This is a genomic window from Arthrobacter sp. C152, from assembly GCF_054890965.1.
Map to the genome: position 1 here is coordinate 1 of NZ_JBTZSU010000002.1, position 55096 is coordinate 55096.

Consider the following 55096-nt stretch of genomic DNA (forward strand, 5'->3'; position numbering starts at 1 on the left):
GCCCCGGTGACGAGGGCGGTGGTGTAATCAGAAAAGGACATTGGTTCTCCAGGAGGTGGGGAATCGGAGGGCTCTTGCGTCCGGCAACGGGGCCTGACGCAAGAGCCGCTGGTCGGGAATGGTTGGGCGGCACGGTTTCTGCGCCGCGGAGCGGGTTATGCGTCCCGGAGCGGGCTATGCATCCCGGAGCGGTTCGTGGGCGCGGTCCTTGACCGTGCTCACGGCGGCAAGGGTGCCCAGCGCAGTGAGCACCGCGTAGAAGGCCGGCATGTAGACGTTGCCTGTCTCGGAAATCAGCCAGGTCATCAGCAGGGGCGCGGTGCCGCCGAACAGTGCCGAAGAGATGTTGTAGCCCAGGCCGTAGGCGGAGTAGCGGACGCGGGTGGGGAACAGCTCGACGATCAGGATGTGGATGACGGCGGTGTGGCCGGCGAAGACGACGGCCATGATGCAGGCGCCCAGGATGGCCAGGCCCATGTTGCCGGTGGCGATCAGCGCGTAGGACGGGATGCCCAGGACAGCCATGGCGATGGCGGAGCCGGCGATGACCTTCTTGCGGCCGATACGGTCGGAGAGTGCGCCCATGAACGGGATGGCGATGCAGATGACCACCAGGCTGCAGGCGGTGACCAGCAGGGCCTGGCCGATGGTGAAGTTCAGCTGCTTGCCCTTGAGGAACGTGGGCATGTAGGAGAACAGGACGTAGTAGCCGGAGCCATTCATCAGCGGGATGAACAGGGCCAGGAGCATGGCACGGCGGTGTTCGGCGGACTGGAAGGCTTCCTTGAGCGGGTTCTTGGAGAGACCGCCCTCTTCCTTGAGCTTGGTGAAGTTCGGGGTGTCGCTGATGGCCTTGCGGATGTAGAAGCCGATGATGCCCATGGGGATGGCGACCAGGAACGGAATGCGCCACGCGAAGGAACCGAAGCCGCCGCCGTCGATCGCTGCCTGGGTGAGCCACGGGGACATGGCGAAGGCCACGAGGGTGCCAGTGAGCAGTGCTGCGAAGGAGGCGATCTGGGCGAAGGAGGTGATGACGCCGCGCTTGCCTTCGGGGGCGTGCTCGGCCAGGAAGGTCATGGCGCCGGCGGCTTCACCGCCTACGGAGAAGCCCTGGATCAGGCGGAGGAGGACCAGCAGGACCGGCGCGGCGATGCCGATGGCGGCGTACGGGGGCAACAGGCCGATGCCGGCCGTGGCCACGCTGATGAGCATAATGACGAAGACCAGCAGCTTCTGCCGCCCGATGATGTCGCCCAGGTAGCCGCAGACGACGGCGCCGAGCGGCCGGACGAAGAAGGAGATGGCGTAGCCGGCGAAGACGAACAGCAGGGCGTTGTCCGGGTTCCCGGGCGCCAGGAAGACGAGAGCCAGGGTACCGGCCATGAAGGCGAAAATGCCGTTGTCGTAGAGTTCGACGAAGATGCCCACGCAGCCGGCCGTGACCACTTTGCGTGCCTGCTTCGCAGTCAGGCGGTCATGCTGCGGCGTTACCGCATTCGTTGATGTTGACATCGTGTCTTCCTTAGTAGGTTGGGGAAAAGCGTTCACGGTGTTCAGGCTCCTGACGCCGGGCTGAGTCCATGCCAACGGTCTCCGGCGCCGATGCCGAGGAGGCCGAAGACCGTTTGGATGGTGCTCCGGAGCCTCTCCAGTTCGAGGCAGGCTGCCCGGTGCTTGGCCGTTGCTTCCGCCACGGTTGTCTTTCGAAAGGTGATGGTGTGTCCGGGCCTCGCCTGTGCCAGGACGTCCAGGGACCGGCTCGTGGCCACTGCCAGGACCGGGTAACCGGCCGTCACCCCGCGGCCCCGGTGCAGCACCAGCAGTTCCTCCCTGGAGGGGACCTCGATGGCCCCGACGGGAACACCGCGGGAGAGCACTTCGCCGGTGAGCTGCCGTTCCGGGAGGGCACCGCCGAGCCGGAGCCCGATGTGGTTGCTGCGGGGGCTCACGGTGTACTGCGTGGTGAAGAGCAGGTCCGCCGTGTCGCCGAATTCGGCCACATCCGGGCCGTCGGTAACCTCGATGACCGGGTGGGTGGAGAACTCGGGTTTGGCCAGGCCGAGCCGGAACAGCGGCAGGCCGAAGTGGGGCTGGGTGATGGGAGCGACGGACTTTTTTGTGGTGAGTTCGCTGCCTTCGTCGAGCTTCAGGCCAAAGCCCACCACCGTGTCCGGCGCGCAACTGCCGAGCAGGCTGGGGACCGTGAAGGACCCGTGGACGGCGATGTACGCCCGGAGCCCGGTGCGGATCCCGCGGACGGCAACGGTTTCGCCGGCCCGCACGGACACCGGCTCCCACTGCGGGCAGTCGCGGCCGCCCACTGTGAGGTCCAGCGGCGCCCCGGTGACAGCGATCAGGAGGTCCGTCGTGGCGCGCATCCGGAAGTCCAGGGCAGTGAGCTCCAGCAGGGGCTCGTTGTCCGCGTTGCCGGCCAGGATGTTGGCGGCTTTGGCTGAGTACTGATCCAGGGCCCCGTTGACGGGCAGGCCGTAGGCCGGGCCTTTCGTCCGGCCCAGGTCCGTGACCACGGAGTGGCCGGGCTGCAGGATGACGAGTGAACCGGTCATGGCCGTGCCTCCAGGAACTGTCCGGCGAAGCGGCCGAAGTCCTCCTCGGGAATCTGGTGGAAGCGCAGTTCGTCCCCAGGAACGTAGGGCACCAGCGGTTCGCGTGCTGCGTCCAGGACGGTCAGCGGTGTCTGCCCGATGACGCACCATCCACCGGGCGCCACTGCCGGTGCGATCACTGCCTGGCGTCCGGCCACGGAGACCGCTCCGGCGGGGACGGACAGGCGCGGGTCCTTCAGCCGCGGCACCGGCACGGGAAAGTCCGGGCCGTCCATCATGGGCGAGCCCGCCGGAGCGCCCAGGCAGCGGATGATATAGGTCTTTGCGGTGTGCCGGGCGATGACCTCATCAACGTCCAGGCCCTGGTGCTCTGCCACGCGTTCCAGGTCGGGTCCGTAGTCCCCGCCGTACACCACCGGCACCTCGAAGCGCCGCGGCTTCCGCATGGGGCTGCCGGTGAAGTCCAGCTGGCGCATGCCCAGGAGCACGAAGGCCCGGACCTGCCGCGCGGAGGTGACATAGGGGTCGAATTCGATGAGAGCGGAATCGTACGTGGGGACGGCGCCGTGGACTCCGTCGACGCCGGCGGTTGCCAGCCAGCCGGCCAGCGCGTGGACGGTGGCCCAGTTGGCTTCCGCGTCACTGGACTGCGCCACGACGCGCAGGGCGGCATCACCGGATTCCTGGATGTCCAGCACCGTCGGGGTTGCTGTTGTTGCGGTGGCCATGGTCAGGAAACCTTTTGCTTTGCGGCGAGCACCTGCGCCAGGGGGGCGATGCTGACACCGGCGGCAACAAGTTCAGCGCGGATCAGGCGGGCGAGTTCGACGGCGCCGGGGTTGTCCCCGTGCAGCAGTACGGTGTCCGCCTGGATGGGCAGGTCGCTGCCGGAGGAGGTCTCGATCAGCCCTTCGCAGACCATCCGGACGGTCCGCTCGACGATGGTGGCGGGGTCGTGGATGACGGCTCCAGGCTGGCTGCGGGGCACCAGGGTGCCGTCCTCCCGGTAGGCGCGGTCGGCGATGCCCACGATGGCCACCGGCAGGCCCCGCCCCGCGGCGGCCTTGGCGAGCTCGCCGTCCTGGGCCAGCACAATCAGGTTGGGATCCACCCGGGCGGCGGCGTCAGCCACGGCCTCGGCGTAGTCGGCCCTGGTGGCCACGAGGTTTCCGAGCCGGCCATGGGGCGCCAGGTGGGAGACGGAGGTGCCGTGGTAGGCGGCGAACGCGTTCAGGGCTCCGAGCTGGTAGATGACGTCGTTGCGCACCTCGTCCGCGGTGAGGTCCATGGCGCGGCGGCCGAAGCCGCGGAGGTCCGGGAAGCTGGGGTGGGCACCGATGCCCACCCCCTTGCGGACGCACTCGGCCACGGTGGCATTCATGATGTCGGGGTCGCCGGCATGGAATCCACAGGCGATGTTGGCGCTGGAGACGATGTCCAGGAGGGCTTGGTCGTCACCGATCGAGTAGGCGCCAAAACCTTCACCAAGATCCGCGACGAGATCAACTGTGGGCATTGCGGGCCTTCCTCTGCTGGGCAATTCGGGTGTAAATGAGTGTGGCACCGGGAATTCGGCCACACAAAGACGTAATCCGTGTCACGGGATAGGGGACCGTTATGACCCCTGCCGGCCGCAATAGGCGCCGATACGAAGAATGTACTTTTCGCTTGTTTCGTAAATGTAAAGGAATGCGGTCAATTGCCGATTCCCGCCGCTTATGCAAAATGCATATGCCGTCATTGGAAGCAGCTATGGCCGGAGCGGGGATAGAATGTTCTGGTCATTGAAAAGTCGTCTGCAATTAACCTATGCCCGGGACGGGGACCACACAAAGACGTAATGCCTGTCCCGCCATAGCGCCAACGTATGACCCCCGCACTGCTGTGCCGTCCCGCCGGAAAGAGGAGCGCTATGGACACCCGGAAGCTGGCGTACTTCGTGAAGATCGTGGACTCGGGAAGCATCACCAAGGCGGCGGCCGCCCTGCATGTGGCGCAGCCGGCACTGAGCCAGCAGGTCTCTGCCCTCGAAACCGAACTGAAGCAGCGGCTCCTGATCCGGAGCAAGCAGGGGGTGGAGCCCACGGCCGCCGGCCATACCCTGTACCGGCATGCGCAGACCATCCTCCGGCTGGTGGAGCAGGCGAGGGTGGATGTGGCTGCCTCCGGCGCCGCGCCGTCGGGCCGGGTCTCCATCGCCATTGCGCCCTACAGCATGGCCTCCAGCCTCACTCCACGGATCATCAGCGAAGTGGGCCGGCGCTACCCGGACATCGTCCTCCACCTGACCGAGATCTACGGCGGCGTGCTCAGCGAAGCCATCAAGAACGGGCGGCTGGACATGGCACTCATCTACGAGCCCGGCCCCATCCGCGGCGTGCGGTTCACCACGCTGATCGTGGAGGACCTGTACCTGATCGTGAATTCGCGGCGTGACCTTCCGGTCGCCGCGGACGCGGACACCATCACCCTGGAGGAAGCGGCCACCCTGGGTCTGTTCCTGCCGGAACAGATCCATACGCTGCGGCAGGTGGTGGAGGCCGGCATCGAAAACAAGGGGATGAAGCTGAAGCTGGTGGGCGAGATCGAATCGGTGCCCTCACTCACCAGGCTGCTGCGCATGGACCTCGGGGCCACCATCCTGCCCAAATCGGCCGCGGATGCACTGTTCCACGAGGAGGACTTCCGGGTCCTGCGGATCGTGGACCCCGCGCTGCAGTGCAAAATCGCCCTGTGCACCCCCGACCATGAGCCGTTGTCCGAGGCCGGATCAGCGGTCCTGCTGGTGCTGAAGGAAATGCTCCAGGAAATGCTGCGCAGCAAATATCCGCCACTTCCCGCCAACAGCCGGTCCGCACCATAAGGCAGTCTTATCAGGGCACTGTTGTTTTGTCTTATTCAGGGCTTATCCGGAGTTCTAGGATAAAACCATAAAAGGTCCGCTGGAAAAGCGTCCACCCGGCATTAATTCCCTGGAGCCCGCCATGAAAAAGATCACCAGCCTGCAGTACCGGAAAGCCCCGGAACGGAGAATCCAACTAAAGGCCAGCACCGGCTCGCACTGCCCCACCAACGGATTCTGGCGGGCCGAGGACGGTGCGGCATCGGATCCCGTATTTGTCTTCGAGGGAAGCATGATGCCCCCGGGCAAGCGCGGGTCCACCATGTGGTACCTGGACGACTCCCAAGTGGGCCCGCCAGCCTATCTCCTGCCCGGCATGAACTGACTGGCCGCCACATATCGAGTGCTCCGTAACTGCCGTTTAGGTCGCCCATAACGGCAGTTACGGAGCACTCGATGGTTGAAATACAGTCCGACAAGAGGGAAGGCCCGGAGTTCCGAAAGGAACCCCGGGCCTCTTCATTTGGGACCTCCGCCGGCCTGTTACAGGGCGGGCTCCAGTTCGGCGTCCTCCACCAGCAGGCCCTTGGCTTTGAGGACGTCGGTCAGCTTGCACAGTTCGATGGTGGTGCCGCCTTCCTTGTAGCGGCGGATGAGGTCGTCTTCGGCATCTACCCGTGCCTGGGACAGTTTGATGACTTCCTCGATCTCGTCCTTGCGGACCACCACCACGCCATCGGCGTCGCCGAGCAGGACGTCGCCGGGGTAGACGATTTCGTCACCGAACACCACGGGGTGGTTGATGGGGCCGATGGTTTCCTTGACGGTGCCCTTGATGCAGACGCTGCCGGAGAACACCGGCAGGCCGAGTTCAATGAGGTCCTTGGTGTCACGGACACCGGAATCGGTGACCATTGCCGCCAGGCCCTTCGCCTTCATGGCGTTGCCCAGCACGTCACCGAAGGTGCCGGCCTCCTCGTATTCGCCTGCCGAGACCAGGACAACGTCGCCCTTCTGCGCGTAATGGATGGCCACCTGGAGCATCAGGTTGTCCCGCGGGGCGCAGACCACCGTGACAGCCGGGCCGCAGAAGGACATGCTGCGGTCGATCGGCTTGATCCTGGAGCTCAGCGCGCCTTTGCGGCCCTGTGCTTCATGGACGGTGGCGGAGGAGAACTTGGACAGCCGCTGGATGGCGTCTTCCGAGGGCCGGTCGAATTTCGTTTTGACGTGGATCATGGGTGCTCCTAAAAAGCGGATGGGTGGATGGGTCAGGACAGTGCCTGGACGGCTTTTTCGATCGCCGCGATGGATTCCTCGATGACGGGCAGTCCGGTGGCGTAGGAGATCCGGAAGTAGGGGCCCAGGCCGTAGGCCGAGCCCTGGATGACCGCCACCGAGGCGGCGTCCAGCAGGTAGAGGGTGAAGTCCTCGTCGTTGGTGATCTGCCTGCCGTCAGGCGCCGTCCGCCCGATGACCCCCGCACAGTTGACGTACGCGTAGAAGGCGCCGTCCGGCGTCGAGCATTTCAACCCTTCGATGGCGTTCAGCCCGGCAACAGCTGCGTCGCGGCGTTCGCGGTAAACCTCCACACTTTCGCGGACAAAGGCCTGGTCGCCGGTGAGGGCTGCGGCAGCGGCGGCCTGGCTGACCGACGACGGGCAGGACGACATCTGGGACTGCAGCTTGTTGATGGCGCCCACCAGCGGTGCCGGTCCGCCCGCGTACCCGAGCCGCCAGCCGGTCATCGCGTAGGCCTTCGAGACGCCGTTTGTCACCAGCACCCGGTCCTTAAGCTCCGGGGCCACAGCCACGAGGCTGGTGATCGGTTCATTGCCGAAGTGGATTTCGTCGTAGATTTCGTCGGTGAGGACGTAGACGGCGGGGTGGTCCTTGAGGACGTTGGCCAGGCCGGCGAGCTCCTCGCGGGAGTAGACCGCGCCGGTGGGGTTGGAGGGTGTGTTCAGGATGACCCACTTGGTGCGTCCGGTGAGGGCCGCCGACAGTGCCTCCGGGGTGAGCTTGAAGCCGGTGTCCTCACCGCAGGGCACGATGACCGGGGTTCCCTCGTTGGCCAGCACCATGTCCGGGTAGGAGACCCAGTACGGTGCCGGGATGACAACTTCATCCCCTTGGTCCAGCGTGGCCATGAATGCGGTGAAGATGACCTGCTTTCCGCCGCCGCCGATGGTGATCTCCCCGGGGGTGTAGTGCTGCCCGGTCTTGCGCTCCAGCGTCTGCAGGATGGCCTTCTGGAGTTCGGGCGTACCTGTGACTGATGTGTACTTTGTTTCGCCGCGGCCGATGGCGGCAATGGCGGCGTCCTTGATGTGCTGGGGCGTATCGAAATCCGGCTCGCCCACGGTCAGGTCGAGGATCCGCCGGCCTTCGGCCTTGAGCTCCCGCACACGCGCCGCCGCGGCAACACTTGGCGAGGATTTGATTCGGGTTACACGTGATGCGGGCACGAATTCAGGCATGGTCTCTTCCAGGGTTCAAGGACGGATGAGGGTGGTTCCTTCGAGCCTAGGCAGGGAGGGACCGGCTTGGATAAGACCTAAAGTGCGTGGACGGATAAGCAGCCCTTATGACAGGGCAGCCAGAAGTTTTGCCTATCGCACCACGGGTTATTGGTATTGGCTGCACGGGTTCGAGGCGGCGTAGCGTGCAGGGAAGACCCCCATGCCGCGAACAGAGGAGCAACCGGTGCCCGGCAGACAGACCTCCCCACAGGACACTGAGCCGAGTCGACGCGCGCCGGCGGCGGTCACGCACGCCACGGGAGGAACCGGCGGCGCGCAGCGCACCTATCGGTACCGGGGCGTGCCCAGGCCCGACCCCGCCGTGGCCCGGGCCGAAGAGCTGCTGTCCCTCCTGGCACAGCAGAAGCGCATGATTTCCCTGCACTCGAGCCGGCTGCGCGCGCTTTCGCGTGGCCTCAACGAGCGGGTTGCCCAGGCGGTGTGCGACGGCGTGAAGGCGGCCCCCGTTGCCCGGGCGGCAGGAATGCCTGCCGCGACGGTCCGTGGCATCGGGGCGCGGCGGGACGAATTCTTTCCGTCCGGGCAATCCGCCGACTCCCACCTGGCGACCCTCAGGGAGCTTGCGGCGGAGCTGGCTTCCGTCGAGGGGGCGCGTGCCGCCGTCGAGCAAGCCCGCGCCGAGGTGCTCGCCACGGCACGGAAACTGCGCCTGCTGGACGACTACCAGCTCGCCGCGGCCAGCGGGCTGAAGCACGAGGAAATCCCCAAGGTGACCAGGGGCATCGCCACGCCCCGGGCGTCCCGGGAGGCCCCTGGTTCCAGCCCGAAAGGCTCTGGTCCTAAGGGCACTGGCCAGATCCTCCGGACAGTGCTGGGATAGTCCCGGAAGATCTGACCACCGGGAGGCGATGGCATGGCACGGATGGACGGGCGCGTTGCATTGGTGACCGGCGCCACCGGTGGGATCGGGCGGGCAGTGGCTGCCGGCCTTGCCCGCGAAGGTGCCACTGTCGTCGTCGTGGGCCGGAGCGAAGGGCGCGCGAAGGCGGTGATGGCGGATATCCGGACCCGTGTTCCGGGCGCGGACGTGGAGCCGCTCGCATGCGATCTTTCGCTGCAGTCCTCCATCCGTGCCGCCGTGGATGGGTTCCGTTCCCGGCACGGCAGGCTGGACGTGCTGGTGAACGCCGCCGGCGTGTTCCGCAAGGAACGCCAGGAAACCGCCGAGGGGCTTGAGCTCACCTTCGCCACCAACGTGATGTCCTACTTCCTGGTCACCGGCTTCCTGCTGGACAGCCTCAGGAGCGGTGCCACCGACGCAAACCCATCGCGGATCGTGAATATCGCGTCCAAGTACGGGAACGTCAAAATCCCCTTCGACGACCTGCAGACGGCCAACGGGACCTACAGCTTCCTCCGGTCCACGCCGCCCACCATGCTGGGCCGGGTGCTGCTGACCCAGGAATTTGCCGAACGCCTGCGTGGTACAGGCGTGGTGGCCAACGCCGTCCACCCGGGACTGGTGCGGAACACCGGCCTGCTGCAGGACGTGGGCGGGCCGTTCCGGTGGCTCACGAACACGCTGGGAAAGACGGCAGAGCGGGCGGCGGACACGCCGCTGTGGCTTGCCACTGCCCCGGAGGCGGCGGCGGTCACCGGCAAGCTGTGGGCGAAGCGGAAGCAACTTCCCACCCCCGGCATGGGGTCTGACCCTGGGGCACGGCGGCGGCTGTGGGAGGCGTGCGCCCGGCTTGCAGGCACGGATTTCAGCTGAAGTAGGGGCTGGACAGGGGCAGGACGCGGGCCGGGAATTTGTTGGGCCGGCCCTGCGTTGTCGATCTGTTCAGGACTGGAACCTGGGGACGACAGTCTAGAATCCAGTCCCGGACAACCAGAAAGAAAGTCGACAGGAGAACCACCACATGTCAGTTGACTACGACGCTCCGCGGGTGACTCCCGAGGAAGAGCCGAACGTCGCCCTGGAGGAGCTGAAGTCCGACAAGTCCAGCCGCCGGGAAGCCAGTCCCGACCTGGACGAGACGGACCTCGCGGACAGCTTCGAGCTGCCCGGCGCGGACCTCTCCAACGAGGAACTCCTCATCCAGGTGGTGCCGGTGCAGGCAGACGAATTCACGTGCATGTCCTGCTTCCTGGTCCACCACCGCAGCCAGCTTGCCCGGGAAAAGGACGGCAAGAAGTACTGCAAGGAATGTGAGGGATAGCGGGATACCGGCTGGTCAGGTTCGGATTTCAACCATTGGAATCCGGGCTCGTGGCCGGAGCGATGGACAGCCATGATGTAGGTTCCGCTCCGGCAAGGGCCGGCCGACTGGAAGGAAGGAAACCATGTCCCTCAGCGTTGAGGAAATGAACAAGCAACTCCCGGTGGCGAACGCGCTGCCCGGGGAGGCGGTCCCGTATTACATGGCGTCGGGCGAGGGCGCACGGTACGAAATCAATGGCCAGCTGGTCACGGTCATCGCCCGCGCCGCCGATACGGGCGGCATCTTCAGCGCTGCGTACATCTCCGGGGGAATGGGAGCGGAATCCCCTTTCGTAAGCCACAGTATTGAGCACAAGACGCTCTACGTGTTCGACGGGATCCTGCACGTCTGGCTGCCCGGCGAGAGCAGGATCCTGACGCCCGGCGATTCGGTGGTCATCCCGCCGAACACCCCGCACGCCTACCGCATGGCCAGCCACTACACCCGGTTCCTGAACTGGATGACCCCCGGCGGCGCGGAGGCCTACTACGAGCGCGCAGGCACGCCGATCGATTCACACGTGCCGCCGGTCCGGCCCGGACACAAGGCCAGCCTGCAGGAGCAGGCCGAGGTGGGGGCGGAGTTCGGTATCACCTTTCCCGACGTTGAGCGCGTGGCGCCGTCGTTCAAGCACGACGCCGGCCTGCCGCCGTCGCAGAGTCCGTACTTCCTCAGTGCCGGCGAGGGTGAGCGGATGGTCAGCTACCAGACCATGTTTACCTACCTTTCCCGGCCCGCCAACACGGGGTCCAACTACTTCGCGGTGCACACCAAGGGCGCCAAGTCACCGTACATTCCGCTGCACTTCCACTCGCAGCACACCGAGAACTTCCTCTGCACCGAGGGCCGCATGTGGCTCTACGCCAACGGCCGCGAAATGCTCCTGACCAAGGGCGATTTCGTGCACGCGCCCGCCGGCACGGTCCACTCGTTCGCACTGGACGCGCATAACACCCAGATGCTGGGCTTCCTCACGCCGTCGGTGTTCAACGGGTTCTTCGAGTACTTCAATGAGCCCACCGAGGATTACATGTACACCGAGGGCGGCGAGCCCTACATGGACATGGAGGGCTTTGGCCGCGCCCAGGCCGAGATGGACCTGACCGTGGTGGGTCCCCCGCCGCAGCGCCGCGCAGCGCTGGACATCCCCTAACGCACATCCAACACAGCAGGCCCGGACCTCCGTAAGGAAGTCCGGGCCTGCTGTGTTTACAGCGACCTATGGGTGGCTCAGGCGGTGGCCTGCCTGACCAGGTCGCGGCCGTAGTCGTTGCCGTTGGGGGTGCGGACCACGGTGTGCATGTGGAACGGGGCGGGTTCGTCGTTGCTGAGGAACACCCCGGTGTGGTGGTCCAGTTCCAGCACCACCACCGGGCTCTGCAGCCGGAAGTAGAACGCCTCGTCCTGTTCCCAGCCGCCGATCCAGCTGAAGAAGCTCTCGGGGTAGTGGTCCTGGATTTCCCGGAGGCGGGCGGCGCGGGGCCCGTCGGGGAGGTAGGCGATGAAGTCCTCCACCACGGCGTCCAGCAGTTCCCGGGCCGCGTCCGGCAGGCCTGACACCCGGATGCCCTCATACGGAATCACGCGGTTGTCCTGGAAGCAGCCGCCCAGGTGCCGTTCGTCGCCCGGGTGGAGGCGGCCCTCCGGCATGGCCGGATCCACCATGGACGCATAGGCAACAGCGCTCGTCCGCAGCCCCGCAGGCAGCGCACCCATCAGTTGCCGGGCCAGGGCGATGCGCTCCTTGAACACCTTCACGCCCCGGTGCGGGCCGTCGTCGATCATGTCCGGTTCCGCGCCCATGAACACGGGCGAGACCACCAGCTGTGTTCCCACCACCAGGCAGTTCAGCGCCACGTGGTGGCCGAACAGCTGCCACCCCCACGGTTCGGTCTCCGACGGCTCCCCGTAGAGGGCAACGTTGTAGCTGAACTCGTTCATCAGCAGCGGCAGTTCCACCAGGTTCCCCAGGAAGCCGTTGATGCGCATCAGGTTCCGCACCAGCCCGAACCCCTGCGGACTCAGGCTTGCCTCCACCAGCCCCAGCACAACGTCGCGGACAGGTGGATCGAGCTCGTCCAGCCGGAGCCCGGTGTTGTGCTGCAGGAATTCCGGGTTGGCCCAGCTCTGCCATTCGGGTGCGTCCACGGCGTACCTGAGCTTCCGCGCCTGGTCTGCCGTGAGAGCGTCCAGGAGCTTGCGGGCCGCTGCCACCATCTCCGCCGTCGGCGCCTCCTCCCCTGGCCGGGCCGGGGCGAGCGGATACAGGCCTTCCCGCCGGACGCCGTCGTTGGTGATGCCGGTGAAGGGCTGCGGGTAGAGCTTCCGCCAGCTTTCGATCATGGGCCCGGCAAACGCATCGGCCTTTGCGGCTTCGGCGTACTCCCGGGCGTTCAGGCCACGGATGCCGGCAACGCGGGGGTGGTCGGGGGCGAAGAGGAAGTCACGAAATGACGGCGTCGGCACGGGCGCTCCTGGGTTGTTCGGGTGATGTGGTTTCGTCCGGCGCCGTCAGCGGCCAGCCGGCAGCCACTGGAACTGCGGCGGCTGCCTCCTCAGCAGAACTGCCGCGCCAGGCCACGTGTTGGTCCGGGCGGACCAGCACAGAGTCGGCGCCCCACAGCTCTGCGGGACCGGTTCCGTCCCCCGAAGGCCCGACGGCGGCAACGGTCACCGGGATGCCGTGCCGGGCGGCCGCCTCGAGGACCGGGGCAAAGGCCATGTCGGCTGGTACCCCGCGCAGCGCGCCGGCGTCGGCCAGCAGCGTGAAACCCTCCCCCAGAAGGTCGTAAAGGGAGGAGTCGGCCAGCCAGGCATGCGGCAGCAACGCCCCGGGGCTGGCGGAGGGGACATAGCGGATGGGGTCTTCGGCGGGAACGGGCGAGCCGTCCGGCACCACCACGGATGAGCCGCCGTAGGCGTAGCCGAGCACCAGGCCCAGGGAATCGAACTCGCTCTGCTTGACGGCCAGCGCCGCGTGGGCTGCAGCCCGCGCGGCGTCGCCACGCGGTCCGGGGGCGGTGAGCCCAGGATTGGCGAAGTGGTAGGCCAGCGCCTTGCCGTTCTCCGCCGCGTCCCTGATGGTCCGGGCGGCGACGGGTCGGCGTTCCTCCCCGTAGCTGGCCATGAGCCCCGGACCGGCCCAGCCCTGAATGGCTGCGGCGAGCTTCCAGGCGAGGTTGGCAGCGTCGCCGATACAGGTGTTGAACCCGTGGCCGCCCCACGGCGGGTTGAGGTGCGCGGCGTCGCCCACCAGGAAGACATTGCCGCTGCTGTAGCCGGGCGCGAGCAGCATGCGGGCCGTCCACGGATCGGTGGCGAGCACCTCGACGTCGACGCCGGCACCATCCACCCCAGCGCCCACCAGCGAGCGGACCATCGCGGCGGCGCCGGCGGGGGTAACCGTGACGTCCGGATCAACGCCCTGCACGATCGCCCACCAGGTGCCGTCGAGGTCCATCGGCCCCACCATGCCGGACGTTTCCGGGCCCACTACCCAGTACTGGACGGCGGGGTCAAGGGGGATGGCGGCGGCCAGTGACTGCGAACGGAACAGGATGCTGATGTTGGACATCGCCTCGGACCCGCCCGCCAGGCGGATGCCGAGGCTGCGGCGCACGGCGGACGATCCGCCGTCGGCCCCAATGACGTACTCCGCGCGGATGGTGCTGGCGGCACCTGTGGCATCGGCGACGGCGACGGCGTACGGCCCGGCGGGAGCATCGCCTTCAGGACCGCTGACTGCGGTCACGCTCCAACCGGGAAGGAAAGTGACCAGGGGGTGGTGCGCGACGGCGGTGCGGAGCACCTCCTCGAGGACGGGCTGGGGCACCTGCTGGCCGCACTCCGGCTGGGGGCCGTAGCGGCCGGGAACCAGCTGGAAGGCGTTCGGGAACCGCCGCAGTTCATGCGCGGACGGGCCGGTCAGGCCGGTGCAGAAGATGACGTCCTGGGCATGGTCCACGGGCAGCGGCGACGCATCGCGGAGCGCGTCCGCGAGGCCCAGCCGGCGCAGGTGCGTCACGGTCCGGGCGTTGGTGGTCTTGGCCCGGGGCCGGGTCTGGTCCACGCTGGTCCGCGGTTCGATGACGGTGCTGGCAACGCCGCGGGAGGCCAGGTCCAGGGCCAGGAACAGCCCGCTGGGGCCACCGCCGGAGATCAGGACCTGCGCCTCCAACGGGATGTCGGCAGCGTGATGGAAGGCGTTCATCAGGCACGGCTCCGCAGGGATGGACCGCCGACGGGGGTGGCCAGGGTGCCGAGTTTCTCGATCTCCACTTCCACCGTGTCGCCGGGCTGCAGCAGCCACTGCGGCTCGCGGGCATACCCCACCCCTTCCGGGGTGCCGGTGGCGATGACGTCTCCGGGGTGCAGCGTGAACGTCCGGCTGATGAGCGAGATGATGGCCGGAACGGGGAAGATCATGTCGCGGGTGTTGCCGTTCTGTACTTCGATGCCGTTGACGCGGGTGCGCACCTGCAGCCCGTCGCGGAGGTCGCCCACGTCGCCGCGGCTGACCAGCGGGCCCAGCGGGCCGCTGAAGTCGCCGTTCTTTCCCAGCGTCCACTGCGAGGTGAGCTTCTGGGCGGTCCGGGAGGTGATGTCGTTGAAGGTGGAGTAGCCAAAGACGGCGTCGGCCGCTTCATCCTCGTCCGCGGACTCCACCCGGCGGCCAATGTAGGCGGCCACCTCGCCTTCCCAGTCCAGCCCGGCCTCACCTTCGGGGACGGGAACCGGTACGTTGCCCACGGACAGGGATGCTGTCCAGCGGCCAAAAAGGGTGGGGTGCGGCGGCAGCTCCTGGTCCTTGTAGCTGCCTTCGGCCGCGTGCGCCTTGTAGTTCAGCCCCACGCAGATCACCCGGGCCGGCGCCGGGACGGGCGGCACCTCGGGGACGCTGCCGCGCTCCAGCCAGCCTCCGCCGTCGGCTGTTTCCCTTGCCGCCGCTGCCAGCGATGCTGCCTTATCCCGCCAGTTTTCGGGGTTGGCCCAGAACTCGGTGACGGTGGCCAGCGGAAGGACGCGCGAGCCGGCGAGCGCGGCGGCCCAGGGTTCGCCGCGATGGGTGATGCCAATGAACTGCATGGGGAGGCCTTTCAGGTCTGTCCCTGGGCAGGTGCCCAGGCGATGGGGCGGGAAGTCAGTGCTGCTTCGCCTGGCGGCGGAAGAAATCGATGGTGGCGGCAATGGCCTGCTCCGCGGCCTCATTGCTGCCGTCGGGCAGTGACCACATGTGGTCCGCCCCCTCCAGCAGGAGGAGTTCGACGGCGCTGCCTGCGACTTGGAGGGCTGCGGCGAGGCTGGTGGACTGCGCCGCCGGGACGAAACGGTCCGCCGTTCCGTGGATAAGGAGGAAGGGCGGCGCATCGCCGTGCACATAGCTGAGCGGGCTTGCTGCCCTGGCTTTGTCCGGCGCCCCGGCCGGCTGGGCGCCGATCAGCAGGGCTTCGCGGGAGCCTGGATCGTCGGCGCGTACGACGGCGTCAGGCCGGGCTTGGGTGCCCATCCGGACCAGGTCCGTGGGCGGGTACCAGGCGGCGACGGCGGCGACGCCGTCAGGTACGTTCACCGTGCCGTCCGCGCTGCCGTCGGTGAAAGCCGGGGATCCGGCAGTGAGGCCAACGAGGCCGGCGAGGTGGCCGCCGGCAGAGTCACCCCAGGCGAAGATCTGGTGCGGGTCCACGCCGTACGCCGCCGCATGGCCGCGGAGCCAGCGGACCGCCGCCTTCGCGTCGAGCAGTTGGGCAGGGAAGGTGGCAACGTCCGTGAGGCGGTAATCCGCGGAGGCAACAACGAACCCGGCGTCCACCAGCCGCCCGATGGGACTGATGCCCAGTCCGTCCACATGCGGCCCGAGCGAGGACCGCTCCCCCGTCCGCCAGCCGCCGCCGTGGAAGTGCACCACGGCGGGCCGGCCGTGCCGTGGTTGGCCGGAGGGCGCGGTGTCGGGACTGTCGTCCGGAAGGTAGAGGTCCAGCAACAGCGGGGCGGTGGTCCGCGGCCGGGCGAACTCGATCCCCCGCAGGATCCGCCGTGCCGTCGTCATTGACTCCATGTGTTCCGCGCCGTTCCTGTCATGCATCACCGGTGCGGCGCGTTGTGCGCCGCGTCTCTGGACTCAACTTTGGGGTACACGGCGGGCGCGCCGCGCGGGCAGTTTCACTGAATGAAACTGCTTCGACGGGAGTAGCGCCACGGCGCGGCCACCTTTTCACGGGGGCTTGAACCTGACGCGGCGTCAGGATCTACCGTGGGCGGTATGGATGATGCGAACGGAGCGCGGTGGAGCATCGGCGGGCTGGCCGCGGCCACCGGCATGACGGTCAGGGCGCTGCACCATTACGACAGCATCGGGCTGCTCCGGGCGGGCGACCGGACCGCCGCCGGCCACCGCCGCTACACGGAGCAGGACCTGCGGCGCCTGTACAGCATCCGGACGCTGCGCAGCCTTGGGGTACCGCTCGGGGAGATCGCCGCGGTGCTGGACGGTCCGGCTGACGGCTCACAGGCCGGTCCGGAATCACTGCACCTCCTGCTGCTCCGGCAACTGGAGGCCCTGGGCGACCAGGCCCGCCGGCTGGAGCAGCTCCGACGCACCATCCAGGAACTGCTGGACCGCATCAGCAGCAACGGGCACGCGGAGCCCGCATATTTCATCACCGTTTTGGAAAGGATGACGATGTTCGAGAACTACTTCACCGAGGACCAGCGCAGGGAACTCGACGAGCGCCGTGCCTTGTTGGGAGCCGAAGCCACGGAGGATTCACGGACCGAGTGGGCCAGCCTGGTGGCGGAGGGCCTGCGCCAGGTCGACGGCGGGGTCCCGGCCGCCAGCCCGGAGGCCCGGGACCTGGTGCGCCGCTGGGACGAGCTGGGCTCGCGCTTCCACAGCAGCGAGGGCACCAAGACCGCGGCCCGCACCATGTGGAGCGAGAACAGCGCCGAACTGAGCAAGGCGCTGCCATGGACCGCCGGGCAGATGCAGGCGCTGGTCGCTCACCTGCAGGCGGCCCGGGAGGCCGGCTGACAGTTCCCGTGGCTGGCGCTCAGCTGACCAGGATCTGGGTGGCGGATTCCTTCAGCTTTCCGTTGGCCCACTTCATCTGGCGGATGGTCTGGGGATGGCAGGCCTCGGCGAGGGCCAGCAGCTCCTTGTCCTTATTGCCCTGCGCGGCCTGGGCAAGGAGCTCCCAGTCGGCGGATACCCCGCACGCCATCAGGTAGAGCTCGCGCAGGTCCCGCAGCAGGAGCATCCCGGTCTCGGGCCGGCGGCCCACCATCTCGCTGCCCTTCTCCCGCAGCGTTTCCATCAGGCCCGCCTCACCGCGGGGCTCCGGGTCCAGGTCCTCGCCATAGTTCCTGGCCATACTGGCGATGTCACGGACGTGCTGCTGGGACCAGCGCGCCAGGTCACGGGCCAGGTGGTAGATCTCGTGGTCCACCTTGTGCCGCTCCGAGATGGTCAGCAGGTGGTGTGCCAGGTCGTTTTCGGAACGGTGCAGTTCCTCCAGGGCCAGCCCGAATTTCATCGTTCCCCTCCTGCCGTTCCGGTGGCTTCGTCGGCCAGGGCGGACGGAATGCCTTTTGTCGCGGCTTCCTCCGGGAAGCTGCCCAGGGGAGCCGAGGCCGTGGTGGTGGGTGCCGGGGAGGGTCCGTCGCCGCCGGAGACCCGGGTGATGCGGGCGGCCGCCGTCTTGAAGATGGGCTGCTTGGACGCGGCATCCCAGTCGGTGATGGTCAGTTCGTTCGCTGCCCGGCCTGCACCGTCCGGCTCGTGGCCGCCGTGTGTGTCCCAGTAGCCGTAATGGAAGGGCAGGAACAGGGCGCCGGTCCGGATGCCGCTGATCCGGACCTTGGCACGGACGGAACCGCGGGGTGTCTCCACCTCCGCAAGGTCCCCTTCGGCAATCCCGTAGGCGCCGGCGTCGTCCGCCGACAACTCCACCCAGACGTCAGGCGCCGCTGCCTGCAGTTCCGGTGCCCGGCCCGTCTTGGTGCGGGTGTGGAACTGGTAGAGCGTGCGCCCGGTAATGAGCTGGAGCGGAAAGTCCTGGCTGGGGAGTTCGTGCGCCGGCATGTATTCGGCGGCCTTGATGATGGCCTTGCCCTCCGGGTTGAGGGCCTTGTACTCGGAGGGGTCCACGGGCGCGCCGGTGATCAGGTCGCGGCCGTAGGTTTCGCAGTACTCCGGGTGCGCCCAGAACTTTCCGTCAGCGTAAATCCGTTCGGTGCCGTCGGGGTTGTCCTCGTTGCACGGCCACTGGATCCCGGAGCCGCCGCGCAGTTTGGCGTAGGTGATGCCGGTGTAGTCGCAGGGACGGCCTCGGGAGCATTCCTTCCAGGCTTCGAAGGCGGACTCGGGATCGTGCCATGTGACCAGCGGCTGCCCGTCCTTGTCCTTCAGGCCCATCCGGTGCGCGTAGTCGATGAAGATCGCCAGGTCGGGCCGGGCCTCACCGGGCGGGTCCACGGCCTTCTCCGACAAGTGCACCGTGCGGTCCACGTTGGTGAACGTTCCCGTTTTCTCGCCCCAGGTGGCGGCGGGAAGTACGACGTCGGCCAGCTGGGCGGTCTCGGAGAGGAAGATGTCCTGCACCACCAGGAACAGCCGTTCCTGTTTGAGGATGCTGCGGACGCGGGCCAGCTCGGGCAGCGAGACGGCCGGGTTAGTGCCGCTGACCCACAGCATCCTGATGGAGCCGTCCTCCGCGTACCGCATCATCTGCATGACGTGGGTGGGCGGCGAGTAGTGCGGGATGGACATGGGGTCCACGTTCCAGACCCGGGCCAGGTCTTTGACCTGGGCGTCGTTGGACCAGTTCCGGAAGCCAGCCAGGTCCCCGTCCGCGCCGCACTCGCGGGTGTTTTCGGCGGTGGGCTGCCCATTCATCTGCAGGATGCCGCAGCCCGGCTTGCCGAGCATGCCACGGATGATGTTGATGTTGTTCACCTGGACCGCGGCGGCGGTGCCCTGGTTGGACTGGTAGAAGCCCTGCAGCACCGTGGACAGGAGCCGTTCGGCGCGGCCGATGATGCCGGCCGCCTGCTGGATCTTCTCCGCCGGGACGCCGCAAATCTCTGCCGCCAGTGCCGGCGGGTACTTCCTGACCTCTTTTTCCAGGTCGGAGAAGCCCACGGTGTTGGCCTGGATGTACTCCTGGTCCACCCAGCCGTTGGCGATGATCTCGTGCAGGATCGCGTTCATCAGGGCAACGTTGGTTCCCGGCCGGGGCGCCAGGTGCACGGTGGCGGCCTTGGCCACGGGCGTGAGGCGGGGGTCCACGCAGATGATCTTTGGCGGGTTGGGCCCGGCCAGCCGGTCCAGCATCCGGGTCCAGAGGACGGTCTGGGTCTCAGCGACGTTGTGGCCGTAAAGGGCGATGACGTCGGCGTGGTCCACGTCGGTGTAGGAGCCGGGCTGGCCGTCGCAGCCGAACGACTCCTTCAGCGCCTCGGCTGCCGTTGCCGTGCACAGCCGGGTGTTCCCGTCCACATGGTTGGTGCCGATTCCGCCGTGGGCAATCGCGCCCAGCGTGTAGTACTCCTCGGCGAACAGTTGTCCGGTGGTGTAGAAGCCAATGGCGCTGGGGCCCTGCTCCGCCAGCAGCGCCTTGGAGCGGTCCACGACGCGTTGCATGGCGGTGTCCCAGTCGGTTTCCACCAGCTTCCCGCCCTCGCGGATGAGGGGTTTGGTGAGCCGGTCCGGGGAGGCGTTTGCCTGCCACCCGTACAGGTCCTTCGGACCGAGGCGGCCATGGTTCACCCGGTCCACCGCCCGCCCACGGACCCCAACGATCCGTTTGTCCTTGACGGCGATGTCCATGGCGTCGCCATTGGAGTGCAGGAGCGACGCCGTCTGGACCCAGGTGTCCACGTCCTCCGGGGCCAGGCCGTCGGCCAGGTGGGTGTCCACCCGCACGGGCCATTCATCCCCGCTGCCGTAGGGCGTCCTCGTCCCCCAGGGTTCGGCTATTCGGTCGATCCGAGCCATCTTTCCCTCTCCCGTCCGGAATTGGCCGGACAGCGCGGGCGGCGCTGCCCCTAACGGATTCTTTACCCAGAATGGGCGGGGGAAAACACCGGGCCCGGGGCTCAGGCAGCGGTAATGGTGCAGGTCAGGCGCGTTCTTCCGGCACTGCTGCGTCCTGCAGTGCAACCTGCGCCCGGTCCTGCAGGGGACGGCGCGCAAGCCAGGCAGCAACAATGGCCCCGGAAACGTTGTGCCACAGGGAGAACACCGCGGACGGCAATGCCGCCAGGGGGCTGAAGTGCGCGGTGGCCAGGGTGGCGGCCAGGCCGGAGTTCTGCATGCCCACTTCGAAGGCCAGGGCGCGGCGGGCCTTGTCGTCCAGGCGGCCCAGTTTCCCGGCAAGGTAGCCCAGGCCCAGGCCGAAGCCGTTGTGCAGCACCACGGCGAGGAAGACGATGGCCCCGGCAGCGACGATCTTGCTGGCGCTGCCGGCCACCACGATGGCCACGATCAGGGAGATGACGACGGCGGACGCCCAGGGCAGTGCCGGCAGGACCCTGCCGACGAGTTTCTTGAGGAACAGCCGGGCGAGGAGGCCGGCCACCACCGGCAGGAGCACCGTCTTGACGATGTCCAGGACCATGCCGCCGGCGTCGATGGAAAGGTAGGAACTCGCCAGGAACAGGACCAGCAGCGGGGTGACGATCGGGGCGATCAGGGTGGAGACAGAGGCTACCGCCACGGAGAGGGCGACGTCGCCCTTGGCCAGGAAGGCCATCACGTTGGAGGCGGTTCCGGACGGGGCGCAGCCCACCAGGATGACGCCCACGGCCAGTTCGGGCTCCAGGTTCAGGGCACCGGCGATCAACCAGCCCGCGCCGGGCATGATGATGTAGTGTGCCACGATGCCCAGCGCCACCGCCCAGGGCCGCTTGGCCACGGCGGCGAAGTCCGGCGGGGTCAGGGTCAGGCCCATGCAGAACATGATGATGCCCAGCAGGTACGGCACGGTCGGCCCCAGAGGCTTGAAGACGCCGGGGAGCAGGAAGCCGAGGACGCCGGCGACGACCACCAGGATGGGGAACACCGTCACCGCGATGCGCGCGATCCTGCTTTCCGCTGCGAGCGCTGGGTTGACGGGTGTTCCGTCCGGGGAATTCTGGGGTTTAGTTGCCTCAAGCATCCAATAATGGTGGCACTGTCCTATATGATTCCGCCAATTGATGACCGTTAACGGTCACACCGGGCACGACACCCGGAAGATCCCGGACCGCTGGACAGTAACGGAACAGCGCACGACGGCGGGACAAGCACCGTTCATGCGCTGTTCGTTTACTGCTCAGGCAGACCCGGTGGTCACCGCCGCGGCAAAGGAGGTGACATCCACGGCTGCACCGCTGTTGTCGAAATCAAGGTGCCGCGCCTGCTTCCACCGGCAGGAGTCGCCCTGCGCCCCGGACCAGAAGGTTTCCCAGTTGGCGAGCTTCCATTCATCCCGCGGGTAACCCCGCGCAACCAGCCGCTGGCGCAACGCGTCCCCGGCAAGCCGGACGTGAACCACGATGAGTTCAGCCTCCGGCCACTGGTGCCGGTCCCTGACCTTGGCCAGGTAGTCGTCATCCGCGAAGAACTTGCCGAAGGGCGCGTCGAGCACAACGGAATTGCCTGCCCTGAGGTTGTCCCGGGTGAGGTCAAGGATGGCTCCGTACTCCAGCGGCATGATGGTGTTCTGGTAGAACTCGTTGTTGTCCCGCTCGTTGGGATCCGAACCGTTGAGCTTCAGCAGCAATTCGGTGAAGCGGATGGTTGCGGTGTCCTTGTCGATGTGGGCCGCACCAAACCGCTCCGCGAGGTGCCGGCTGACGCTCGATTTCCCCGAACCTGCCGGGCCAATCACAAAGAACACTCTGGGGAGGGTACTGGTCAACTGCTTGTTCTTCCTTGAACTGACGGGCCTGGGTTACCAGGGCCCGGTTAGGCGGTGGCGGGGGTGCGGCGGTCCTTGACGAAGAATCCGTAGGACACAGCGCCCACGATCAGAAGCAGGCCGCCGATGAGGAACACCATGGTGTAGTTGCCGCCGGTCGAATCAAGGATAAGACCGGTGACGATCGGGGCGACTGCCGCTCCGAGGAATCCGCCGAAGTTCTGGATGGCACCGAGGGATGCCACCTGGTTGGGCTCGGCGATGTCCGAGGCCAGGGTCCACAGCACGCCGATGGGCACCTGGGCCGCGAAGTAGCCAAGGGACAGCAGGACGATTGCCAGGGCCGTGTTCTCCACATAGGCAACGGGCAGCACGGCTGCTGCCGCGAGGAGCGCGCCACCCACGATGGGAATCTTGCGGGCGCGGACCACGGGCACGCCGCGGGCGATTGCCTTGCCGGAGAAGATGCCGCCCGCGAGTACACCCAGGATGCCGCAAAGGAACGGCAGTCCTGCCAGCCACCCGATCTGGCTGAGGCTGAATCCGCGCGCGGTCTGCAGGTAGCTGGGCAGCCAGGTGAGGTAGACCCAGACGGTGTAAAAGATGCCGAAGGCGCCAATGACCATGAACCAGGTGTTCTTCTTGGTGAGGAGTTCGCCCCAGCCGGCCTGCTTCTCCTTGGGCTGAAGCTGCTCCTCGAACTCCTCGCCCTTGATGATGAACTGCTCCTTCAGCGTGGGGTCACGGTAAACGCGGAGCCATACCAGGGCGATGACAATGCCCAGGGCGCCGATCACCAGGAACATCCCGCGCCAGCTCATGGTGAGCATGAGGAAGGTCAGCAGCGGCGGGGCGATCGCGTTGGCAATCTGTGAACCGGTGTTAACGATCGAGACCGGGAGGGCGCGTTCGGTCTTGTTGAACCACTTGTCGGCAACCTTGAGCCCGGAGGTGAAGAACGGCGACTCCGAAATCCCCAGGGCCACGCGGGCGGCGTAGAGGAACCCGAAGGAGTTGGCCATAGAGGACAGCATGGACACAATCGACCAGAGACCGGCGGCCCAGGCAAACATCTTCTTGGGGCCAAACCGGTCCACCAGGTAGCCGGCGGGAAGATTCGCAATGGCGTAAGGCCAGGAGAACGCGGACAGCAGCAGGCCCATCTGCAGGGCGTTGAGGCCGAACTCCTTGGCGATGGTGGTGTTCGCAATACTCAGGTTATTGCGGTCCATGTAGTTGATGATGCCGCCAATGACGAGCAGGGCGATCAGGTACCACCTGATCCGCACGTTCTTGACTGGCCGGTCCGGGACCGTACCGATTTCTGCTGAAGCTTGGCTCATGCAGCTCACTCCTTTGTGTTCTGCCGGCACGGGTGCCGGCCTGGGGGTGCCCGGCTTAGCGGCGGGCGTCTTCTATTGCTGTGAGGAAGGTGCGGGCGGCCTTGGCAACCCGGCCGTAATCGCCGTCCTCCTGGGCAGCCTTGGTGACGAAGCTGCCGACCCCGACGGCGGTGACGCCGGCCGCGAACCACGCTTCAACATTGGCAGGGCTCACGCCTCCGGAGGGCATCACGGGCGCCTGGGGCAAAGGCGCCAGGATGGTCTTGACGTAGGCAGGGCCGCCGAGCTCAGCCGGGAACAGCTTGACGATGTCGGCACCGGCTTCGAGGGTGTTGAGGACCTCAGTCGGGGTGAATGCGCCGCTGGCGGTGACCACCTGGTAGCGGTTGGCGGTGGCGATCATCTTCGGATTCAGCTGCGGGCTGACCAGCAACCGCGCCCCCGCGGAGATCGAGGCGTAGGCGGCTTCGGCGTCGAGCACGGTCCCCGCTCCTACCACGATCCCCTGGTCGCCGTACTTATCGGCCAGGCGCCCGATAACACCCAGGGCGCCCGGAACGGTCAGCGGAACTTCGACGGCGCGGATGCCACCCTCGATGGCGGCCTCGGCCACACGGTAGGCCTCGTCGGCAGAATCAAGCCGCGCGATGAGCAATGCGCCCGTGCGGATGATGGTCTCTAGGGTTTCAAATTTGTTTAACATCGCTTAATAGATTAGCCCAAAGATTCACAAAGAGGAACACCATGTGAAAAGTTGTTAAGCTGGATCTACTTCAGCCAAAGGAGAGAAGTCTGTGAGCCCAACAGCCCGGCCCCTGATCCCCGAGCAGCGCCACCAGGAGATCCTGCGCCTTCTGCGGCGGGAAGGCGTCCTGAGTATCCGCAGCCTCACCGACTACATGAACGTGTCCCACATGACCGTCCGGCGGGACATCACGGCCCTTGAGGACCAGGGGCAGGTGATATCAGTCCAGGGCGGCGTTCGCCTCGCCGACTGGACAAGCCAGGAACCCCCGCGGGAGCGCGAGTTCCGCGCACAGCTCGAGCTGCCGCGCAAGCAGGCCATCGCGGAGCTTGCTGCCGGATCCGTGGAAGACGGCATGGTGGTTTTCCTCGATGCCGGGACGACCTGCCAGTCGGTGGTCCCCTACCTCTCCGGGCGGCAGGGCATCACCGTGGTGACCAACGACTTTTACGTGGTCACCAGCCTGTTCGCCTACCCCCATATCGAGACCATCCACACCGGCGGTGCCGTGGACCCGTCCAGCGCCTCGAGCTGCGGACGGATTGCGGCGGACGTGGTGAAGTCCATCAACATCGATCTGTGCTTCCTCAGCACGGGGACGTGGAACGTGTCCCGGGGCATCACCACGCCGGTCATGGACAAGGTGGAGGTGAAGCTGGCCGCGCTGGAGGCCTCGTCGTCGTGCTTCCTGCTGGCGGACAGCACCAAGTTCGGCACGGTCTCGCGCTTCAACGTGGCACCGCTGGAGAAGCTGGACGGCGTTGTGACCGATGACCAGCTGCCTCAGGAAATGCAGGAGAACATCCGCGGTCTCGGAGTCACCGTCCAGGTGGCAGCCCTTGGAAAGGCCGCCTGACAGCGGCCCGTTGTTTTAAAAGCCGCTACCCGCCCCGGATACCGGGGCGGGCAGCTGGATGTCACAGACGTCAGAGCTGCTTGCGGAGCTCCATCTTGCGGATCTTGCCGCTGGCCGTCCGGGGCATGTCTTCAACCACCACCAGCGACTTGGGGATCTTGTAGCGGGCAAGCCGCCCCTCCAGGAAGCCGCGCAGCTGCTCCGCGGTCAGTGATTCGCCCTCCCGGAGGGTAACGATCGCCTGGGGAACCTCGCCCCACTTATCGTCCGGGACGCCGATGACGGCCACGCTGCCCACGGCAGGGTGCTCTGAAATGACCGCCTCCACCTCCGCCGGGTAGATGTTCTCCCCGCCGGAGATGATCATGTCCTTGAGCCGGTCCGAGACGAACAGGAAGCCCTCCTCATCCCGGTAACCCATGTCCCCGGAGCGGAACCAGGACCCGTCCGAGTAGCTGGCTGCGGTGGCCTCCGGCCGGTTCCAGTATTCCTTGATGACGTTGGGGCCGGAGATCTGGATCTCCCCCACCTCGCCCGGTGCCACAACCCCGTCCAGGGGATCGGCGATCCGGACGTCGGTGAAGAAGTGCGGGAGGCCCGCCGAACCGGCTTTCTCCCTGGACCGGTCCACGGGAAGCATGGTGACGCCGGGGGCCGTCTCAGTCATGCCGTAGCAGCTGGTGAACCCGATGCCGCGGTCCTCGTACGCGTCCAGGACCCGCCGCGGAATGGCGGATCCGCCGCACGTCAGCTTGTCCAGGGAGGAGAGGTCCGCGGTTGCCCAGTCCGGATGTTCACACAGCATCTGGAACGTGGTGGGCACGCCGTTGAGGGTGGTGACCCTGTGCTCCCGGATCAGTTCCAGGACCCGGGCGGGATCGAACTTGGCCTCGAGCACCACGGTGGCGCCCTTGAGCAGCATCGGCAGCAGCCCCATGTCCAGCGACGCCACGTGGAACAGCGGTGAGATCATCAGCGCCACGTCGTTGCGGTTGATGTCCATGTCCACGACGGTGTTGATGCAGTTCCAGGTGATGTTTCCGTGGGTCAGGAGGGCGCCCTTGGGCTTGCCGGTGGTTCCTGAGGTGTAGAGGATCATGGCGCCGTCCTCGTGCCCCACCGGAATGTCGGGGTGTTCGGGGGCAGCTGCCTGCAGCGCCTCCCCGTAGTGCTCCACCGCGGAGCGTCCGACGGCGGCCGGTGACTTTGGCGCGGAAGGTTCCGTCCCGCCGTCGGCCGCCACGACGAGGCGGTGGGTCACGTCAGTGCCCGCCACCGCGAGGGAGGCGGATTCCTCCAGGGCGGCGGCGTTGACCAGGAGCCTGGCTCCGGAATCCTGCAGCTGGAACTGCAGCTCAGGCGGGGCGAGCCGGGTGTTGAGCGGCACGAAGATGGCGCCCAGGAGCCCGCAGGCGAAGAACGTCTCCACGAAGGAAGGGTGGTTCTCGCCCAGGTAGGCCACCCGGTCGCCCTTGGCCACTCCCCTGTCGCGCAGCGCGTTGGCCAGGCGGTCGGTCCGTTCGGCGAGCTCCTCGTAGCCCAGGGCGCCGGTTGCCGTCCCGGCCGGGAACAGAAGCGCCGTCTTGGCACCCGATTTCCGGCGGCGCCGGTGCAGCCAGGAGCCAACTCCGTTGTTGTCCATGGTTCTCCTAACGGACCGTGGTGAGGTCGTTGTTCTTAGATTCCCGCGTCAGGGCAATGAAGACAATCGAGACCAGTGCCATGACGGACAGGAAGACCACCACCGGGAGGATGTTCTGCCCGGAATCCTTGTAGAGCCCTGCGATGATGCCCGGGGTGAACCCTGCACCGATGAGCGTCGCCAGCTGGTAGCCCACCGCGGCGCCCGTGTAGCGGGAGGTGGTGCCGAACTGCTCCGACACGAAGGCCGCCAGCGGACCGTACAGGGATGAGTGCAGGATCAGGGCCACGGTGAAGGCCACGAAGACCAGGCCGACGTTGCCGGAACCGAGCATCCCGAACATCGGGAACAGGTAGGCGATGAACAGGGCCAGGCCGGCGATCATCACGGGGCGGCGGCCGAAGCGGTCGGACAGGCGGCCGCCCAGGAGGACGAAGATGATGGAGATGGCCGAGGCGCCGGCGAAGGCGTACAGCACGCCCTGCTGCGGTGCGCCCCTGGACACTGCGTACGTGACCGAGAAGGTGGGCAGCACCACCTGCAGGCCGAACCCGGCGGCACCGGCGAACATGATCATGATCAGCGCCTTGGGCCGGCGCAGCACCTCCAGCAGCGGGATCCTGCGCTTGGCGCCCTGGGGGCTCTCCTTGGCCACGGCCTCGGCGAAGATGGGGCTTTCGGATACGCGGAGCCGGACGAACAGGCCCACGATGAGAAGGACGAAGGAGAGCAGGAACGGCACGCGCCAGCCCCAGGCAAGGAACGCGTCCTGCGGCAGGGCGGAGAAGATGCCCATCACCACGGTGCCCAGCACGGCTCCCGTGGGGGCGCCGGCGTTGACGAAGGAGGCGGCGAAGCCGCGCCGTTTGGGGTCGGAGTGTTCCAGCGCCATGAGTGCGGCGCCGCCCCATTCACCGCCGACGGCGATGCCCTGGCTGACCCGCAGGAGCACCAGGATCACGGCGCCCGAGGGACCGATTACGCCGGCACCCGGGATCAGCCCGATGAGGGTGGAGGCGATGCCCATCGTGGCCATGGAGATGATCAGCATGCCCTTGCGGCCCACCTTGTCGCCGAAGTGGCCGAAGATCATCCCGCCCAGCGGCCTGGCAACGTACCCGGCGGCAAAGGTGGCGTAGGCGGCGACGACGCCCACCCATTCGTCCGTTCCGGCGAAGAAGACCTTCGGGAAGGCTACTGCTGCGGCGGTGGCGTACAGCAGGAAGTCGTAGAACTCGATGGTGCTGCCCAGATAGCTGGACAGGATGACCGTGCGCGCTTCCTTGCGCTTGGCGGCCGTGCCCGCGGGTGCGAGCGTGGTGTGTCCGGACATGGCGGTTCCTAAGGACGGAGGAATGGGGGATTTTTGGGGTTGGCTGGGGAGGCAGTGCCGCCGGGGCGCCGCCTGGGGTTGGGAAGTGTTGTTCCTTCTAGGTGCGGCTTACTTGTAGAAGCGGGCCAGGAATTCGGCGACGACGGCGGGGCGTTCCTGGCCTTCGATCTCGATCGTGGCGTTGACCTTGATCTGGGCGCCGCCCTTGACCTCGGAGACGTCGGCGATGGTGGCCTGCATGCGGACCTTGGAGCCGACCTTGACCGGGGAGGTGAAGCGGACCTTGTCCAGGCCGTAGTTGACCTTGGTGGTGACGCCTTCGACGTCGAACAGCTCGCCCCAGAACGGGATGATCAGCGAGAGCGTGAGGAAGCCGTGGGCGATGGGGGCGCCGAACGGTCCGCCCTTGGCTCGTTCGGGGTCGGTGTGGATCCACTGCTGGTCGTCGGTGGCGTCCGCGAACTGGTTGATCTGGTCCTGGGTGATCTGGCGGTAGTCGGTGGTGCCGAGGTCCTTGCCGGACAGGGTGAGCAGGGTGTCGAAATCGACGACGAGATTGGGCATCGTTGCCTCCTGGCAGTTGCTTGTTAGATGGGGAAGTTGTGGTTCAGCGGGTGAAGGCGCTTTCGCCGGTGAGGGCGCGGCCGATGATGAGGGCGTTGATCTCGTGGGTGCCTTCGTAGGAGTAGACGGCTTCGGCGTCGGCGTGGAACCGGGCGACGTCGGTGGCAAGGGTGATGCCGTTGCCGCCCACCACTTCGCGGGCCAACGCGACGGTGTCGCGCATGAACAGGGACGTCTGCATCTTGGCCAGGGCGGAGTCCTGGTCACGGTAGATGCCCTTTGCCTGCTGCTCGGTGAGCCGGACCACCAGGGACAGGCTGGCGGTGACGTTGCCCAGCATGCGGGCCAGTTTTTCCTGGACCAGCTGGAAGGACCCCAGGGTGCGGCCGAACTGGTGGCGTTCGTTGACGTACGCGAGTGCTGCCTCGAAGGCGCCGGCAGCGATGCCGGTGGCGATCCAGGCAACGTCCGAGCGCATGGCCCGGAGCATAGCCGCGACGTCCTTGAAGGAGTTCACGTTCTGCAGGCGCATTGCCTCAGGGACGCGGACTCCGGTGAGGGTGATGTGGGCGTTCTGCATCATCCGCAGCGAGGTCTTCCCATGGATCTTCTCCAGGCTGACGCCGTCCGCGGTGCGGTCCACCAGGAAGCCCTTGACCTGGCCATCAGCGGTGTCCCGGGCGAACACGGCGAGGACGTCCGCTGTGGCCGCTCCCCCGATCCAGCGCTTGGCCCCGTCCAGGATCCAGCTGCCGTCGGCCTGCCGCCGCGCGGTGGTGGACAGGCCCCCGGCGATATCCGATCCCGATTCCGGTTCGGTCAGCGAGAACACGCCCTTGAGCGAGAAATCGATGACCCTGGGCATCCACTCGGCCTGCTGCTCCGGTGAGGCACCCACCCGGATGGCGGTGCGGAACAGGCCGGCCTGGGCCGTGTACCACGTGGCCAGGGACGCGTCCGTGCGGGCGAGCTCGAAGATCCGGAAGCCCTGGTAGATGCCGCGGGCCGGGCTGTGTTCTGCACCCGCGGCGCCACTGAGCTCGGCAGGTTCCATCAGGTCGAGGTCGATCAGGGGCCGGGCGAGCTGCTCCGGGAATTCACCCCGCTCCCAGTACTCGGCCAGCAGGGGCTTCGCCTCCGAGTCCAGGAAGCTGCGCAGCCGGGACAGGACCCGGCGCTCGCCGTCGGTCAGCAGGGACTCGGCGTCGTACCAGTCCGTACCTTCGTACAGCCGGGCACGCAGGGCGTGTTCCGCCGTCGTCAGCGTGCCCATCTCAGGCCCCCAGCCCGAGCAGCCGCACCGCGTTGTGCTTGAGGATCTTGGGCCGGACCTCGTCCTTCAGCGGCAGGTCGGCGAACGCCCCGAGCCATTTCTGCGGTGTGATCAGCGGGAAGTCGGTGCCGAACAGCACCTTGTCCTGCAGGTAGGAGTTGGCCCCTCTCACCAGGGACTCCGGGAAGTACTTGGGTGACCAGCCGGAGAGGTCGATGAAGACGTTGGCCTTGTGCGTGGCGATGGAGTTGGCCTCGTCCTGCCAGGGCACGGACGGGTGGGCCATGATGATCTGCAGGCCGGGGAAGTCAGCGGCCACGGCGTCCAGCAGCAGCGGGTTGGAGTAGGCGAGCTTGATGCCGTAGCCGCCCGGAAGGCCCGCGCCCATGCCGTTCTGGCCGGTGTGGAAGATGGCCGGCAGGCCCAGTTCCTGAAGGGTCTCCCAGAGGGGGTAGAAGCGTTCGTTGGACGGGTCGAAGCCCTGCAGGGAGGGGTGGAACTTGAAGCCGCGGGCGCCGAGTTCAACGGCCTGGTGCTTGGCGCCGGCGATGGCGTCCTCGCCGGTCCGCGGATCCACACTGCCGAACGGGATCAGGACGTCGTTGTTCCGGGCGGCGCCGGCGATGAGCTCCGGGATGCTGTTGGGCTCGTGCTTGAGCTGGGTGCGGGCGTCCACGGTGAAGACGACGGCGGCCATGTTCAGTTCCCGGTACAGCTCGGCGATGCGGTCCAGGGACGGGGTCCGGTCCTCGGCCTTGAAGTACTTGGCCGAGGCTTCGGTCAGTTCCTCCGGCAGGGAGCCGTGGCCGCAGCTGTCCACCTCGAGATGGACATGCATGTCGATGGCGTCAAGCTTTGCGGGATCGATGCCCAGTTCGTAACGGGCCATGGTCAGCGGGCCTCGGCGGGCTGTGCGGGCTTCAGGTGCTCGGGCAGGGGCAGGAATTCCTCGCCGTAGCTTTGCAGGGTCTCCGGGTTGAACAGTGTGCCGGCGTTCTCCTGCAGGGCATCGTGGCTCCAGCCGCCGTCGCGGTATTCGGTGGTGGCCGCCTCGGGGTGGGTCCAGACCTGCAGGCGGTCGCCGCCGGCACCGATGGCCTGGCCGGTGATGTTGGCGGCCTCGTCGGAGGCGAGGAAGGCAACCAGCCCGGCGACGTCGTCGGCCGTCCCAAAACCGAGGTCGTGGCGGAAGAAGGCGGGCATTGCCTCGCCGCGCTCCTCTGCCTCCACGGCCTTCTGGAAGTACGGGACGGTCTTGGTCATGGCGGTGGCGGCGACGGGGATGACGCTGTTGATGGTGACGCCGGCCTTTTTCATTTCCAGCGCCCAGGTGCGGACCATGCCCACGATGCCTGCCTTGGCGGCAGCGTAGTTGGTCTGGCCGAAGTTGCCCCGCTGCCCCGTGGGGGACCCGATGGTGATGATGCGGCCCTGGATGTTGTGTTCCTTGAAGTAGGCGAAGGCCTCCCGGACGCAGGTGAAGGTGCCCTTGAGGTGGACGTTGATCACCAGGTCGAAGTCCTCGTCCGTCATCTTCAGGAGGGACTTGTCGCGGAGGATCCCGGCGTTGGTGACCAGGATGTCCAGCCGGCCGAACGCGTCAACGGCTCCGGCCACCAGCGCCTTGGCGGCGTCGGTGGTTCCCACCGGAACCACGACGGCGGTGGCGCGGCCGCCGTCGGCCTCGATCTGCGCCACGGCATGGGCGGCGGTTTCGGCATTGACGTCATTGATGACGACGGCGGCGCCCTGGCCGGCCAGTTCCCTCGCGTAGGCAAGGCCGAGGCCCTGACCGCTGCCGGTGACGATTGCAACCTTGCCGTTCAAGCTCATGGCCTGCTCCTTTGCATGCGCCGGCCGAAGCCGGTGGGGTTGGTCCCACTGCGGTGTGAGATCCTTGTTGGGATCAATGAAATTACGGATCATTGAAAAAGTCAACGATTGTTTTTTACCAGTACCGGAGTTGTGATGGCCACCTTGGGCACCGAAGTTCAGACCCCGCGCCTTGCGGCAGCCAGGATCGGCAGTGACGTGGGGCTGCTGCTCGCCAAGCTGCACGCCGCGGGGTCGGTGCTGAACAACAAGGCGCTGGCGGACTTCGGCCTGCGGGAGCGCTCCTTCTCCGTGCTGACGCTGGCGTGCAGCGGACTGGAACCGACGCAGCGGGAACTGGCTGACTTCCTCAGCCTGGACCCCAGCCAGGTAGTCACCCTGGTGGATGATCTGGAGCGGCGCGGCCTCGTTGAGCGGGCGCAGGGAAAGCAGGACCGCCGCGCCAAGATCATCGTCTCAACGGCCGAGGGGCGGAAGATGCACGCGAAGGCCCGCGCTGCCATGGACGCTGCCGAACTGAATCAGCTGGCCACCCTCGACGAGGACGAGCAGGGGCAGTTGCGCGCACTGCTGCGCAAGGCCCTGTGGGGCATGGAGGCATAATTCCGGCGAAAAAACGTTGACATCCGAAATCGTTGAGATAACCATTAGTTGTTTTATTCAACGATTTGGGAGGTCTCACCATGTCCCGCACCCTGCGTCGACGCTGCCGCACGATCGGTTCAACATCGCTCATCACCGCCATGCTGGCTACTGCCGCCGTGGCTCCGGCGGCATTCGCCGGCCCCGCCCCGGCCAGCGCGACGGGGACCCTCGCCGACGGTGCAGCCTGGCAGGCGGAAGTCCCTGCCGGCTGGAACGGCAAGCTGGTGTTGTTCGCCCACGGTTTCCGCCCCGGGCCCGCGAATCCTGCGTGGGACGCCGGTTTTGCCCCCACTGCCGGTGAGCTCATCCGGCGCGGCTATGCGGTGGCATCATCCTCCTACGCGTCAACCGGGTGGGCGCTGGGGACGGCAGCACAGGACCAGCTCGACACCCTGGCTGCGTTCAAGGAACGCTTCGGCGACCCGGAACGGGTCATCGCCGTCGGCCGTTCCATGGGCGGGCTGGTGACCAGCATGATGGCCGAGATTCCGGAATCAGGCATCGACGGTGCCGTCAGTACCTGTGGCCTGGTGGGCGGCGGAGTCTCGCTGAACAACTACCAGCTCGACGCCGCCTACGCCGCCGCGCAGCTCCTCCTCCCCGGACAGGACATCCGGCTCACTGGCTTCACCGGCCCGGAGCAGTCCTCCGCGACCATCACTGCCTTGAAGGCGGCCCTGGAACAGGCCACCGGATCTGCTGAAGGCCGGGCCCGGGTGGCATTGGTGGCAGCGCTGCTGAACACCCCCACCGACCTCGATGGCGTGGACGTGGACAGCCCGGAGGCCCTGGCAGCGGCGCAGGCGAAGCTGGTCCTGGACACCCTTCCCACGGTGATTGAACGCCGCTACACCATCGTCAACGCAGCCGGCGGCGACAGTGGGTGGACGGCCGGGGTGGATTACGCGAAGGTCCTCCGATCATCCGCCCAGCGCAAGCAGGTGGAGTACATGTATGGCGTCGCGGCCCTGGACCTGGCGGCCGACCTGTCCGCATTGAGCGCCAACGCCGATATTGCCCCCTCGCCCAGTGGCCTGGACTGGATGCTCCGCACGTCCACACCGACCGGGGAACTGCAGGTCCCGCTGCTGGCCACGCACACGAACGTGGACCTTCTCGCGCCGGTGGAAGTCCAGGAAGAATATGCCGAGACGGTCCGCGGGGCAGGGAAGAACCCGCTGTTCCGGCAGGCGTTCGTCGACAGGACGGGACACTGCAATTTCACCGTCGCCGAAAATGTCGCCGCGGTCGAAGCCATGGACCAACGGCTCGACACCGGCAACTGGGGAGAAGTGGCCACCACCACCAATCTCCAGCAGTCTGCGGAATCGCTGGGCCTGGACGGTGCCCGCTTCATCGACTTCCGGCCCGGCGAGTTCGTCAACGACCGCGACTGGCTCCCCGCGTCCTGACCCCGGCGGGCGCGGGGCATCACAGGCGCACCTCAGCGCTGGGTGCTGCCCCGCGTCGCATCAAGGAGCGACAGTTCGCCGGCGGTCGGCAGCCCTTCCCAGTCGCCGCGGGTGCTGGCGGCGAAGGCGCCGGCCAGGACGCCGCGGTCCAGCCGGGCGGCGACATCCCCGCCGTCGAGCAGGGCCGAGAGATAGCCGGCGGTGAAGGCGTCGCCGGCTCCCACGGTATCCACGCCGGTCACCTGGACGGCCGGCGCTTCGAGGTGGCCGTCGGCGGTGTAGACGCCGGCGCCTTCTGCGCCGCGCTTCACCACGACGTCGCTGACGCCGTGGCCCAGCAGCCGCGCGGCCGCGCCGGTTTCGTCAAAGGACGCCCCTGCCGGCCCGCTCCCGTCCTGCGGCGGGGCAACCAGGTCGAGTTCGTCGTCGGACGCAATGACGATCGTGGCGTGCCGTGCCAGCGGGGCGAGCACCGCCCTCGCCTGGTCCCGGGACCACAGCTTGCTGCGGTAGTTCACATCCAGGGACACCACCATCCCTTCGGCGGCGCCGCGCCGGGCGGCGTACTCCACCGCGTCCCGCGCCTCCGGGCTGAGCGCGGCGGTGATGCCGGTCAGGTGCAGGACCCGGGCGCCGCCATCCAGGGCCGCGCCCACGTGGGCGCGGGAAATGGTGGACCCCGCCGAGCCGGCCCGGTAGTAGAAGGCCCTGCTGATGTCAGCCGTGCGCTGTTCCAGGAACATCACGCCGGTGCTGCGCTCCGAGTGGACGCTGTGGTGCAGGCTGACATTTTCGCCGCGGAGCTGCTTGACGATGAACTCGCCGTGGGGGTCAGCCCCCACCACGCCGGCCCACGCAGCCGGATGGCCGAGGCGTGCGACGCCGATCGCGACGTTCGATTCCGCCCCGGCCACCTGCATGTTCAGCGTCCCCCCGGACACCAGGGGGCCGCTGGACCGCAGCGACACCATGGACTCGCCGAAGGTCAGCAGGCCAGCGCTCATGAAGGGGTCCCGGTTCCGGCGCGGGCGGAAAAATCGGCCGCGAGGGCCAGGAAGCCGCGTGCCCGCTCCCGCATGCCGGCAAGGTCGCCGCCGGACGCCGCGTCGCCGAACAGGGGTCCGCCCAGGCCCACGGCAATGGCGCCGGCTTCCCAGTAGCCGGCGGCTTCGCCCAGCCCCACACCGCCCACGGCGATGAAGGGGATGTCCGGGAAGGGATCGCGGACGGCCTTCAGGTAGCCCGGGCCGCCGATCGATGCCGGGAACAGTTTGATGGCGGTGGCGCCGCGTTCCATTGCCTCGTACGCCTCGCTGGGGGTCAGCGCCCCTGCCAGGACGGGGATGCCGGCCTGCGCTGCTTCACTGATCGAGGGTGCCAGGGAGGGGGTGACGATGAACTGGCCGCCGGCCTGGGCAACGCGTTCGACGTCGGCCTGGCTGAGGACGGTGCCAGCGCCCACCAGGCAGCCGGCCGGGGCCGCCGCGCGGACTTCGCGGATCGCGTCCAGCGCGTTGGGCGTGGTGAGGGCGATCTCGACGTACTGGAAACCCTCCTCCATCGCGGCCAGCGCGGCCTTGGCGGCAGCACCGCCGTCGTTCCCCCTGACGATGCCGACCAGCCGCGCCTGCCTGATGCCTTCCAGCAGTCCGGCAGGAGCAACAGCTGCGTTGTGGGATGCCATGGGGTTCACCATTCTGCGAAGGATCCGTCGGGGTGGCGCCACACGGGCCCGCGCCAGGCGTGGCCGCGCTTGTCCGCCGCCCGCACCACTGCCTCATCGATGTCGATGCCCAGCCCCGGCCCGGTGAGCCGCTCGATGTGGCCGTCCACGAACTTGAACGGCGTCTTGTCCACCACGTAGTCCAGGACCTCGGCGCCCTGGTTGTAGTGGATGCCGATGCTTTGTTCCTGGATGAGGAAATTGGGGGTGGCGAAACCCACCTGCAGGCAGGCGGCGAGCGCCAGGGGACCCAGCGGGCAGTGCGGCGCAAGCTGGACTTCGTAGACCTCGGCCAGTGCGGCGATCTTGCGGACTTCGGTGATGCCGCCGGCGTGGGAAAGGTCCGGTTGTGCCACCGCGATGCCTGCCTGCAGCGCGGGCAGGAACTCCTGCCGGCTGTACAGCCGCTCGCCGGTAGACACCGGCGTGGTGGTGGCGGACGTCAGTTCCCGCAGCAGGTGCGTGTTCTCCGGTACCACCGGTTCCTCGAGGAAGAACGGGCGGTAGGGCTCCAGCAGTGGGGCCACCCGGCGCGCGTTGGCGAGGCTGAAGCGGCCGTGGAAGTCCACGGCGACGTCCCGGTGGTCGCCCAGCACGTCACGCGCGGCGGCCACCCTGCGGATGACGCCGTCGATCTCCGCCACGGACGCCACCGGGCTCATCCGGCCGCTGGCGTTCATCTTGACGGCCGTGAGCCCCACCTCCAGCTGCGCGCTGATCTGGTCCGCCACTTCGTTGGGTTCGTCGCCGCCCACCCAGCCGTACATCCGGATCCGGTCGCGGACGTGGCCGCCCAGGAGCTGGTGCACCGGGGTGTTGAAGTGCTTGCCGGCGATGTCCCACAGGGCCTGGTCCAGGCCGGAGACGGCGCTGGCCAGGATGGGGCCGCCGCGGTAGAAGGAGCCCTTGGTCATCACCTGCCAGTGGTCTTCGATCCGGAGCGCGTCCCTGCCGATGAGCAGTTCCGAGAGTTGCCCGACGGCGGCGCGCACCGTCTCGCTCCGGCCCTCGCAGGTGGCCTCGCCCCACCCCACGATGCCGCTTTCGGTTTCGATCCGGACGAAGAGCCAGCGGGGTGGAACGAGGAATGTTTCGATCCGGCTGATGACAGTCACGCGGCGGGTCCTAACCTTTGGTGGCGCCGGCGGTCAGGCCGGAGACGATGTACTTCTGCGTGAAGAGCGCAATGATCATGATGGGGATGGTGACGACCGTCGCCGCAGCCATGAGGCCGCCCCAGTCGATGCTGGCGTAGGAGACGAAGTCGAAGATCGCCACGGGCAGGGTCTTGGTCTTGGCGCCCGAGAGCACCAGCGCGAACATGAAGTTGTTCCACGAGAAGATGAAGGACAGGATGCCGGCGGTGGCGATGCCGGACACCGCGAGCGGCAGGGTGATCAGCCGGAACGCGCCGATCGGCGTCAGGCCGTCCACCTCGGCGGATTCCTCGAGCTCCAGCGGCAGCGAGTCGAAGTAGCTCATCATGATGTAGACGATCAGCGGCAGCGCGACGAACATGTGGCTGAGGATCAGCACCTCGAACTTCCCCACCATGCGCAGGTTGGAGAAGACGTAGTACCAGGGCACCAGCAGCGAGACGCCCGGGATCACGCGCGCCATCAGCACCACCAGCGCAGAACGGTGCATGGTGAAGCGGCTCATGGCGTAGGCGGCCGGGACCCCGAGGATGATCGAGAGCACCGTGGAGACGAAAGCCACCCAGAAGCTGTTGACGACGAACACGAAGTAGTTGTTGCGCTGCAGCACGTTGGCATAGTTCTCGAAGGTGGGCGGGAAAATGAAGGCCTTGGCGGTGTCGTAGATGTCCACATTGGTCTTCAGCGATGCCAGGAGCATCCAGAACAGCGGTGCCAGCAGGAACAGCACCACAACCACGAGCGCCACAACCCGGAAGACCTTGTAGGCCCGGGTGGCCAGGGGCTTGCGGCGGCGCACGGGACGGCTGGCGATGTCATCTGCGGGACGGGTGTTTTCGTTGAGCACGGTCATTTGCTTGCCGCCTTCTTGCGCATGGTGAGCAGCCACATGGAGCCGATGATGATCATGAAGAACAGGATCAGCACCGCCGAGGAGAGCCCGTACTGGTTGTAGTCGAAGCTCAGCCCGTACGCGTAGACGTTCAGCGTCTCCACCTCGTGGAACGAACCGCCGCCCTTGCCTTTGGTGGCGTACAGGATGTCGAAGGTCTTCAGGGCGTCGATGCCGCGCAGCAGGATGGCCACGATGACGGTGGGCATCATGAGCGGCAGGGTGATGTAGAAGAACCGCTGGAAGGCGTTGGCACCGTCCACCCGGGCGGCCTCGTCCGGTTCATCGGAGAGCGAGGTCAGGCCGGCGAGCAGGATCAGCACCACCATGGGGGTCCACTGCCACACGTCCATGAAGATGGTGGTGCCCAGTGCGGTGTCCTGCCCGGACAGCCAGGGCTGCGGCGGGATGCCGACCATCCCCAGGAGCTGGTTGACGAATCCGATGTTGGGGTCGAAGATCAGCCGCCACATCATGCCGACGGCCACGGGGGTGGCCACGAGCGGGAGGAGGATGGCCACGCGGACCCACTTTTCGCCGCGGAAGGGGCGCCACAGGAGCAGGGCGATGCCCATCCCCAGGACCACCTCGAAGGCCAGGGCCAGCCCGGTGAAGGAGAGGGTCCGGCCCACGGCAGGCCAGAACCGATCCGTGTCAGTCAGCACCGTGGCGTAGTTCTGCAGGCCGATGAATTCGGTGGCTGCCCGGACGGAGCCCTGGGAGTCGGTGAGGCTCAGGTACAGCGTCCAGGCCAGCGGGAAGACGATCAGGACACCGACGAAGATCATGGCCGGTGCCGCGAAAAGCCACTTGCGGTGCCGGTTGGCCCAGGCGGAGAAGTTTCCTCCCGCGCCGGCGGGGCCCCTGGCGCTGCGGGGCTGCGCGCTGCGGGGAGGGTTCAATACAGACATGGTTCACCTAAGGAGTTTGTGGGGTGAAGCGGGCCGCGCCGGGACGGCATGTGACCGTCCCGGCGGGCTGGATGGCACCTGCGGCGCCTTTTTCCTACTTCTTCTCGCCGTCCAGGAAGGTCTGGAACGCGGTCTGGGCGTCGTTGGCCGCGGCGGCGGAGTCGCCTCCGGTGATGGTCGCAACAATGGGTGCGCCGACGATTTCGCGTGCCTTGCCCACCGTGACAACCTCGGGCCGGTCGTGGCCCACGCCGTTCTTGGCGCTGGCGGAAATCGCGTCAGCGAGGTCCTTCGGGTAGGTGGAGGTTCCTTCCGGGTTGGACCAGACGGAGGAGCGGGGACCCGGGACGCCGGCCTTCTGCGCCGCCAGGGTGCGTTCCTTGCTGGTGGCCCACTGGATGAACTTCCAGGCGTTGTCCTGGTTGCTGGAGTTCTGGTTCACGCCCAGCGCCCAGGAAGGAATGTTGTACGGCTTCGAACCCGCCGGTCCGGCAGGCAGCGGCGCGAACCCGACCTTGTCGGCGACCTTGGACTTGGCGGGGTCCGTGGCGTTCTTGTAGAGCGAATCGGCTTCCGTGTAGAACGCGGCGCCGCCCTGGGTGAAGATGGCCATCGCCTCCGGCCAGCTCATGTCGGTGCTGACGTTGGCCGGGCCGTAATTGCGGATCAGGCCGCCGTAGTAGGCATAGGCCTTCTTGGCGGCGTCGGAGTTGACGGCGGCCTTGCCGCTGGAGTCAACGAAGTCCCCGCCGAAGCTGTACAGGAAGCTGGAGAACTGGGTGACCGCGGCGGACTTGCCGGTGCGGGCCACGAAGCCTGCGGTGCCCGGGGAGGAAGCCTTGATGGCCTTGGCCGCCGATTCCAGTTCCTCCATGGTCTTGGGCACCTGGAGCCCTGCCGCCTGGAGCAGGTCCTTGCGGTAGTACAGGACTTCGCGTTCGGTGATGATCGGGACACCCACCACCTTGTTGTCAACGGTGGTGGCCTTGACGGGGCCCTCCTGGTAGTCCTTCCAGTCCCAGCCCGGGTCCGAGGAGACGTTCTTGGTCAGGTCCGCGAGATAACCGTTCTTGGCGAAGGCCTTGCCCTCCTGCAGCGGGCGGTACATCATCACGTCGATCTCGTCGCTGCCGGCGTTGAGTTTAACGTTGTACTGGTCCGAAAGCTGGTCTTCGCCGAGCTGGGTCAGCTCAACCTTCAGGCCGCTGGACTTTTCGAATTCGGGGATGGCGGCCTTGATGCCTTCCGTCCAGACGTGGTTGGCCAGGGTGACGCGGACGGTGCCGGACTCCTTGGCCTGGTCGCTGCCACCTCCGCCGCCGCTGCAGGCGGTCAGCCCCAGCGACATGGCAGCGGCAACTGCCGCGTACTTCACAATTGATCGCCGCTTCATTACGACTCCCTTTGCTTCAGGGCCGGCAGATGTGCCGGGCCGGTTGCATGACGCCTCGTTACGTCTGCTCTGTTCAGCGAGCATAGACAAATAAGGCAGACATATACAAGAGCCAACTCTCAACCCATATGATTTATCCATGACCATCCCAAAGGCGGCGTTGTCCCCCGACCTGCATTCCTCGCTGGTCGAGAGCCTGGGACTCGCCATCGCCGAGGGGACGCTGGCCGCGAACTCGATCCTCCGGCTGGACGAGCTGGAAGCGCAGCACAAGGTCTCCCGCTCGGTGATCCGGGAAGCCACCCGCGTGCTGGCGTCCATGGGCATGCTGGAGTCCCGTCGGCGCCTGGGAACTGTGGTCCAGCCCGAGGCCAGCTGGAACCTCTACGATCCCCAGGTGATCCGGTGGCGGCTGGCGTCGGCCAAGCGGCTGGAGCAGCTGCGGGCCCTGAATGAGCTGCGCGGCGCCATTGAGCCACAGGCCGCCCGCCTGGCCGCCGAGCGCGCTTCCCTGGATGAGGCCATCGATCTGGTGTCCAGGGCAGCGCGGCTATGGGCAGCCGGGCAGCGCGGCGACCAGGATGAGTTCCTGCGCCTTGACATCGAGTTCCATGCCGCGGTTCTCAACGCCTCCGGCAACCTGATGTTTTCGCAGCTGCATAAGCTTGTGGCCGAAGTGCTGGCCGGCCGGACGGAGCACGGGCTGATGCCGCACCTTCCCAACCACGAGGCACTGCAGCTGCACGTGGATGTGGCCAGCGCCGTTCAGCGCGGCGAGGCTGCCGCGGCCCATGCCGCCATGAGCCGGATCGTGGAACAGTCCACCGAGGAGATGGGCGATATCTGGTCCAGCAGCCACCAGGGCGCCGGGGACAGCCCGGCGGCCGGCGGCAGCGACACCGCCGTCGGCGGTGCACCAGCCGCAGCCTCCTGAAAAACCGGGAGCTTTCTCCCGCATCCGGGTGTACGTTGTGGGGTAGATCTTTTCGCGGAAAGCCCGCCCACTGCTGCGCGGGCCCGTCCAGGGAGGTTTCAATGCGCAAGGTTGCAAGGGTACTGCTGTTTCCACTGTTGTTCTTCCTCGCCTTCGCCGCCGCGCAACCCGCCGCTGCGGCCACCTACCCCAGGAGCATGGCGGCCCTCGGTGACTCGATTTCCCGGGCCGCCGACGTCTGCTGCTGGTACGGCGACCATCCGGCCCAGTCGTGGTCCACAGGGTCCGCGTCCTATGACGGGATCCAGAGCCACTACGAACGGCTGCTGCCCCTGCGGCCGGCGATCAGTGGAAACAACTTCAATGACGCCAGGAGCGGCGCCAAGGCGAAAGACCTGCCAGCGCAGGCGGCCACTGCCGCCTCGCAGAAGGCGGAATACGTCACCATCCTGGTCGGGGCCAACGACCTGTGCACGTCATCGGCAGCAACCATGACCGACCCCGCGGCCTTCAGGACCTCCGTGGAGCAGTCGATGGCGGCGCTGAACCAGATGAGCCCCAAGCCGCGCGTCTTCATGGCCAGCATCCCGAACATCTACCAGCTGTGGAGCGTGCTGCACACCAACTCCGTGGCGCAGTGGGTCTGGTCCAGCGCCAACATCTGCCAGTCGATGCTGTCCAGCGCCAACACGGACGCCGACCGGCAGGCCGTGCGGGACCGGGAAAACGCCTTCAATGCAATCCTCGCCGACGTATGCCAGTCAACGTATAAGAACATCTGCCGCTGGGACAACGGCGCCGTGTTCAACTACTCCTTCTCCGCCGGCGATGTCAGCGTCCTGGACTACTTCCACCCGAGCCTCCAGGGACAGGCGAAGCTGGCTTCCATCACGTGGGGCGCCTCCTACTGGGGCTCGTAGGAGCCACAGGGAAGGTTGCCGCTATGGCCGCACGGCGGCCAGTTCCCCGGCCAGGAAGTCCAGGGCCGCCTGACCCTCCGGGAGCCCGGCCGTGTGGTTCAGGTGGCCGCGCACGGCGCCCTCGGCGAGGAAGTACGTGACCGGCACCCCGGCCCGCTCCAAAGCCGCAGCGAACTGCTCGGTGGAGCCGCGGGCGTCGTCGTACTCGCAGGCGAGCAGCGCCGTGGGCGGAAGCCCGGCAGGGTCCGCGTACCCCGGCATGGCGTACGACGGCGCCATGCCCACCGGACCGCCCACGTAGTTCTCCGCGGTCCGGATGCAGTCCTCCGGTGTGAACCGCAGGTGCCGTGGCAGCCTGGCCATCACCTCCTCATCCAGGCCGGCGGCCGGCGGTGGGAGTTCGGCGTGCAGGAACGGGTACGCCAGGAGCAGCTTGGCCGGCAGCGGTTTGCCGGAATCCACCAGGTAGAGCGCCGCTCCCACGGCAAGGTTGCCGCCGGCGCCCGCCCCGCCCAGGCACAGCCGGGCGGGATCAAGCCCCAGCGCTTCCGCGTTGGCCCGGGCCCAGAACCAGCCGGCCAGGGCATCGTCGTGCGGCACCGGGAAGCAGACGCCGTCGCGGGCCAGGCGGTAGTCGACGGACAGCACCGGCGTTCCCGCCGCGGCGAGCACCCGGGCCAGGTAATCGGATTCCGGAATATCCAGGCTGCCGCTGACGAACCCGCCGCCGTGCAGCCAGACCAGCCCGGGACTGCCCGCTGCCGCCGGTTCGCCATAGATCCTGACGCGGACCGGCCCGTGCCGCCCCTCGGCGGTGGCCGGGCGGACCGGCACGTCCGGTCCGGGCGCGCGGTCGGCGTCAGGGTTGAGGAACGTCGGCCCCTCCGGCCTGGCAAGGTACTCAGCGAACCCTGCGTCCGGTGCCAGTCCCGTGTTGGCGCCGGGCGAGGCGTCCGGTGCCGTGGCGGACTGGCCGTTGGCGGGGGTCATGGTTGGCCAAGCTTTCGGGAGAAGTAGCCGACGGCGCCGGCCAGGATGGTATCCATCTGGTCTTCGGCGCCGAAGAAGCAGTGGTCCCCGCCGCGGATGGTCACCAGCTGGTGCTCCACGCCGGCCGCCGCCAGCGCGGCGGCGAGCAGTTCGCTCTGGGAATGCGGCACCAGGCCGTCGCGGTCGCCGTGCACCAGCAGGAACGGCGCCGCTCCGGGAGCCACGTAGCTGACGGGGCTGGCCGCGGCGAGCAGCGCGGGGTCGCCGGATCCGCCCACGAGCATGTGTTCGGGCTGCAGGGACATCCCGGGCGGCACGGCCGCGGTGAGTGCGGCGGGAAACAACCCGGCGGGGCGTTGCATGGGCGGGATGTCCGCCAGCGAGGAGACCCCGTAAAAGTCGACGACGGCGCTGACGCTGCTGGGGTGCCCCTGCACACCAAGGCCACCCTCAAGGTCGGCCCGGTCCCCGGTGAGTCCCAGCAGCGCCACGAGGTGGCCGCCGGCGGACTCGCCCCAGGCGCCGAACCGGTCCGGATCGATGTTGAGTTCGGCGGCGAATTCCCGCAGGTAGCGGACGGCGGCCTTGAGGTCGTGCAGCTGGGCCGGGAACGGGGCCTCCAGCGCGTGCCGGTAGTCCGCGGTGGCGCAGGCGATGCCGGCCTCGTTGAGCAGCCGGAACACGGAATCGGGAGCGAACGTGGGCGGCAGTTCCCGCCGGTCGCCCAGCTGGAACGCACCGCCGTGCACCCACAGCACCAGCGGCGCCGGCCCGGAGACCTGGCGCGGCAGCCAGATGTCCATCTTCAGCGGCCGGAAACCGATGGCGCGGGCGTAAGTGAGTTCGCGGTGCACGGCGGAAGCGTCCGAGACCTGTTCCGGCGTGCCGGGGGCATCGAAGACGGGGAACGGCGGAACGGTCCGTCCTCCCGGCCGGGCAGGGTCCGGAAGGGACGGGTCAAGTACGTCGGTAGCGTCGTCCACTGTCATAGTGTGCTCCTCATCAGCTCGGGTTGTGTCCTGGCCCCGCCGGGTGCGGCGCGGAAAGTATGGTGTCCGGGGCCGACGACGGCGGCCGGCGTGCCGGGCAGGCGCACCTCGGCGGTGGTTCCGGGGGGCACGCTGGCAGTGAGCGTCAGCACGCCGTCGTCCGTTGCGGCGCCTCCTGGTACCGCAGTCCAGGCCACCTCGATCAGGCCCCGCGGGCCCTGGTGCGACGTCGACGCGGACGTGAGGCCTCCGCCGGGACGCGGCTCGATGATGACCCGTTCCCAGCCCGCGCTGCCGGGAGCCTGCCGGAGTCCGGCCGTGTACCGGTGCAGGAAGGACACCACGGCTCCCTTGCTGTAGTGGTTGAGCGACTGGTGGGCGCTGCCGCCGGAGTCGATGCCGTCCCACAGCTCCCACACGGTGGTGGCACCGCGGTCCACCATGGCCAGCCACGACGGTTCGGTATCCTGCATCAGGAGATCATAGGCCAGGTCCAGTTCGCCGTTTCCGGCCAGGACCGGGAGCAGGTAGGGCGTGGCCAGGAAGCCGGTACCCAGGTGCGTTCCGGCGTCCCGGATCAGCTCGACCAACTGGGCAGTGATGGTTGCTCGGTGTTCCTGGCCGGCCAACTCGAAGGCCAGGGCGCGGACGCAGTTGGCCTGGCTCGCCTGGGTTACCCGGCCGGATGCATCAAGGTATTCCGTTTGCCAGGCGTTCCGGATGTGCGTTGAGAATTCCGCCAGCCCGGCCGCCTCCTCAGGCCTCCCCAGCACAGCCGCGATCCGCGCCATCAGCTCCGTGGTGTGCCGGTAGTAGGCGGTGGCCACGATCCCGTGGTCGGCGCTGCGGGCGGCGAACAGGTCCGGCTCCGGCCCGCCCGGTTCCATCCACTCCCCGAAGTGGAAACCGGTGTCCCAGAGGTACTGCTCGTGCGGCGCCGGGACGGGTGCCTGCGCTGCGCGGGCCGCATGCCGCCGCGTTTCGGCCGCGTCCCGGACAAAGCCCAGCCACCGGTTCATTGCGCCCCAGTTTTCGGCAAGGATTGAGGCGTCCCCGGTGGCCAGGTAGGCCTCCCAGGGCACCATGACGATCGCGTCGCCCCAGCCGGCGGATCCGTTGGTGAATGCCATGAAGTCGGCGGATGTCACCGACGGTCCGGGCGAGGGCGAGATGTTGGCGATCACGCCGTTGTCCCACTGGTCGGCGCGGACTTCCCGCAGCCATTTCCGGGTGAAACCGGTGACGTCATACAGGTACGCGGCTGTGGGGGCGAACAGTTGCCAGTCCCCGGTCCAGCCGGCCTTTTCGCGCTGCGGGCAGTCGGTGGGGACCTCGCAGGAGTTGCCCAGGAAGCTCCACTCCACGATCCCGTGCAGCCGGTTCAGCCGGTCATCGCTGCAGCGGAAGGTGCCGATGCGTTCCAGGTCGGTCCGGACCAGGCAGGCTTTGATGTCCGCCGGCCGCAGGTCCTGCTTCAGCCCGTGGATGGAGACGTACCGGAACCCGTGCGTGGTGTGCCGTGGCTCGAAGACCTCACCGGCCGCGCCGGAGGAAATTACGCTGTCCACCTGTCCGGCGTCGAGGAAGGCGCCCGGGGTGCGGAAGTCGTGCGGGCGGAGGTGGCTCCGGTCAACGTCGCCGTCCTTCCCGAGCGCCTCGCCGTATTCCAGGGTGACGGTTTCCCCCGGGGCGCCCAGTGTGGTGAGCCGGACCCAGCCGTGGAGGTTCTGGCCGAAATCCACCACCTGGTGGCCGTTGGGCAGGCGGGTGATGGACACCGGCACGAGTTCCTGCGTGATGCGGGTGGGCGGGGCGAGGGGCCCGGTGAGCTGGGCGAAGCTGCCGGGACGGACGACGGCGGGACGGACGACGGCGGGACGGGCCTTCGGTGCGCAGCCTGCGGAAGGTGCCCCGCCGCCGTCGGGCGTCCGGAAATCCACCCGCTGGCCCGCCATGAGGTCCGCCCCAACGATCTCCGTGGCGGACACCAGCCACGACGCATCCGTGCCGATAACCTGCCTGCCCGCGCCGGACTCCGCCTCGAGCTGGGCAAGGAAGGCTGTCTGCGTTCCGTAGAGGTCGGCGTCGCGGGTGTATCCGAAGCTGCCGCGGTACCACCCGTCCGTGAGGACGGCGCGGATGGTGTTGGCGCCTTCACGGAGCAGGCCGGTGACGTCGTAGGCCTGCACCTGGAGGGTGGTGTTGTAGCTGGTGGAGCCGGGCGTGAGCTGCTGGTCGCCCACGCGGCGGCCGTTGATGAAGAGCTCGTAGATACCGTGGGCGGTGGCGTAGGCGCGGGCCTGGTGCGGGGCCGATGCCAGCGTGAAGGTCTTCGTGAGGGCGTAGCCTGGCCGTTGGCCCGGGGCGGGAATTTCGGGTTCGCGGGGTCCTATCCACTGCGCCGTCCAGTCCGAGGCGTGGAGGAGGCCCAGCTCCACGGGCATGGGCCCGGACCATCCGCTGGCCGTTTCGGTGCCGTCCGCGGCGGTGTTCCAGGTGCGGACGCGCCACTCGAAGCTGCTGCGGGAATCCAGTGCGGGGCCGGCGTACGGGATGCCGCTGGACGCCGCGGATTCCACTCTCCCGGTGTCCCAGCCGTTGCCCGCCGTAACGCGGTAGGCGGTCTGGCGGGTGGTTCCGGCCGGCGGCGTCCAGCTGAGCCGGGGCTCCCGGATGGTCAGGCCCATGGCGTGAGGCAGGTGCTCGGCCCGAAGCCGGGTGGGGGCGGTCATGCGCGGGGACTCCTGGAGGTGCGGTTGCTGGAAGTTCCAGCATCACGTTTCCTGGCCTGCCGGCAACCTGGGCATTTCAATGGTTGGAATAGTATTGTGGTTCAGCTCACTGCGAGCCATGCACTTCCCGACGGCGCTAGGACCCACTGCCATGACTGCCACCCCGGACACTGACATTTGGGATACCCCGGACACGAAGTCCGCGCCGGCCCGCGGAAAGCGGCCCAAGCAGGGTGAACCGGTCATCGACCGCGCCCTGAGCCTGCTCGCCGTTTTTTCGGACCGGCGCCGGGCGCTGACCTTGTCCGAGCTGGCACGGTACGCGGACATGCCCGCGCCCACGGCGTTGCGGCTGATCGCCCGGCTGGTGGCCTGGGGCGCTTTGGAGCGGCTCGACGATGGCCGGTACGTCGTAGGCGTCCGGCTGTGGGAGGTGGCCTCCCTGTCACCGCGCGGGCACGGGGTGCGGGAGATCGCGCTGCCCTATCTGGAGGACCTGTTCGAGGTCACGCGGCACCACGTCCTGCTGGCGGTGCGGGACAACGAGGAGGCGGTGCTGATCGAACGGTTGTCCGGCAAGGACGCCACGGAGGTCGCCTACCGGGTGGGCGGCCGCGCCCCGCTGCGGTCCACGGCGATCGGGCTGGTGCTGCTGGCCGGCGCGGACCAGCAGTTCCAGGAGACCATCCTGAAGCGGCCGCCCGAGAACGAACCGGGGGTGTCCGAGATGCCCGAAGGGCAGCTGCGCCGGACCCTGTCCGACGTGCGGCGGACGGGAATCGCCATCATCCGCCGCAGCCTGCCGTCGCGGACGGTGTCCGTGGCATCGCCCATCTTTGACGCGCAGGGCGCCGTGGTGGCATCCCTGTCCATCGTGGTCCCGGATGGTTCCACTCCCCCGAACGTGCTGGCCCCGGCGGTCCGCGCCGCTGCGCGGGCGGTGTCCCGCAACCTGGGACACCAGGCCCAGGCCAGTGCCGGGATCCGCACGCACTCGCAGGGTTGAGCTTCTGCGGGGCGCCGCCTCCCGGAGGGCCCCCGCGCGCTGCCGGGGTGGCGTTACAGGGCGCCCTGGTGTGCGGTTCCGGCGGGGATGGGGGTCAGCCGGGTGACCTCGACGGGCTGGCTCAGCAGTCCGTCGAGTGAGGCGTTCAGCTTCCTGACCGCCTCACCCTCGCCGTGGGCGTCGAGCAACTCCGCGCTCTCCCATTTTTCGATCATGACGATCTGTCCGTTGGGCGAGTCATGGATTGCGTACAGGAGGCATCCGGGTTCCTTGTGGACCTCCGCGATGGCGGGCTCCAGGGCTTCGACCACCTGGTCCCGCGTGCCTGGCTTGGGGGTGAAGACTGCTGTGACGACGATTGTCATGGTGGTTCCTTTGCTGCTAACGGGTGATGCCCAGGTAGATGCCAGTGTGGTCAAGGTCTCCGAGGCCTTCGTCGACCATAGCGTGGAATGCGGTTTCGAGGGCATTGCTGACGGGCAGCGTAAGCCCGGCGTGTGCGGCCGCCTGGGAGATGAACCGCAGGTCCTTGAGCTGGTTTTTGGCGGAGCCGCCGCCCTCAAAGTCCCCGGTAATCCAGCGGTTGCCCTTCTGTTGGAGGACTTCGGAGTTCGCCAGTCCGCCTTTGAGGATTGCCTGGACCTGCTCCAGGTCCAGGCCGGAGGCTTTCGCCAGCGCCATCGACTCTGACAGGGCGGTGACCGTCGCCGCCACCACGATCTGGTTGCAGGCCTTCACGGTGGAACCGGCTCCGGCTTCGCCGAACCACATGATGGTGGAGCCGTAAAGCTTCATCAGCGGAGTGAGCCACTCGGCCGTACCGCGGGCACCGCCGGTCATGATGCTTAGCTGCCCCCGTTCGGCCCCGATGGTCCCGCCGCTCAGCGGTGCATCGATCACGATTACGCCGTAACGGGACTTGCAGCGGGCGGCGAAAGCGGCCAGCGCCGTGGATGACACGGTGCCGTGGACCACCAGGACGGGTTCGGTGATGCCTGCCTGCGCCCATCCTGCGAGCAGCCCGTCGTCACCCTCCAGTAGGGCTTGGACTTGGGGCAGGTCAGGCAGCACGGTGAGGACGACGTGCGCTGCGGCATCGGCGGGGCGCAGGACCACCGTTCCCCCGGCGATGGCTTCCGCTTTTTCGGCAGTGCGGTTCCACAGTGTCAGGGACACGCCGCCGTCGATGAGGTTCCTGGCTATGGGGGCTCCCATGGGGCCCGTGCCAAGCAGCGAGACGGAGACCCGGGGATCAAGCGGTGAGGGGTGTCTGGTTGGCGTCATGGTTCAGAAGGGGATCAGGCCGGCGACGGCGGGGAGGAAGGTGCTGAACCAGGGCACGGCGGCGAGGACGAGGAGGCCGACGAACACGGCGACCAGGTAGGGCCAGAAGTGCTTAAGGCTGTTTTCAACGGTTTCGCGGGCGGTGGCGCAGGCGACGTAGAAGCCTACGCCCGCGGGCGGGGCGAAGGAGCCGATGCCCATGGAGATGATGAGGACCATGGCGTACTGCACCGGGTTGACGCCGAAATCAGTGGCGATCGGCAACAGGAGCGGGGCGAAGATGAGCACCGCGGGCAGGCCTTCGAGAAGCTGGCCCATGATGACCAGCAGCACGATGGTGAAGAGCATGAACAGGACAGGAGAGTCTCCCAGGCCGGACATCAGGTCGTGGATCTGCTGCGAAACACCGGCGAGGGCAAGGGTCTGGGCCAGGGGCGAGGCCGCCGCGATGATGAACAGCACCATGCCCGCCGTCGTCGTGGTTTCACGCAGGGTGTCGCCAAGCAGGCGCTTGCTGCCGCGCCGGTATGCTGCCGCGAGGACGAACGCGTAGGCGACGGCGACGGAGGACACCTCGGTGGGGGTGGCGAATCCGCTCAGGATCCCCACGACCATGCCCACTGGCAGGAGGAGCGTGGGCAGCGCGAAGAAGGTGGCGGAACCCCGAGCCCGCCACGTGGCCTTGGCGCTGGGCACGCCTCCCTGCTTGCGCGCCCTCAGGAACACCAGGGCCATGACCACCAGGGCGAGGAACGCGGCAGGCACGAAGCCTGCCAGGAACAGGGTGGTGGTGGAGATGGTGGTGATGGAGCCCAGGATGAGCAGAACGATGCTGGGCGGAATGGTCTCGCCCATGATGGCCGACGCCGACAGGACCGCCACCACTTCGCCCCGCGGGTATTTACGCTCTTCGAGCATGCCGCGCATGGTGGTGCCAACGGCTGCGACGTCGGCGACTTTCGAGCCGGAGATGCCGGAGAAGATGTACATGGTGACCACCACCACCTGCAGCAGGCCGCCGCGGAGATGGCCGATGAGGGCGTCGACGAGCTTGGCCAGCGGCAGGGTCAGGCCCGCGGAGTTCATGACCGTGCCGGCGAGGATGAAGAACGGAATGGCAAGCAGCACGAAGCCCTTGGCGCCTGACGCCATGCCGATGGGGATGGCACTGACATCGGAGATGCCGCCCAGGTACAGGTAGATCCCCGAAGCGAGGGCCAGCACGAACGCAATGGGGAGTCCCAGGAACAGCAGGCCAAACAGGGCCACGAGGACCACCACGAGCAGGAGGTTCGGGGAGGCGTAGTAGAACAGCGGCGGTGAGACGAGGACGACGGCGACGAGCGCGGCCGCGATTCCGGCACCAACGACGGCGGGACGCCAAGGCTGCCGGCGGAGTTTGACCAGGGCAAACCAGGCGATGAGGACCATGCCCAGCGAGAAGGGCGTGTTGACCCAGAACACGGGCAGCTGAAGGATGGGGGTCTTTTCCTCGAGCTGCTGTACGAGGGTGGGCACGAACAGGGCAAGCGCTCCTGCGCTCATGACAAAGACGAGCCAGTCAACAAGGGCCGCGAGGTAGGGCTTCCAGGTTGCGGGCAGGCGCATGATGAGCGCCTGGACGGACATGTGGGCACCCTTGGGGTAGGCAATGGCGCCACCGATGAAGGCGATGGTCAGCAGGGCAATCTCGGACACTTCCTGGGTCCACAGCACCGAATCACCCGTAATGACGCGGACCGTGATGTTCAGGAGGATCACCACGAGCTCCGCGAGGATCGCTGCTCCCACAATCCATTCGAGCGTCTTGTCGAGCCATGCCGCACCGCTCCAGCGGGTTGGCACGTGATCGTGGTGAAGCATTTCCTCCGCTTCGAGGGGAAGGACTTCCTCGTAGTCCTGGGGAGCAACGGTGGGTTTCATGGTTTTCCAGACTGTCGACATTGATAGCGGGATCTCGGTGGGGAGTGGAGTGTTGGTGCGGGTGGGAGCCGGTTGCTCCCACCCGGCAGCGCTACTTCTTGCCGGCGAAGGCGATGGCCTGGTCGAAGAATTCCTTGCCGATGAGCTTGGAGAACTCCGGGTAGAGGCTTTCGGAGGCGGCCTTGAACCCGGCCAGTCCCTCCGCGCTGAGTTCGTTGGCTTTCATGCCCTTGGCTGTCAGCTCATCCAGTTGCTTCTTTGACTGTTCCTCGTCATAACCGGTTTTGAAGGTTGCCGTTTCTTCGGAAGCGGCGGTGAGGGCCTTCTTCTGGTCGTCGGTCAGGGAGTCCCACTTCTTCGAAGACAGTGCCAGGACCCAGGCATCGTTGATGTGGTTGGTCATCGAGACGTACTTCTGCACCTCGGAGAACTTGTTCGTCCAGGGCACCTCGATGGGGTTTTCCTGGCCGTCGATGGTTCCGGTCTGCAGGCCGGTGAAGACTTCCGAGAAGGCCATGGTGGTGGGGCTGGCCCCCAGCTTGCCGAAGAAATCAGTCCACAGGGTATTGCCCGGCACCCGGATCTTCAGGCCCTTCAGGTCGGACGGCTGCTCGATGGGGCGGACGGAGTTCGTGATTTCCCGGCCGGTGCGGGTCAGGAAGGACAGTGCCACCGTGTCCTTGGCCGCCAGTTTGTCCTTGAGGACCTTTCCGGGTTCTCCGGCGAGGAATGCCGCTTCCTCTTTCGTGTCAGAGAAGAGGTAGGGGATGCTGATGCCGTTCATCTCCGGGACTACCGAGGCGTAGACGGAGGTTGAGAGGATGAGGCCGTCGAGCGATCCGCCCTGCAACCGTGTCACTGCGGCGTTCTGGTCCCCGCTGAAGCTCGTGCCGTTGGGAACGACGGTCACCTGGACTGAGCCGTTGGAGGTCTTCTTGACCTGGTCGGCGAAATGCTGGGCGGTCACACCGACCGAGGAAGTCAGTGGGTCGGGTATGGAGAGCTGGATTTTGGCGACAGGTCCGGTCTGGCCGGCCTGCTGGGCGCCTGCGCAGCCGGCCAGCAGGGTCGCGGCCAGGCTGGTTGCCAGCACCCCGGTGATGGCGCGGGTGGTGAGTTTCATTCGATGCCTTTCTTCATTGGAAGGATGCGGTGCTGCGGGCAGACGCGGTGGTCGCAGGCTGCTGCGGGATTGGTTTGCCGGCCTGCACAACGGGCTCAGGCGACGGCGGCGGCTGTTGTGATGAGCGCTTCGGTTTCCCTGCGCAGTTCCAGGGCCTGGGACAAGGAGTCATCAATGATGACATCGTCCCAGCCAACGATCGCTCCCTTGGCGACATCGTTACGCAGCTCCACGTGGTGGGCCAGGGCGACGGGGAGGGCGCCGGTGGCCACCGAGTGCTTGGCGGAAACCAGCTTGCCCCAGACCGTGAAGCCGCCTTCGCCGTCGAGGAATTCTCCGGCTTTGAGGTCCTTCTTGGCCGTGGCCACGACGTCGCCGAAGAAGCCTACCGGCCCTCCGGTGGGGATGCCGCGGAGGGCTGCGTTGGCGATCGAGACGTTGAGCTCCAGTCCGACATAGTGGTAGGGGCGGTACAGGGCGGCGTACTGGCCGGTGGGGTCGGGGTGCCAGGGGTATTCATTGAAGCAGCCGGACACGTAACCATTGGTCGCCTTCACCACAACGAAGACGCCTTCCTGGGTGTTGTGGCTGATCCAGCTGCCATCGCGGTTGACGCTGGACATGACGTCGACGCTTCCTTCATGGGCCAGGGCGCCACCGACGGCGGCCGGGCGGCAGATCGTTGCGATTTCCTCGACGTTGCCGGGCGTGAAGCTGAGCCCGGAATCGGAGGGGGCGAGCCCAGCGCCGTTGGCTACCGCCGCCATTTCGATGGCGGCCTTGGTGCCGTCGCGGAACGAGGTGTGCATGTAGGGGTTGAGCTGCCCCGAGTCGGTTAGCTCCTTGGAGAACTCCCAGTTTTCCCAGACGTTGTCCGGGTTCATCTCGTGGTAGTGCTCCAGGTACTTCGCGCCCTTTCCCGCGCAGACGACGTCAAAGCCGCTGGTACGGGCCCAGTCGACGAGTTCCATGATGAGCGCCGGCTGGTCCCCGTAGGCCATGGAGTACACGACGCCTGCTTCTTCTGCCCGCCTGGCCAGTGCAGGGCCGGCCAGGGCATCCGCTTCGACGGTGACCATGATGATGTGCTTCCTGGTTTCGATCGCCTTCAAGGCGTGCTTGATGCCGACGATCGGATTGCCCGTGGCTTCGACAATGACGTCGATGTCGACGTCGAACAACTGGTCGGCGTTGGCAACGATGGCCGTGGAGCGTTCCCTCAGTGCCGTCGCGATGTCCGGGGCCACCTGCGCGGCGGGCCAGTCCACAAGGGCGAAGGCGCCCTCCGCGCGCTTGATGTTGATGTCCGCGATGGCGACGACATGGATGCCGGGAATGTTGTTCGCCTGCGCCAGGTACATCGTTCCGTAGCGTCCTGCGCCGATCAGGCCAACGCGGATGGGGCGGGATTGCTGCTCGCGGTCGCTGAGGAGTTTATGAAGGTTCACGGGAATCTCTCTGATGGGTGCCGGGGCAAAGAAATGCCCGTCCGGGTGATCGGATGGCGCAACTTCTTTGTCGTCTTTTTCCTGAAAACTGTCCGGAGTGGAACCGGTTCCACTTTTGTACCAGCCGGTGATAAGCTGTGTCAACGGTCACTCCAGGCCCTGGGCGTAACAGAAGCGGCAGGGCCGGGGGCAGCAGAAAAACGACGACAGGTCACGTGCCTCAAGGAGGAGCGGTGCGCAAAGCGCCTACTATTCGCGATGTAGCAGCGGCGGCGGGAGTGTCCGTTTCCGTGGTCTCGCGGGTCTTGAATCCGGATTCCGGACCTGTCGCGCCCGCCAAGCGGCAGGAGGTCCTGAGGGTCATTGAGGACCTGGGCTACCGGCCCCGGGCGGCCGCACGCGAGCTCAGCGCCGGGCATGCCCTCACCATCGGCCTCGTGGTCACGGACCTCTCGAATCCCTTCTTCGCCCGGCTCGCGGACAGGATCGTCTGGGAGGCGCGCAGCCATGGAGTGCAGGTCGTACTGATGACCACCCAGGAAGATCCGCACCTGGAGGCGGACTCCCTGGACACGCTGCTGGACCGTTCCGTCAGCGGCGTCATAGCCACCCCCACGGGCGGCAACATCGAAAAATGGCGGCGCCTGCGCGACCTTGGCGTCAACGTCGTCTTCATCGACCGCACCATAGAAGAACTGGAAGACGTCGACGTTGTCAGTATTGAAAACTTCGACTCGGCCCGGCGCTCCACCGACCACCTCATCAGCCTCGGCCACACCCGCATAGGGCTGGTCACCGGCCCCCTCACCACGTCCACCGGCAGCGCCCGCGTCAACGGCTACAAGGCAGCCCACCACGCCGCGTCCCTGCCCGTGGACCCGCTGCTCATCCGTGATGTTCCCTTCCGCGGAGACGCAGGCGGGGACGCCGTCGGATCATTGTTGTCGATGCACCAGCCGCCCACGGCCCTCATCGTCGCCAACACCGCCCAGGTCCAAAGCTCAGTCCGCCGGCTGGTCCAAATGGGCACACGCATCCCGGAAGAACTTTCCCTCATCGTCTTCGATGACAACCCCTGGACGGAGCTGACCACGCCCCCGCTGAACGTGATCCGGCAACCCCTGGACATGCTCGCCGTCCACGCCCTTGAACTGGTCCTCGGGCGGATGCAGGGCAAGCTTCCCGACGGCGCACGACGGATCGAAGTTAGAGCCGATTACCTGCCCCGCAACAGCTGCGCACCGCTGGTTTCCGCGGTCCCGCGCTGATGGGTGTGCGGTAGGTACCCCCCAAACGGGTACCTACCCCGCGGCGGTTCCACACCGGGCGAAAATGGGGTAGGCGGCACCCTTTCAGCGGGTTTTACGGAACGCGTACCCTGACCCTGCAGGCGCAAATGGGCGCCGGTGCAGCGCATTCACGGCTCGCTGGGCAGCTGATAAAACGCCCCGCCCGGGGCGTTTCCTGTCATCCATGTCCGTAGCAGGAGACACCCATGTTCGATCGCAGTTTCGCGGTTCTTGCTGCCGCCCTGGCCACGCTTGTTCCGGACGGAACGCCGGCGGAATCGTCGGACGTAACCTCCGATGCCCCCACCACGTACGTCGATTGTCCGCTCGAGCGCATCGGCACCCAGTTGGTCCGCTGCGACAACCTCACCGGGGCCGGGGTGAGCGCGCCCTTCTGGATTCCCGAGCAGACGTAAGAGCGATGCCGCGGGTCAGTACTGGCCGGTTCAGTATTGACCCTTGATCACGAAGTACGAGCCGCGGATCGTACCCGCGAGCTTGGACTTCTGGCGGGCGAACTTGAAGCGTGAGGCAAGCTCCTCCGGGACCTCCATGCCGTCGGAAAGCTTGAACCCGACGGCCCGCTTCGCTCCGTCCTCCAGCCCGTACATCACGTTGATCGCCAGCCCGGACTCGTAAAACACATACGCCATCCGCAGCCCGTCCACCTCAAAGGAGGA

General features: G+C 67.1%; 52 protein-coding genes (1 of these 52 cut by a window edge). 15 read left to right on the forward strand and 37 right to left on the reverse strand.

Features of this window, described 5'->3' with window-relative positions; genetic code table 11:
• Window positions 1-174: 174 nt before the first annotated feature.
• From ACYSM9_RS01410 to ACYSM9_RS01425, 4 genes are read right to left on the reverse strand one after another with little or no spacing between them, the layout of a single operon-like run.
• A complete protein-coding gene (locus ACYSM9_RS01410; protein ID WP_461855205.1) occupies window positions 175-1515 on the reverse strand; it encodes an MFS transporter in 1341 nt (446 codons plus the stop codon).
• 41 nt (window positions 1516-1556) lie between these two features.
• The gene (locus ACYSM9_RS01415) at window positions 1557-2570 is read right to left on the reverse strand and encodes a 5-oxoprolinase subunit C family protein (protein ID WP_461855206.1); all 1014 of its coding nucleotides are present in this window, start codon (window positions 2568-2570) and stop codon (window positions 1557-1559) included.
• Window positions 2567-3298 (reverse strand): 5-oxoprolinase subunit B family protein, encoded by a 732-nt coding sequence (locus tag ACYSM9_RS01420; RefSeq protein ID WP_461855207.1) that lies wholly within the window; start codon window positions 3296-3298, stop codon window positions 2567-2569. Before ACYSM9_RS01420 ends, ACYSM9_RS01415 begins: the two co-directional genes overlap by 4 nt.
• Before the next feature lie 2 nt (window positions 3299-3300).
• Complete coding sequence (locus ACYSM9_RS01425) at window positions 3301-4086, reverse strand: LamB/YcsF family protein (RefSeq protein ID WP_461855208.1); 786 nt, start codon at window positions 4084-4086, stop codon at window positions 3301-3303.
• Window positions 4087-4482: 396 nt separating this feature from the next.
• On the opposite strand from ACYSM9_RS01425, the gene nac reads away from it, so the two are divergent.
• On the forward strand, window positions 4483-5433 hold the full coding sequence (nac, locus tag ACYSM9_RS01430; RefSeq protein ID WP_461855209.1) for a nitrogen assimilation transcriptional regulator NAC: 951 nt from the start codon (window positions 4483-4485) through the stop codon (window positions 5431-5433).
• 121 nt (window positions 5434-5554) lie between these two features.
• On the forward strand, window positions 5555-5797 hold the full coding sequence (locus ACYSM9_RS01435; RefSeq protein WP_461855210.1) for a hypothetical protein: 243 nt from the start codon (window positions 5555-5557) through the stop codon (window positions 5795-5797).
• Window positions 5798-5955: 158 nt separating this feature from the next.
• Here the strand turns inward: ACYSM9_RS01435 and ACYSM9_RS01440 are convergent, their stop codons facing one another.
• Together ACYSM9_RS01440 and ACYSM9_RS01445 are read right to left on the reverse strand one after the other, a co-directional pair.
• Entirely contained in the window at window positions 5956-6651 is a 696-nt protein-coding gene (locus ACYSM9_RS01440) for a 4-carboxy-4-hydroxy-2-oxoadipate aldolase/oxaloacetate decarboxylase (protein ID WP_461855211.1), read from the reverse strand.
• 32 nt (window positions 6652-6683) lie between these two features.
• Window positions 6684-7892 carry an aspartate transaminase gene (locus tag ACYSM9_RS01445; protein ID WP_461855212.1) on the reverse strand — a complete coding sequence of 403 codons (1209 nt, stop codon included), beginning with the start codon at window positions 7890-7892 and terminating at the stop codon, window positions 6684-6686.
• Window positions 7893-8118: 226 nt separating this feature from the next.
• Here ACYSM9_RS01445 and ACYSM9_RS01450 point away from each other — a divergent pair, with 226 nt between their 5' ends.
• From ACYSM9_RS01450 to ACYSM9_RS01465, 4 genes are all read left to right on the forward strand, one after another.
• Window positions 8119-8775 (forward strand): hypothetical protein, encoded by a 657-nt coding sequence (locus tag ACYSM9_RS01450; protein ID WP_461855213.1) that lies wholly within the window; start codon window positions 8119-8121, stop codon window positions 8773-8775.
• Window positions 8776-8808: 33 nt separating this feature from the next.
• Window positions 8809-9669, forward strand: a complete 861-nt coding sequence (locus ACYSM9_RS01455) for an SDR family NAD(P)-dependent oxidoreductase (RefSeq protein WP_461855214.1) — start codon at window positions 8809-8811, stop codon at window positions 9667-9669.
• Window positions 9670-9817: 148 nt separating this feature from the next.
• On the forward strand, window positions 9818-10117 hold the full coding sequence (locus ACYSM9_RS01460; RefSeq protein ID WP_461855215.1) for a DUF4193 domain-containing protein: 300 nt from the start codon (window positions 9818-9820) through the stop codon (window positions 10115-10117).
• Window positions 10118-10241: 124 nt separating this feature from the next.
• Window positions 10242-11312: a quercetin 2,3-dioxygenase gene (locus tag ACYSM9_RS01465; protein WP_461855216.1), complete on the forward strand. Its 1071-nt coding sequence runs from the start codon at window positions 10242-10244 to the stop codon at window positions 11310-11312.
• A gap of 77 nt (window positions 11313-11389) precedes the next feature.
• Here ACYSM9_RS01465 and ACYSM9_RS01470 read toward each other — a convergent pair whose 3' ends face one another.
• Genes ACYSM9_RS01470 through ACYSM9_RS01485 form a run of 4 tightly spaced genes read right to left on the reverse strand, consistent with a single transcriptional unit; the run spans window position 11390 to window position 16205 of the window.
• On the reverse strand, window positions 11390-12625 hold the full coding sequence (locus ACYSM9_RS01470; protein WP_461855217.1) for a DUF3500 domain-containing protein: 1236 nt from the start codon (window positions 12623-12625) through the stop codon (window positions 11390-11392).
• Window positions 12603-14369, reverse strand: a complete 1767-nt coding sequence (locus ACYSM9_RS01475) for an FAD-dependent monooxygenase (RefSeq protein WP_461855218.1) — start codon at window positions 14367-14369, stop codon at window positions 12603-12605. The genes ACYSM9_RS01470 and ACYSM9_RS01475 overlap by 23 nt, the downstream gene beginning before the upstream one ends.
• Complete coding sequence (locus ACYSM9_RS01480; protein WP_461855219.1) at window positions 14369-15244, reverse strand: fumarylacetoacetate hydrolase family protein; 876 nt, start codon at window positions 15242-15244, stop codon at window positions 14369-14371. The genes ACYSM9_RS01475 and ACYSM9_RS01480 overlap by 1 nt, the downstream gene beginning before the upstream one ends.
• A 55-nt stretch (window positions 15245-15299) precedes the next feature.
• Window positions 15300-16205 carry an alpha/beta hydrolase fold domain-containing protein gene (locus ACYSM9_RS01485; RefSeq protein WP_461855220.1) on the reverse strand — a complete coding sequence of 302 codons (906 nt, stop codon included), beginning with the start codon at window positions 16203-16205 and terminating at the stop codon, window positions 15300-15302.
• 213 nt (window positions 16206-16418) lie between these two features.
• On the opposite strand from ACYSM9_RS01485, the gene ACYSM9_RS01490 reads away from it, so the two are divergent.
• Window positions 16419-17186: a MerR family transcriptional regulator gene (locus ACYSM9_RS01490; protein ID WP_461855453.1), complete on the forward strand. Its 768-nt coding sequence runs from the start codon at window positions 16419-16421 to the stop codon at window positions 17184-17186.
• A 19-nt stretch (window positions 17187-17205) separates the two neighbouring features.
• On the opposite strand, the gene ACYSM9_RS01495 is transcribed toward ACYSM9_RS01490, so the two are convergent.
• The 6 genes from ACYSM9_RS01495 to ACYSM9_RS01520 all read right to left on the reverse strand — a co-directional run bounded on the left by ACYSM9_RS01495 (window position 17206) and on the right by ACYSM9_RS01520 (window position 24102).
• Window positions 17206-17688 (reverse strand): hypothetical protein, encoded by a 483-nt coding sequence (locus ACYSM9_RS01495; RefSeq protein WP_461855221.1) that lies wholly within the window; start codon window positions 17686-17688, stop codon window positions 17206-17208.
• Window positions 17685-20150 (reverse strand): molybdopterin oxidoreductase family protein, encoded by a 2466-nt coding sequence (locus ACYSM9_RS01500; protein ID WP_461855222.1) that lies wholly within the window; start codon window positions 20148-20150, stop codon window positions 17685-17687. The genes ACYSM9_RS01495 and ACYSM9_RS01500 overlap by 4 nt, the downstream gene beginning before the upstream one ends.
• A 124-nt stretch (window positions 20151-20274) precedes the next feature.
• Window positions 20275-21312 (reverse strand): bile acid:sodium symporter family protein, encoded by a 1038-nt coding sequence (locus ACYSM9_RS01505; RefSeq protein ID WP_461855223.1) that lies wholly within the window; start codon window positions 21310-21312, stop codon window positions 20275-20277.
• 156 nt (window positions 21313-21468) lie between these two features.
• Window positions 21469-22056: an AAA family ATPase gene (locus ACYSM9_RS01510; protein ID WP_461855224.1), complete on the reverse strand. Its 588-nt coding sequence runs from the start codon at window positions 22054-22056 to the stop codon at window positions 21469-21471.
• A gap of 47 nt (window positions 22057-22103) precedes the next feature.
• Window positions 22104-23399, reverse strand: coding sequence for an MFS transporter (locus ACYSM9_RS01515; RefSeq protein WP_461855225.1), 1296 nt, complete (start codon window positions 23397-23399; stop codon window positions 22104-22106).
• 55 nt (window positions 23400-23454) lie between these two features.
• On the reverse strand, window positions 23455-24102 hold the full coding sequence (locus ACYSM9_RS01520; RefSeq protein ID WP_364398784.1) for a bifunctional 4-hydroxy-2-oxoglutarate aldolase/2-dehydro-3-deoxy-phosphogluconate aldolase: 648 nt from the start codon (window positions 24100-24102) through the stop codon (window positions 23455-23457).
• A gap of 91 nt (window positions 24103-24193) precedes the next feature.
• Here ACYSM9_RS01520 and ACYSM9_RS01525 point away from each other — a divergent pair, with 91 nt between their 5' ends.
• A complete protein-coding gene (locus ACYSM9_RS01525; RefSeq protein ID WP_461855226.1) occupies window positions 24194-25000 on the forward strand; it encodes a DeoR/GlpR family DNA-binding transcription regulator in 807 nt (268 codons plus the stop codon).
• A 70-nt stretch (window positions 25001-25070) separates the two neighbouring features.
• On the opposite strand, the gene menE is transcribed toward ACYSM9_RS01525, so the two are convergent.
• The 6 genes from menE to ACYSM9_RS01555 all read right to left on the reverse strand — a co-directional run bounded on the left by menE (window position 25071) and on the right by ACYSM9_RS01555 (window position 31645).
• Window positions 25071-26642: an o-succinylbenzoate--CoA ligase gene (menE, locus tag ACYSM9_RS01530; RefSeq protein WP_461855227.1), complete on the reverse strand. Its 1572-nt coding sequence runs from the start codon at window positions 26640-26642 to the stop codon at window positions 25071-25073.
• Between the two features lie 7 nt (window positions 26643-26649).
• Complete coding sequence (locus tag ACYSM9_RS01535) at window positions 26650-27975, reverse strand: MFS transporter (protein WP_461855228.1); 1326 nt, start codon at window positions 27973-27975, stop codon at window positions 26650-26652.
• 108 nt (window positions 27976-28083) lie between these two features.
• Window positions 28084-28539, reverse strand: a complete 456-nt coding sequence (locus ACYSM9_RS01540) for a MaoC family dehydratase (protein WP_461855229.1) — start codon at window positions 28537-28539, stop codon at window positions 28084-28086.
• A 43-nt stretch (window positions 28540-28582) separates the two neighbouring features.
• A complete protein-coding gene (locus ACYSM9_RS01545) occupies window positions 28583-29812 on the reverse strand; it encodes an acyl-CoA dehydrogenase family protein (protein ID WP_461855230.1) in 1230 nt (409 codons plus the stop codon).
• 1 nt (window position 29813) lies between these two features.
• Window positions 29814-30701: an amidohydrolase family protein gene (locus tag ACYSM9_RS01550; RefSeq protein WP_461855231.1), complete on the reverse strand. Its 888-nt coding sequence runs from the start codon at window positions 30699-30701 to the stop codon at window positions 29814-29816.
• 2 nt (window positions 30702-30703) lie between these two features.
• Complete coding sequence (locus ACYSM9_RS01555; protein WP_461855232.1) at window positions 30704-31645, reverse strand: SDR family NAD(P)-dependent oxidoreductase; 942 nt, start codon at window positions 31643-31645, stop codon at window positions 30704-30706.
• A 135-nt stretch (window positions 31646-31780) separates the two neighbouring features.
• Here ACYSM9_RS01555 and ACYSM9_RS01560 point away from each other — a divergent pair, with 135 nt between their 5' ends.
• Together ACYSM9_RS01560 and ACYSM9_RS01565 are read left to right on the forward strand one after the other, a co-directional pair.
• Window positions 31781-32248 carry a MarR family winged helix-turn-helix transcriptional regulator gene (locus ACYSM9_RS01560; RefSeq protein WP_461855454.1) on the forward strand — a complete coding sequence of 156 codons (468 nt, stop codon included), beginning with the start codon at window positions 31781-31783 and terminating at the stop codon, window positions 32246-32248.
• Between the two features lie 80 nt (window positions 32249-32328).
• On the forward strand, window positions 32329-33702 hold the full coding sequence (locus ACYSM9_RS01565; RefSeq protein ID WP_461855233.1) for an alpha/beta hydrolase family protein: 1374 nt from the start codon (window positions 32329-32331) through the stop codon (window positions 33700-33702).
• Between the two features lie 32 nt (window positions 33703-33734).
• Here the strand turns inward: ACYSM9_RS01565 and ACYSM9_RS01570 are convergent, their stop codons facing one another.
• The 6 genes from ACYSM9_RS01570 to ACYSM9_RS01595 form a co-directional block, all read right to left on the reverse strand.
• Entirely contained in the window at window positions 33735-34706 is a 972-nt protein-coding gene (locus tag ACYSM9_RS01570) for a sugar kinase (protein ID WP_461855234.1), read from the reverse strand.
• Window positions 34703-35386, reverse strand: a complete 684-nt coding sequence (locus ACYSM9_RS01575) for a bifunctional 4-hydroxy-2-oxoglutarate aldolase/2-dehydro-3-deoxy-phosphogluconate aldolase (protein WP_461855235.1) — start codon at window positions 35384-35386, stop codon at window positions 34703-34705. The genes ACYSM9_RS01570 and ACYSM9_RS01575 overlap by 4 nt, the downstream gene beginning before the upstream one ends.
• Before the next feature lie 5 nt (window positions 35387-35391).
• Window positions 35392-36540 carry a galactonate dehydratase gene (gene dgoD / locus ACYSM9_RS01580; RefSeq protein WP_461855236.1) on the reverse strand — a complete coding sequence of 383 codons (1149 nt, stop codon included), beginning with the start codon at window positions 36538-36540 and terminating at the stop codon, window positions 35392-35394.
• Window positions 36541-36550: 10 nt separating this feature from the next.
• On the reverse strand, window positions 36551-37435 hold the full coding sequence (locus ACYSM9_RS01585; RefSeq protein ID WP_461855237.1) for a carbohydrate ABC transporter permease: 885 nt from the start codon (window positions 37433-37435) through the stop codon (window positions 36551-36553).
• Window positions 37432-38385 (reverse strand): carbohydrate ABC transporter permease, encoded by a 954-nt coding sequence (locus tag ACYSM9_RS01590; protein ID WP_461855238.1) that lies wholly within the window; start codon window positions 38383-38385, stop codon window positions 37432-37434. Before ACYSM9_RS01590 ends, ACYSM9_RS01585 begins: the two co-directional genes overlap by 4 nt.
• A gap of 94 nt (window positions 38386-38479) precedes the next feature.
• On the reverse strand, window positions 38480-39778 hold the full coding sequence (locus ACYSM9_RS01595; protein WP_461855239.1) for an ABC transporter substrate-binding protein: 1299 nt from the start codon (window positions 39776-39778) through the stop codon (window positions 38480-38482).
• A 139-nt stretch (window positions 39779-39917) separates the two neighbouring features.
• On the opposite strand from ACYSM9_RS01595, the gene ACYSM9_RS01600 reads away from it, so the two are divergent.
• On the forward strand, window positions 39918-40712 hold the full coding sequence (locus tag ACYSM9_RS01600) for a FadR/GntR family transcriptional regulator (RefSeq protein ID WP_461855240.1): 795 nt from the start codon (window positions 39918-39920) through the stop codon (window positions 40710-40712).
• 101 nt (window positions 40713-40813) lie between these two features.
• Window positions 40814-41632, forward strand: coding sequence for an SGNH/GDSL hydrolase family protein (locus ACYSM9_RS01605; protein WP_461855241.1), 819 nt, complete (start codon window positions 40814-40816; stop codon window positions 41630-41632).
• Window positions 41633-41653: 21 nt separating this feature from the next.
• Here the strand turns inward: ACYSM9_RS01605 and ACYSM9_RS01610 are convergent, their stop codons facing one another.
• The 3 genes from ACYSM9_RS01610 to ACYSM9_RS01620 are packed head-to-tail and all read right to left on the reverse strand — an operon-like array spanning window position 41654 to window position 46343.
• Window positions 41654-42622, reverse strand: a complete 969-nt coding sequence (locus tag ACYSM9_RS01610; RefSeq protein ID WP_461855242.1) for an alpha/beta hydrolase — start codon at window positions 42620-42622, stop codon at window positions 41654-41656.
• Window positions 42619-43611, reverse strand: coding sequence for an alpha/beta hydrolase fold domain-containing protein (locus ACYSM9_RS01615; protein ID WP_461855243.1), 993 nt, complete (start codon window positions 43609-43611; stop codon window positions 42619-42621). Before ACYSM9_RS01615 ends, ACYSM9_RS01610 begins: the two co-directional genes overlap by 4 nt.
• Window positions 43608-46343: an alpha-L-rhamnosidase gene (locus tag ACYSM9_RS01620; protein WP_461855244.1), complete on the reverse strand. Its 2736-nt coding sequence runs from the start codon at window positions 46341-46343 to the stop codon at window positions 43608-43610. The genes ACYSM9_RS01615 and ACYSM9_RS01620 overlap by 4 nt, the downstream gene beginning before the upstream one ends.
• Window positions 46344-46494: 151 nt before the next feature.
• Here ACYSM9_RS01620 and ACYSM9_RS01625 point away from each other — a divergent pair, with 151 nt between their 5' ends.
• On the forward strand, window positions 46495-47349 hold the full coding sequence (locus ACYSM9_RS01625) for an IclR family transcriptional regulator (protein ID WP_461855245.1): 855 nt from the start codon (window positions 46495-46497) through the stop codon (window positions 47347-47349).
• 53 nt (window positions 47350-47402) lie between these two features.
• Here the strand turns inward: ACYSM9_RS01625 and ACYSM9_RS01630 are convergent, their stop codons facing one another.
• The 5 genes from ACYSM9_RS01630 to ACYSM9_RS01650 form a co-directional block, all read right to left on the reverse strand.
• Window positions 47403-47714, reverse strand: coding sequence for a putative quinol monooxygenase (locus ACYSM9_RS01630; protein ID WP_461855246.1), 312 nt, complete (start codon window positions 47712-47714; stop codon window positions 47403-47405).
• Between the two features lie 16 nt (window positions 47715-47730).
• Window positions 47731-48633, reverse strand: a complete 903-nt coding sequence (locus ACYSM9_RS01635) for an NAD(P)-dependent oxidoreductase (protein WP_461855247.1) — start codon at window positions 48631-48633, stop codon at window positions 47731-47733.
• Window positions 48634-48636: 3 nt separating this feature from the next.
• Window positions 48637-50556, reverse strand: a complete 1920-nt coding sequence (locus tag ACYSM9_RS01640) for a TRAP transporter large permease (protein WP_461855248.1) — start codon at window positions 50554-50556, stop codon at window positions 48637-48639.
• 91 nt (window positions 50557-50647) lie between these two features.
• Entirely contained in the window at window positions 50648-51679 is a 1032-nt protein-coding gene (locus tag ACYSM9_RS01645) for a DctP family TRAP transporter solute-binding subunit (protein WP_461855249.1), read from the reverse strand.
• 95 nt (window positions 51680-51774) lie between these two features.
• Window positions 51775-53127, reverse strand: coding sequence for an NAD(P)H-dependent oxidoreductase (locus ACYSM9_RS01650; RefSeq protein WP_461855250.1), 1353 nt, complete (start codon window positions 53125-53127; stop codon window positions 51775-51777).
• 233 nt (window positions 53128-53360) lie between these two features.
• Between ACYSM9_RS01650 and ACYSM9_RS01655 the strand changes: the two genes are divergently transcribed.
• Both ACYSM9_RS01655 and ACYSM9_RS01660 read left to right on the forward strand, forming a co-directional pair.
• Window positions 53361-54395 carry a LacI family DNA-binding transcriptional regulator gene (locus tag ACYSM9_RS01655; protein WP_461855251.1) on the forward strand — a complete coding sequence of 345 codons (1035 nt, stop codon included), beginning with the start codon at window positions 53361-53363 and terminating at the stop codon, window positions 54393-54395.
• Window positions 54396-54622: 227 nt separating this feature from the next.
• Window positions 54623-54832 (forward strand): hypothetical protein, encoded by a 210-nt coding sequence (locus ACYSM9_RS01660; RefSeq protein WP_461855252.1) that lies wholly within the window; start codon window positions 54623-54625, stop codon window positions 54830-54832.
• Window positions 54833-54862: 30 nt separating this feature from the next.
• On the opposite strand, the gene ACYSM9_RS01665 is transcribed toward ACYSM9_RS01660, so the two are convergent.
• A protein-coding gene (locus ACYSM9_RS01665) for a phage tail protein (protein ID WP_461855253.1) crosses the window boundary here: on the reverse strand, window positions 54863-55096 show its 3' portion. Its footprint extends 231 nt past the window's final position; only the last 234 of its 465 coding nucleotides appear in the window; its start codon lies beyond the right edge, outside the window; its stop codon occupies window positions 54863-54865.

Excerpts from the sequence above, each read along its gene's own strand:
- ACYSM9_RS01410 (WP_461855205.1), bottom strand. The coding sequence starts at position 1,515 with ATGTCAACATCAACGAATGCGGTAACGCCGCAGCATGACCGCCTGACT.
- ACYSM9_RS01415 (WP_461855206.1), bottom strand. The coding sequence starts at position 2,570 with ATGACCGGTTCACTCGTCATCCTGCAGCCCGGCCACTCCGTGGTCACG.
- ACYSM9_RS01420 (WP_461855207.1), bottom strand. The coding sequence starts at position 3,298 with ATGGCCACCGCAACAACAGCAACCCCGACGGTGCTGGACATCCAGGAA.
- ACYSM9_RS01425 (WP_461855208.1), bottom strand. The coding sequence starts at position 4,086 with ATGCCCACAGTTGATCTCGTCGCGGATCTTGGTGAAGGTTTTGGCGCC.
- nac (WP_461855209.1), top strand. The coding sequence starts at position 4,483 with ATGGACACCCGGAAGCTGGCGTACTTCGTGAAGATCGTGGACTCGGGA.
- ACYSM9_RS01435 (WP_461855210.1), top strand. The coding sequence starts at position 5,555 with ATGAAAAAGATCACCAGCCTGCAGTACCGGAAAGCCCCGGAACGGAGA.
- ACYSM9_RS01440 (WP_461855211.1), bottom strand. The coding sequence starts at position 6,651 with ATGATCCACGTCAAAACGAAATTCGACCGGCCCTCGGAAGACGCCATC.
- ACYSM9_RS01445 (WP_461855212.1), bottom strand. The coding sequence starts at position 7,892 with ATGCCTGAATTCGTGCCCGCATCACGTGTAACCCGAATCAAATCCTCG.
- ACYSM9_RS01455 (WP_461855214.1), top strand. The coding sequence starts at position 8,809 with ATGGCACGGATGGACGGGCGCGTTGCATTGGTGACCGGCGCCACCGGT.
- ACYSM9_RS01460 (WP_461855215.1), top strand. The coding sequence starts at position 9,818 with ATGTCAGTTGACTACGACGCTCCGCGGGTGACTCCCGAGGAAGAGCCG.
- ACYSM9_RS01465 (WP_461855216.1), top strand. The coding sequence starts at position 10,242 with ATGTCCCTCAGCGTTGAGGAAATGAACAAGCAACTCCCGGTGGCGAAC.
- ACYSM9_RS01475 (WP_461855218.1), bottom strand. The coding sequence starts at position 14,369 with ATGAACGCCTTCCATCACGCTGCCGACATCCCGTTGGAGGCGCAGGTC.
- ACYSM9_RS01480 (WP_461855219.1), bottom strand. The coding sequence starts at position 15,244 with ATGCAGTTCATTGGCATCACCCATCGCGGCGAACCCTGGGCCGCCGCG.
- ACYSM9_RS01485 (WP_461855220.1), bottom strand. The coding sequence starts at position 16,205 with ATGACGACGGCACGGCGGATCCTGCGGGGGATCGAGTTCGCCCGGCCG.
- ACYSM9_RS01490 (WP_461855453.1), top strand. The coding sequence starts at position 16,419 with ATGGATGATGCGAACGGAGCGCGGTGGAGCATCGGCGGGCTGGCCGCG.
- ACYSM9_RS01495 (WP_461855221.1), bottom strand. The coding sequence starts at position 17,688 with ATGAAATTCGGGCTGGCCCTGGAGGAACTGCACCGTTCCGAAAACGAC.
- ACYSM9_RS01500 (WP_461855222.1), bottom strand. The coding sequence starts at position 20,150 with ATGGCTCGGATCGACCGAATAGCCGAACCCTGGGGGACGAGGACGCCC.
- ACYSM9_RS01505 (WP_461855223.1), bottom strand. The coding sequence starts at position 21,312 with ATGCTTGAGGCAACTAAACCCCAGAATTCCCCGGACGGAACACCCGTC.
- ACYSM9_RS01515 (WP_461855225.1), bottom strand. The coding sequence starts at position 23,399 with ATGAGCCAAGCTTCAGCAGAAATCGGTACGGTCCCGGACCGGCCAGTC.
- ACYSM9_RS01520 (WP_364398784.1), bottom strand. The coding sequence starts at position 24,102 with ATGTTAAACAAATTTGAAACCCTAGAGACCATCATCCGCACGGGCGCA.
- menE (WP_461855227.1), bottom strand. The coding sequence starts at position 26,642 with ATGGACAACAACGGAGTTGGCTCCTGGCTGCACCGGCGCCGCCGGAAA.
- ACYSM9_RS01535 (WP_461855228.1), bottom strand. The coding sequence starts at position 27,975 with ATGTCCGGACACACCACGCTCGCACCCGCGGGCACGGCCGCCAAGCGC.
- ACYSM9_RS01540 (WP_461855229.1), bottom strand. The coding sequence starts at position 28,539 with ATGCCCAATCTCGTCGTCGATTTCGACACCCTGCTCACCCTGTCCGGC.
- ACYSM9_RS01545 (WP_461855230.1), bottom strand. The coding sequence starts at position 29,812 with ATGGGCACGCTGACGACGGCGGAACACGCCCTGCGTGCCCGGCTGTAC.
- ACYSM9_RS01550 (WP_461855231.1), bottom strand. The coding sequence starts at position 30,701 with ATGGCCCGTTACGAACTGGGCATCGATCCCGCAAAGCTTGACGCCATC.
- ACYSM9_RS01555 (WP_461855232.1), bottom strand. The coding sequence starts at position 31,645 with ATGAGCTTGAACGGCAAGGTTGCAATCGTCACCGGCAGCGGTCAGGGC.
- ACYSM9_RS01560 (WP_461855454.1), top strand. The coding sequence starts at position 31,781 with ATGGCCACCTTGGGCACCGAAGTTCAGACCCCGCGCCTTGCGGCAGCC.
- ACYSM9_RS01565 (WP_461855233.1), top strand. The coding sequence starts at position 32,329 with ATGTCCCGCACCCTGCGTCGACGCTGCCGCACGATCGGTTCAACATCG.
- ACYSM9_RS01570 (WP_461855234.1), bottom strand. The coding sequence starts at position 34,706 with ATGAGCGCTGGCCTGCTGACCTTCGGCGAGTCCATGGTGTCGCTGCGG.
- ACYSM9_RS01575 (WP_461855235.1), bottom strand. The coding sequence starts at position 35,386 with ATGGCATCCCACAACGCAGCTGTTGCTCCTGCCGGACTGCTGGAAGGC.
- ACYSM9_RS01585 (WP_461855237.1), bottom strand. The coding sequence starts at position 37,435 with ATGACCGTGCTCAACGAAAACACCCGTCCCGCAGATGACATCGCCAGC.
- ACYSM9_RS01590 (WP_461855238.1), bottom strand. The coding sequence starts at position 38,385 with ATGTCTGTATTGAACCCTCCCCGCAGCGCGCAGCCCCGCAGCGCCAGG.
- ACYSM9_RS01595 (WP_461855239.1), bottom strand. The coding sequence starts at position 39,778 with ATGAAGCGGCGATCAATTGTGAAGTACGCGGCAGTTGCCGCTGCCATG.
- ACYSM9_RS01600 (WP_461855240.1), top strand. The coding sequence starts at position 39,918 with ATGACCATCCCAAAGGCGGCGTTGTCCCCCGACCTGCATTCCTCGCTG.
- ACYSM9_RS01605 (WP_461855241.1), top strand. The coding sequence starts at position 40,814 with ATGCGCAAGGTTGCAAGGGTACTGCTGTTTCCACTGTTGTTCTTCCTC.
- ACYSM9_RS01610 (WP_461855242.1), bottom strand. The coding sequence starts at position 42,622 with ATGACCCCCGCCAACGGCCAGTCCGCCACGGCACCGGACGCCTCGCCC.
- ACYSM9_RS01615 (WP_461855243.1), bottom strand. The coding sequence starts at position 43,611 with ATGACAGTGGACGACGCTACCGACGTACTTGACCCGTCCCTTCCGGAC.
- ACYSM9_RS01620 (WP_461855244.1), bottom strand. The coding sequence starts at position 46,343 with ATGACCGCCCCCACCCGGCTTCGGGCCGAGCACCTGCCTCACGCCATG.
- ACYSM9_RS01625 (WP_461855245.1), top strand. The coding sequence starts at position 46,495 with ATGACTGCCACCCCGGACACTGACATTTGGGATACCCCGGACACGAAG.
- ACYSM9_RS01630 (WP_461855246.1), bottom strand. The coding sequence starts at position 47,714 with ATGACAATCGTCGTCACAGCAGTCTTCACCCCCAAGCCAGGCACGCGG.
- ACYSM9_RS01635 (WP_461855247.1), bottom strand. The coding sequence starts at position 48,633 with ATGACGCCAACCAGACACCCCTCACCGCTTGATCCCCGGGTCTCCGTC.
- ACYSM9_RS01640 (WP_461855248.1), bottom strand. The coding sequence starts at position 50,556 with ATGAAACCCACCGTTGCTCCCCAGGACTACGAGGAAGTCCTTCCCCTC.
- ACYSM9_RS01645 (WP_461855249.1), bottom strand. The coding sequence starts at position 51,679 with ATGAAACTCACCACCCGCGCCATCACCGGGGTGCTGGCAACCAGCCTG.
- ACYSM9_RS01660 (WP_461855252.1), top strand. The coding sequence starts at position 54,623 with ATGTTCGATCGCAGTTTCGCGGTTCTTGCTGCCGCCCTGGCCACGCTT.